This window comes from Mycobacterium fragae, assembly GCF_002102185.1.
Lineage (GTDB): Bacteria > Actinomycetota > Actinomycetes > Mycobacteriales > Mycobacteriaceae > Mycobacterium > Mycobacterium fragae.
In genome coordinates this window covers 57,672-115,342 of record NZ_LQOW01000031.1, presented here as the reverse complement: position 1 = coordinate 115,342, position 57,671 = coordinate 57,672, and the positions used below count along the sequence as shown (strand labels likewise).

Genomic DNA, 57,671 nt, shown 5'->3' with positions numbered 1-57,671 from the left:
TTGCGCGACGCGCGGACATGGTCCTCACTGATTGTCAGGTCGCCGCCCGGACTGGCGCCGCGGGCCAGCGCGAACCGCAGCGCGTCGGCGCCGAACATCTCCAACCAGTCCAACGGGTCGATGACGTTGCCCTTGGACTTGCTCATCTTGCGGCCGAACTCGTCGCGGATCAGCCCGTGCAGAAACACATTGGTGAACGGCACCTGTGGCCCGCGGCGGCCGCCAAGCGTGATGGCCTCGTCGTCGCCGACAAAGGTACCGAACATCATCATCCGGGCCACCCAGAAGAACAGGATGTCGTATCCGGTGACTAAAACGGTTGTCGGATAAAACTTTTCCAGTTCCACGGTCTGCGACGGCCAGCCCATGGTGGAAAACGGCCACAGCGCAGACGAGAACCAGGTGTCGAGGACATCGCGATCCTGCTCCCAGCCCGCAGGCGGCGTCTCGTCCGGGCCGACACACACCTGCTCGCCGTTTGGGCCGTACCAGATCGGGATCCGGTGCCCCCACCACAGCTGTCGTGAAATGCACCAGTCGTGCATGTCATCGACCCAGGCGAACCAGCGCGGCTCCAGGCTGGGCGGGTGAATCACGGTGTCCCCGTTGCGCACCGCGTCGCCGGCCGCTTTGGCGAGCGACTCCACCCGCACCCACCACTGCAGCGAGAGCCGCGGTTCGATCGGCTCACCGGTGCGCTCGGAGTGTCCGACGCTGTGCATGTAGGGCCGTTTCTCCTCGACGATCCGGCCCTGCGCCGCCAGAGCCTCGCGCACCGCGACACGGGCGTCGAAGCGATCCATCCCGTCGAATTGCGTTCCGGTATCGGCAATGCGGCCTTTGGTATCCATGATCGAGGGCATCGGCAGCTGGTGCCGCAGCCCGATCTCGAAGTCGTTCGGGTCGTGGGCCGGGGTGACTTTCACTGCGCCCGTGCCGAATTCAGGGTCCACATGGTCGTCGGCAACGACGACGAGCTGTCGGTCCACAAACGGGTGCGGCAGCGTGGCGCCGATGAGATCCCGGTAGCGCTCGTCGTCAGGGTGCACCGCGATCGCGGTATCTCCCAGCATCGTCTCGACCCGGGTGGTGGCGACGACAATATGCGGCCCGGAGTCGTCGAGCGAGCCGTAACGAAACGACACCAGTTCGCCTTCGACCTCTTCGTAGTTGACTTCGAGGTCCGAAATCGCCGTCTCCAGCACCGGTGACCAATTCACCAGTCGCTCGGCCTGATAGATCAGGCCCGCGTCATAGAGGCGCTTGAAGATCGTCCGTACCGCGCGCGACAGGCCCTCGTCCATGGTGAACCGGTCGCGGCTCCAGTCCACACCGTCCCCCAGCCTCCGCATCTGACCACCGATGGCACCGCCGGAATCCCGTTTCCATTCCCACACCTTGTCGATGAACAGCTCCCGACCGAAGTCCTCTTTGGTCTTGCCGTCGACAGCGAGCTGCTGTTCCACCACGCTCTGGGTGGCGATACCCGCGTGGTCCATGCCAGGGAGCCACAGCACTTCGTAGCCCTGCATTCGCTTGCGGCGGGTCAGGGCGTCCATCAGTGTGTGCTCGAGCGCGTGGCCCATGTGCAGGCTCCCGGTCACGTTCGGCGGTGGCAGCACAATCGAGTAACCGGGTTTGGTGCTGGTCGGATCCGCGGTGAAGTAGCCGGCGTCGAGCCAACGCTGGTAGATGGAGCTTTCGACCGCGCCCGGATCCCAGGCCTTGGGCAGGGCTTCAGCCCGCGCGCGGGCAGCGGGCTCGGGGCTGGCGGTCACCGATCAATTCTAGAAAGGACCGAAGTCCGCGACGAACACCGGCCGCATGCAGCGGAGTTCGGGTTACTTCTTGCCGCCCAATAATCCGCCGAGGATGTCGCCGGCCTTGTTGCCAAGCGCACTGCCCAAGACGCTGCCCAGCGATTTGTTTCCGCTCGCCATCCCGCCGAGGATGTTGCCCAGCACGTCGTTGAGGGCACCTCCGGACGCCGCCTCCTCCTTGGCGGGAGTGGGTGCGCTCTTCTGGGTCATCTGCTTTCCGATGTAGGCCAGCACGATCGGCGCCAGGATCGGCAACAGCTTCTGTAGTAGATCGCTGTTGCCGGCCCCACCGCCTGCCAGCGCGTTGGCGACTTGGGCGGTGTCGTTGCCGCCGAAGATCTTCGCGATCGCTTGCTGACCCTCGTTCTCGTCGACCTGGTCGACGTGGACACCGGTATCCAGCAGGCCTCGGGCGTTGGTGGCCGCGGACTCGATTTTGCTTGCATGGTCGGGGTCTTGCGCGTTCTGGTGCAGCCCGCCGACCAACACCGGTACCAGCAGCTGAACCGCCTTGTCCACTTCGGCTTCGTTGACGCCGATCTTGCTTGCGATATCGCTCGTGGGAATCTGGGCAAAAAGATCATCAAGGCCAGCCATGGAACCGTCCACCTAACGTTGCCGGGATGTGGTGACTCAGGAATGACACTAGCCCGAGCTGATCTTGTCCGACAGCGGTTCCCAGGAGCAGATTCAATTCAGGCGTGCGGTTTCCAGTGTGACGCCTGCGGCCGGCAACCGTGCCAGCAGCGCGTCACCCATCGCGGCCGCAGGCGTCAGCACACCGCGCAGGTCGGAGAGCTTGTCGCGGTCCATGGCCAGCGCCAGACCGGACTCTCCCAGTAGCACCGAGGTCGCCTGATATCCCGGATCGCCCTGCTGCGCCATGGTTGCCACATAGCGGGCGCCGGTGGTCGTGGTGGTGTAGGTCTCGGCGCGGTAGTAACCGCGCTCGCGAGTGGCCTGGCTGGGCCCGGTGCCGGGTTTGGGAGCAAGGCGCTCCACCAGCCGCCGCGGCAGCAGTCGGAAATAGCGGTTGCCCAAACCGAAAACCGCGGTTTGGGCGCCGGTTATCAAAGCTGACGCTGCCGGGGCGATAAAAGTGGATCCCACCCTCAAATGCTCCGCATAGCGGAACTGCCTTCCGTACGCCCAGTCGAGTAATGCGTTGCTGCGCCGCACAATTCGAGTGTTGTACGGCGCCATGAGAAATCCAGCCGTCCAGGTGCCGGCGAGTTCTGGCGCAATGTCGCGGCCGCGACGCCACGACATATCGGGCTGCGGACCGAGGTCTGGTTCAGCACTGCGACCGGTGCTCAGCGTGTAGGGGTCATTGACCTGGCGTCGGGCATCGGGATCGCTGGAGGCGGTATGCATCATTTCCATCCCCGATGCGATGGTCCCTCCGGACATGCCGCCGGACAAGCGCACGACGAAGTCGGTTTTCCCGAGCTCGCCGGTGCCGTCGTTGGTCGCCGCACGGTGAAGCGCGTAGACGCTCAGATCCGAAGGGATGGAATCGAATCCGCAGGAATGCACGATGCGGGCGCCGGTGTCGACGGCCTGTTTGTGGTGCAGATCGATGCTGTTACGCACGAACATCGCCTCACCGGTGAGGTCGGCGTAGTCGGTGCCGGCGGCGGCGCACGCGGCGACAAGCGGCAGCCCGTAGCGCGTGTACGGCCCGACCGTGGTGATGACCACCTGTGTCTGCGCCGCCATCGCATCCAGCGTCGAGGGCGACGATGCGTCCGCCTGAAGGATCGGCCACGACCGTGCCGATCCCCCAAGAGCTTCGCGGGTCGCGAGCAAGCGTTCGGTTGACCGGCCCGCCAGTGCGATGCGCGCATCGCCGCCGGCCCGGGCCAGGTATTCCGCTGTGAGCTTCCCCACGAAGCCGGTCGCCCCGTACAGGACGATGTCGTATTCACGCGTTGCGTTCACGGCCGCGACGCTAGAACCCTCGCCGTCCCCTCGCTACGCTGGGGCGCCCCCGCGCGGCTGGGGGTGCCCCCACCGAGCGCCCCTGCGCATCGTCGTCGCGGCTAGGTTCAGGCCATGACGCAACGCATCGTCGTGGTCGGAGCGGGCATCGCGGGACTGGCCAGCGCGGTGGCATTGCGGCGCTGTGGACGCGACGTCACGGTCATCGAAGAGCGCACCGACACATCGACGGGCGCCGGAATCAGCATCTGGCCCAACGCGCTGGCCGCGCTGGACCATATCGGCCTGGGCGACGCGGTCCGCGAGGCCGGCGGCCGGATCACCGCAGGAGCACTGCGCTGGTGCGACGGCTCATGGCTGCGCCATCCCGAAACCGAACGATTGGTCACCGCGCTCGGTGAGCCCTTAGTAGTAGTGCAACGCTCGGTGCTGCGCGACATCCTCGCCGCGGCGCTGCCCCCCGGCACGGTGCAATACGGGGTGGGCGCCGTCGGCCTGGCTGCCGAGGCCGGTGGGGTCCGCATCGAGATGTCCGACGGCAGCGCCCGCTCGGCGAGTGCGGTGGTCGGCGCTGACGGAACCCGGTCCATGGTGGCGCGCTACCTGAACGGCCCCCTGGTCGACCGCTACGCGGGCTACACGGCGTGGCGAGGAGTCGCCGATTGCGCGATGGACCCGGAGTTGGCCGGTGAAACGCTCGGACCCGGCGTCGAAGCCGGCCATGTACCGATGGGAGCGGATCGCACGTACTGGTTCGCCACAGAGCGGGCGCCCGAAGGTCGGCTGTCGCCGGATGGGGAGTTGTCGTACTTGCAGGCAAAGTTCGCCGACTGGCCCGAGCCGATCCCGAGCATGCTCGCCGCGACCGCGCCCGCCGACGTGCTGCGCAACGACCTCTACGACCGCACCCCCGCAAGACACTGGTCCCGCGGCGCGGCGGTGCTGGTTGGTGACGCGGCCCATCCGATGCGCCCACACCTCGGCCAGGGCGGATGCCAGGGGCTGGAGGACGCCGCGATTCTGGGCGCGTTCATTGCCGGGGCGGCCGACCTGCCGACCGCGTTCGCCCGCTTCGAGGCGTTCCGACGGCCGCGGGTCAACCCGCTGGTCCGGGAATCAGCGTTGATCGGCCGGATGGTCAACCTGCGTCCGGCGTTTCTCAGTGCGGCCGCGTGCCGGGCCACCGTGCTGGTCCCCGAGGCCGTGGTGACGCGTCATTTGGCCTCGGTGGCGGCGCGGTCGGCGTTCGTCTTGCCAGACGCGGAATAGACGACGGTGCCGGGCCCGCAGGCCCGGCACCGTCTTGGGTTGCCGTTGGGTCAGCCGCGCCGACCGCAGACCGGCCAGGCGCCGATGCCCTGCGTACGCAGAACATTCTCGGCCACCCGGATCTGCTCCTCGCGGCTCGCGCTGGCTGGGGAGCCCGAGCCACCGTTGGCATGCCAGGTGCTCGGGGTGAACTGCAGACCACCGACGAAGCCGTTACCGGTGTTGATCGACCAGTTGCCACCGGACTCGCACTGTGCGATCGCGTCCCAGTTCACGCTGTAGGCCTGCTTAGGCGCGGGGGGCGCTTCCGGAGCAGGACCGTCACCGGCAGGCTCGGCCAGCGGCGGCGCCGCCTCGGGGGCCGGCGGTGCATCCGGAGCCGGCGGCAGGCCGGCCGGAGGCGGCGGTGCATCCGGAGCCGGCGGCAGGTCGGCCGGGGGCGGTGGTGCGTCCGGAGCGGGCGCATCGGGAGCCGGAGGCGCATCCGGAGCGGGCGGCGCATCCGGTGCGGGCGGCAAGTCCGCCGGCGCCTCGGGAGCGCGCCCCAGGGCCGCATTGAAGTCCCAGGCGTCGCCCTCCGCATACGCGGTGGCGACGAACGGCGCAGTCGGCGCTGCGGCAAGCGCCCCTGCAATCCCGGCCATGATGAGCGTCTTGCGGACGTTCCTCAATATCGTTCCTTTCGCGGTGCGCGCGCGCCAAAGCAAACCCAGCGATGTGGGGGTGCCTGTCTCCAGGCGGGTTGATGCTTCGAGGCGTGCCGTCTCGTTCTGGCACGACAGCGGGGGCCTGATCCGCCGACCGGGCTGGTGCCCGACGGCCGCACGGCGGCTGTCGCCGTCCGCAGCCCCCGCTCACACGCGGGTCCGTGGATTCGATTTTGTTGTGCCTTTTGCGGCCGAGACGGACCGTACGAGAACCGCGTGCATTAGTCATCTCGGGACACGCCGGATATCTCGCTTCCGTAACGGTCAGATCACGGCGACCCGGGTAATTGTCCTTCCAGGTCAGGAAGGTCTTTTTCGCGGGTGTCAATCTCGTGACGCGACGTACCATTCGTGAGCCAAATCACGCAGATATTGTGAGCTGCACCACGGCTTTACACGGTGTCACGCCAAGTGTTTTGGAGTGTTTTGCGCTCATCCCTCGCGTGAAGGCGAGCCGGGCGTTAGCTAGCGGAGTGTAACGCCGCGGCGTATCGCGTCATCGCAAGCCTCCACACGGCCATCGAATAGGTCTAATATACTGTGCCACAACGCTTTTCAATTCCATGAGATATGTGGCGTCGCGGAGAGCGCCGCCCCGCCACGGGGCTCAACGCGCTTTCACCATATGCCTTGTGTCCCAAGGCATATCACTATCTTGGAAGCGAAAAGCGAACGCTTTACAACCAAACTTCCACCTGTTTGCCGGAATCGTCCTGCGATCCGCTTTTGCAACGCCTAATACCGGTAGGACCCGTTCACAGTTGATTGGCCATTGGGCTCAAATCGCTGCCGCCTCAACGCAATACGGGCGGCCCCGGCGCAGGCTGGATGCGACCTCGTCAGTCGCGAATGTGGTTACTATTGAATCAGTGCCCCGATGTGAATAGCGCCAATTATTACAATCAGTCGGCTCAATATCCGAAATCGAGCAAGCCGAATTCGAAATTGAATTCGTCAGTAAATGGCGCCCAATTAGCGTCAGGCTTGCAAAAGTGAGCGCAGGTCGGCGGCAGAATTAACGTTGGCCAACGACCGGGAAGCGGGAAGCACGATCCGCTGCGCGTCGATGCTGTCGACCAACGCGCGCATCTTGCGTTCGCCGGCGGCCACCAGCGCAGCGATCCGCTCGGCTAGGTCGGTGCGGTACACCGCGGCCAGATAGTGGTCACGGCCGTCCCAGGGCAGCACGACGTCGGCGTCCACTTCGGCTGCCCGTTCCACCAGGGTGTCGATCAAATCGACGGTGAGAAACGGCATATCGACGGCGCATACGAACGCCCGCTTCGCGCCGGCCTCGGCAGCCGCACGCAATCCCCGTCCGGTCGCGAGCAGCGGACCCAGTCCACGCACCTCGTCGCGTACCACCTCGGCGTGCAGCGGCGGCAGGGGTTGTCCCGGCGCGGCCACCACGAAAACCGGTTGGCACCGCTGGTCGAGCACGCTGACCATGTATTCGACCATCGTTGTGGGGCCTTCGGTGCCTGCCCGGCGAAGACCGTCGGAAACCGGTCCCGGAAAAGGCATCGTGGCCTTGTCCCGGCCCATCCGCCGCGATGCGCCCCCAGCGAGCACCACCCCGGCCAACGAAACGGGCCCGGCCGTAGGCGGTGTCACGTCAGTCGACGGTCCAGGTGTCGCGCCCGCGCAACAGCGATTGCAGGGCAGCGCGGCCAGCCGGCTTGGATTCCTTCGCGGCACCAACCTGTGCCCGGGCCGCGTCGTCGTAGGTAGGCCGATTGACCTGACGGAAGATGCCCATCACGGTGTGCTCGAGGTTCTGCTCGGATAGCCGCGAAAGGGCGAACGCGTAGGCGGAGTCGGTGAGGTGCGCGTCATGCACGACGATCTCATCGACACTGACGTCGGCGGTCTTGGCCACCTCCAGGCCATAGCCGGACCGCACCACGCAGTATTCGCCGTTGGCGCCGAACACGATCGGCTCGCCGTGACGGACGTTGATCAGTCGCTCCTCGGCGCCCTCTTTGCGCAGCGCGTCGAACGAGCCGTCGTTGAAAATCGGGCAGTCCTGCAGGATCTCGACCAGGGCGGACCCGCGGTGCTGGGCCGCCGCTCGCAGCACCTCCGACAGCCCCTTGCGGTCGGAGTCCAGCGCGCGGCCGACGAAGCTCGCCTCCGCGCCGAGCGCCACCGAGACGGGGTTGAACGGCTGGTCCAGTGATCCCATCGGGGTCGACTTGGTCACCTTGCCGACTTCGGAGGTCGGCGAGTACTGCCCCTTGGTCAGCCCGTAGATCCGGTTGTTGAACAGCAGGATCGTCAAGTTGACGTTGCGCCGCAACGCGTGGATCAGATGATTACCGCCGATCGACAACGCGTCGCCGTCACCGGTGACCACCCATACCGACAGGTCCTCGCGGGCCAGCGCCAGACCCGTCGCGATGGCCGGCGCACGCCCATGGATGGAATGCAGGCCATAGGTCTCCAGGTAGTACGGGAACCTGCTGGAGCAGCCGATGCCGCTGACGAAGACGATGTTCTCGCGGCGTAATCCCAACTCGGGCAGGAAGTTCCGCATCGTATTGAGGATGACGTAGTCGCCGCAACCGGGGCACCAGCGGACTTCCTGGTCACTGGTGAAGTCCTTGGCCTTCTGCGGTTGGTCGGTGGTGGGCACTGCGCTGTGCTTGGACAGCGCATCCGTCAAAGGAAGCTCTGCCCCCGCCAGATTGCCGATCACGTCAGTCATACTTCAGCTCCTACGCCACTGCCCACAGTAGCCGCCGCCAACCTGGCGACCATCGTCTTGTCTTGCTCGATCTCGGCCAGCGTCCCGCCCAGCGCGGCGCGGATGACGCGGCCCACCTCGTCGGCCAAGAACGAAACGCCCTGAACCTTGGTGACCGATTGCACGTCGACCAAATACTTGCCGCGCAGCAGCAGCGCCAGCTGGCCCATGTTCATCTCGGGGGCCACCACCTGCGGGTAGCGCCGCAGCACTTCGCCGAGGTTGGCAGGGAATGGGCGAAGATGGCGCAGATGGGCGTGTGCGACCTTGATGCCGTTGCGCCGCGCGCGCCGACACGCTTCCCCGATCGGACCGTAGGTGCTGCCCCAGCCGATCAGCAGCAGCTCGGCGTCGCCGGTCGGATCGTCGACTTCCAGATCCGGCACGCGGATGCCGTCGATTTTGGCCTCGCGCAACCGCACCATGAGCTCGTGGTTGGCCGGATCGTAGGAGATGTTGCCCGAGCCGTTTGCACACTCCAGGCCGCCGATGCGGTGTTCCAGCCCGGGAGTGCCCGGAATCGCGAACTGACGGGCGAGGGTTTCCGGGTCACGGGCGTACGGCTGGAAGGGCTCATCCGGTTTGGCGAAGGTGTGCTCGATCGGTTCCAGCGCATCGACGTCCGGGATGCGCCATGGCTCCGAGCCGTTGGCGATTGCGCCGTCGGACAAGACGATCACCGGGGTGTGGTACGACACCGCGATTCGCACCGCCTCGATGGCGGTTTCAAAACAGTCGGACGGCGAACATGGCGCCAGCACCGCCACCGGCGACTCGCCGTTGCGCCCGTACATCGCCTGCATCAGGTCGGCCTGTTCGGTCTTGGTCGGCATTCCGGTTGACGGGCCTGCGCGCTGTACGTCGATGATGAGCATTGGCAGCTCGGTCATCACACCAAGGCCGATCGCTTCGGCTTTCAGCGACAGACCGGGCCCCGAGGTGCTGGTCACCCCCAGAGCACCGCCGTAGGCGGCGCCCAACGCAGCGCACACGCCGCCGATCTCGTCTTCGGCCTGAAAGGTGATCACGTTGAAGTTCTTGTGCTTGGACAGCTCGTGCAGGATGTCCGAGGCCGGGGTGATCGGATAACTGCCGAGCACAACCGGGATGTCGGCGAGCTGTCCGGCCGCGACGATGCCGTACGCCATTGCGGTGTTACCGGAGATCTGCCGGTACTCGCCCGCGGGCAGTACCGCCCTTGAAACCTCGTAGGTGGTGGCGAAGGCCTCGGTGGTTTCGCCGTAGTTCCATCCCGCCTTCAGCGCCAGCACGTTGGTCTCCGCGATGTCGGGCTTGCCGGCGAACTTCTCTCGGATGAAGTTCTCGCTGGTCTGAATCGGCCGCCCATACATCCACGACAAAAGGCCAAGCGCGAACATGTTTTTGGCGCGCTGGCCGTCTTTCTTCGACGCACCGATCGGCTCGACGGCGCCGAGTGTCAGCGTCGTCATCGGCACAGCTTGCACGACGTAGTCCGACAGCTCGCCAGATTCGAGCGGGTCGGCTTCGTAGCCGACTTTGGCCAAGTTGCGCTTGGTGAACTCGTCGGAGTTGACGATCACCAGCCCGCCGCGGGGCAGGTCGCCGAGGTTTGCCTTCAACGCCGCGGGGTTCATCGCGACCAGCACGTCGGGCCGGTCACCGGCGGTGAGGATGTCGTAGTCGGCGATTTGGATCTGGAACGACGAGACCCCGGGCAGGGTGCCTGCGGGCGCGCGGATCTCGGCGGGATAGTTCGGTTGGGTGGCCAGATCGTTGCCGAAGACGGCGGCTTCGGATGTGAACCGGTCACCGGTGAGCTGCATGCCATCACCGGAGTCCCCGGCGAAACGAATGACGACTTGTTCCAACTTTCGGCGCTCGGGCGCCGCTGTGGTATGAGATTCCGACCTGGCTCCGTTATCGCTCGGACCCACGTCCCCGCCTTCCATCGCTGTTCACCGCCGTTGGAGTGGACCCCCGGCCAAGTTTTATGTCACTGGCAGTACCGATTATTGCACTGCTCTTAGGGTTTCATTCATGCTCGCGCGCACCACCACGCTACCTCTACTCGGCCAAAGGACGAGGTCAGACACACGCTAATGGGGTCCATCCAATCAAAGTGTGGTGTTCGTCACTTTTGCTGGCAGACGAAGTCTAAGAACAAAACCTACGCGCGAGTAACGTTAGCTAGCACCCCGCGGGCCGTGGGTCAGGCGCTCTTGTCGCGCCGCTCGGTGCGCGACGGCTTGCGCGGCACGATCGTCGGCAGCACGTTGTCCTGCACGGTCTCCTTGGTCACGACGACCTTGGCGACGTCGTCGCGGCTGGGGATGTCGTACATCACCGGCAGCAGCACTTCCTCCATGATCGCGCGCAGACCGCGGGCCCCGGTGCCGCGGTGGATGGCTTGCTCCGCAATGGCTTCCAGCGCGTCGGCGGAGAATTCCAGCTCCACGTTGTCCATCTCGAAGAGCCGGGTGTACTGCTTGACCAAGGCATTCTTCGGCTCGGACAGGATTCTGACCAATGAATCCATGTCCAGGTTGGTCACCGAGGCGACCACGGGCAGCCGGCCGATGAATTCGGGAATCAACCCGTATTTGATCAGGTCTTCGGGCATCACTTCGGCGAAGTGATCGGTGGTGTCGATCTCGGCCTTGGAGCGGACCTCCGCGCCGAAGCCCAGCCCGCGTTTGCCGACGCGGTCGGAGACAATCTTCTCCAGCCCGGCGAACGCACCGGCCACGATGAACAACACGTTGGTGGTGTCGATCTGGATGAACTCCTGGTGCGGGTGTTTGCGGCCGCCCTGCGGCGGCACCGACGCCTGGGTGCCCTCGAGGATTTTCAGCAGTGCCTGCTGCACGCCCTCGCCGGAGACGTCGCGGGTGATCGACGGGTTCTCGCTCTTGCGGGCGATCTTGTCGACCTCGTCGATGTAGATGATGCCGGTCTCGGCGCGCTTGACGTCGTAGTCCGCGGCCTGGATCAGTTTGAGCAATATGTTCTCGACGTCTTCGCCGACATAGCCCGCCTCGGTCAGCGCGGTGGCGTCGGCGATGGCGAACGGCACATTGAGCATCTTGGCCAGCGTTTGGGCCAGGTACGTCTTACCGCAGCCCGTTGGGCCGAGCATCAAGATGTTGGACTTGGTCAGCTCGACAGGTTCGCCCGAACGGGAGTCGCGCGTCTTCTCGCCGGCTTGGATCCGCTTGTAGTGGTTGTAGACGGCGACGGCCAGGGTCCGCTTGGCGGTGTCCTGACCGATGACGTAACCCTCCAGGAAATCCCGGATCTCAGCGGGCTTGGGCAGCTCATCGAGTTTGACGTCGTCGGCGTCGGCGAGTTCCTCTTCGATGATCTCGTTGCACAGATCGATGCACTCATCGCAGATGTAGACACCAGGACCCGCAATGAGCTTTTTGACCTGTTTCTGGCTCTTGCCGCAGAAGGAGCACTTCAGCAAGTCACCGCCGTCTCCGATGCGCGCCATGGTGCTGAGGGCCTACTTCCTGTTCACCGTTTCGTGCTATGCCGCGTGTATTTCCCGACGCTACCCGCTTGCTCTACGGCGATGCGACCGTTAGAGGCGAATCGCGTCGGTGATATTCGTGCCTGTCCGTTGTGAACATATCGCCTGAGGACGGCGAGCGCGCGCCGGAACGCGCCGCCGTGTCTTTGGCGTGTCGCGGCCGTTATGCGACCGAGAGGCGGACCGGCGGGGCCACCCTACATTAGATGTGTGGGATTCGCCGTGCCCGACGATACCGCGCTGATCGCCGATGGCGGCCTGGCGACCGAGCTCGAGGCGCGCGGCAATGATCTCTCAGATGCGTTGTGGTCGGCGCGGCTGCTGGTGGATGCGCCGCAGGAGATCACCGCCGTGCATTCGGCGTTCTTCCGCGCCGGGGCGATGATCGCGACCACTGCCAGTTACCAGGCGTCGTTCGAGGGCTTCGCCGCCCGCGGGATCGACCGTGATGACACTGTGCGGTTGCTGCGGCGCAGCGTGGAGCTTGCCAACGCTGCGCGGGACGAGGTGGGCATGGGATGGGTGGCCGCTTCGATTGGGCCATACGGCGCCGCACTGGCCGACGGGTCGGAATACCGCGGACGCTACGGGCTGTCCGTTGCGCAGCTGCAAGCCTGGCACCGGCCCCGGCTGGACGTCCTCGCCGATGCCGGCGCCGACGTGCTGGCGCTGGAAACCATCCCCGACGTCGACGAGGCCGAGGCGTTGGTGAACGTGGTGCGCCGGATCGACATGCCGGCCTGGCTCAGCTACACCGTCGACGGCACCTCCACCCGGGCCGGTCAGCCGCTGGCCGACGCGTTCGCCGTCGCGGCCGGGGTGCCGGAGATCGTCGCGGTCGGGGTCAATTGCTGCTCGCCCGACGACGTGCTGCCCGCGATCGGCCTGGCCCGACAAACCGGCAAACCCGTGATCGTGTATCCCAATAGCGGCGAGCGCTGGGATAGCGGTCGGCGCGGTTGGGTTGGGCCACCGCGGTTTTCGGCTCGGTTGGCCCCACAGTGGTTGGCAGCGGGAGCGCGCGTTGTCGGCGGGTGTTGCCGAGTGCGGCCGGACGATATTGCGGAGGTTGCGGCAGCGGTGGCCTAGGCCGGCTGCGCCGAGAGTTTGCGGTATTCGAGCACGGTGTCGATGATCCCGTAGTCCTTGGCCTCTTCGGCGGTCAGGATCTTGTCGCGATCGGTGTCCTTGCGGATCACCGCGGCGTCCTTGTTGGTGTGGCGAGCCAGGGTGGTTTCCATCAGCGTGCGCATCCGCTCGATTTCCGCGGCCTGGATTTCCAGGTCCGAGAACTGGCCCTGAATCACCCCCGACAACGACGGCTGGTGGATCAACACTCGCGCATTGGGCAGCGCCATCCGCTTACCCGGTGTTCCGGCGGCCAGCAGCACGGCCGCGGCCGAGGCGGCTTGTCCCAGACACACTGTCTGAATGTCGGCGCGAACGTATTGCATCGTGTCGTAGATCGCCATCAACGAGGTGAACCCGCCGCCGGGTGAGTTGATGTACATGGTGATGTCGCGGTCGGGGTCCAACGACTCCAACACCAGCAGCTGCGCCATGATGTCGTTCGCCGACGCGTCATCGACCTGGACACCGAGGAAGATGATCCGCTCCTCGAACAGCTTGTTATACGGGTTCGACTCCTTGACGCCCCAGCTGGAGTGCTCGATGAAGGACGGCAGGATGTAGCGTGCTTGCGGCTGGATTTCGGGGTTCATGATGGTGCGACTCCGTTGGTCTCGGCGCGGGTGATGATGTGGTCGACGAACCCGTACTCCAGCGCTTCCTGGGCGGTGAACCACCGGTCGCGATCCGAATCCGCCATGATGCGCTCCACCGGCTGGCCCGTGAATTCGGCGTTCAGCCGGAACATCTCCTGCTTGATGACGGCGAACTGCTCGGCCTGGATGGCGATGTCGGCGGCACTACCGGTCACGCCGCCCAGCGGCTGGTGCATCAGGATGCGGGCGTGCGGCAACGCGTAGCGCTTGCCCTTGGTGCCGGCGGCCAGCAGGAACTGGCCCATCGACGCGGCCATGCCCATCCCGTACGTGGCGATGTCGCACGGCGCCAGCACCATGGTGTCGTAGATGGCCATGCCGGCGCTGATCGACCCGCCCGGGGAGTTGATGTAGAGCGAGATGTCTTTGGTCGGGTCTTCGGCCGCGAGCAGCAGAATCTGCGCACAGAGCCGGTTGGCGATGTCGTCGTCTACCTGCGACCCGAGGAAGATGATTCGCTCGGAGAGCAAACGCTCATAGACCGAATCGATGAGGTTCAGACCCTGCGTGTTCGAACGCATGTCACCGCTCACTGTGGAGTACCTGCTTTCTCGAGTTCCATATGCACCGACATTAACCAACCGGAGCGGTCGCGCACTCCCTGAAGTCCCGGCGTTCGCTCACAGCGTCATGCCGAGTCGCCGCTGACCTCCGCGGCCTCTTCGGCCTCATCCGTCTCCTCCGCAGTCCGGCGACCGAAGAACTCGCTGGTGTCGATCACGTTTCCGTCGGTGTCGGTGACCGTGGCCGCTTCGACCACAGCGGCGATGGTCAGCCCGCGACGCACATCGGCGAACATGGCCGGCAACTGGTTGTTCTGCTGCAGATAAGACAAGAGCTGTTGCGGCTCGATGCCGTACTGCTGCGATGTCATCACCAGCCGTTCGCTGAGGTCCTCCTGGCTCACCTGGATCTCCAGGTCGTCGGCCAGCGCGTCGATCAGCAGTTGGGTCTTGACGCTCTTCTCCGCCGCCGAGCGGGTATCGGCGTCGAACTCCTCGCGTGAGGAGCCGCGCTCGGCGAGCGCCTCGGCGAATTTGGCTTCGTCGTGGTCGAGGCCATGGATGGCGTTGTGCACGGTGTTGTCGACCTGCGCCTGCACGATCGCCTCCGGCAGCGGCATGTCCACCTGCTCCAGCAGGGCATCCAGCGTGGCGGCCTGGATCGCCTCCGCCTGCTGGACGCGCTTGACCCGGCGCACCTGGTCGGCAAGGTTAGCCCGCAGTTCGTCGATGGTGTCGAATTCACTTGCCAATTGGGCGAATTCGTCATCAGGTTCGGGCAGTTCACGCTCCTTGACCGACTCGACGGTGACGGTGACCTCGGCGTCCTCCCCCGCGTGTGGACCGGCCGCCAGTTTGGTGGTGAAAACCCGGGATTCCCCGGCCGACAGGCCGACGATCGCCTCGTCGAGACCGTCGATGAGCTGGCCGGACCCGACCTCATGGGACAGGCCCTTGGTCGCCGCCTCCGGTACTTCTTGCCCGTCGATGGTTGCGGACAAGTCGATCGAGACGAAGTCACCGTTGGCGGCGGGCCGGTCTACTCCGGTCAGCGTTCCGAACCTTGCCCGCAGGGACTGCAGTTCGGCCTCGACGTCGTCGTCGCTGACCTCGATCGGGTCCACCGTGATCTTCAGCGCGCTCAGGTCGGGCAGGGCGATCTCCGGTCGCACGTCGACCTCGGCGGTGAAGACCAGTTCCTCGCCGTACTCCTTTTTCGTCACCTCGATGTCGGGCTGCCCGAGCGGTCGCACGTCGGATTCGGTGACGGCTTGGCCATAGCGGCTGGGCAGTGCGTCGTTGACCACCTGATCGAGCATCGCTTCGCGGCCGATGCGCGCTTCCAAAAGCTTGGCCGGTGCCTTTCCGGGACGAAACCCGGGCAGGCGGACCTGCTTGGCCAGCTCCTTGTAGGCGCGGTCGAAGTCAGGTTGCAGCTCCGTGAACGGCACCTCGACGTTGATGCGAACCCGGGTGGGGCTCAGCTGCTCGACGGTGCTCTTCACGGGTGTGCTCCTCGGCGTGTCGGTCCTGGCGGTCGGTGGGTGCTGCGGCTCGGGTCGGGGTGACAGGATTTGAACCTGCGACCTTCCGCTCCCAAAGCGGATGCGCTACCAAGCTGCGCTACACCCCGCGCTGACCTCGCGATCCTACGGCCCGACCCCGCCGTCCCGGCAGCGACCTCACGGCGAAGTCACGGGGCGGCATCATTTGGATTTGATGTCTGCCGCGACGTACAGTCTCGCTCGACTAATACATTGCGGGCGTAGCTCAATGGTAGAGCCCTAGTCTTCCAAACTAGCGACGCGGGTTCGATTCCCGTCGCCCGCTCAAAGCCGGGCTCGCCGACAGTGAGGCCCATTAGGCTCAGGAGGCCGACACATCCAGCACACAGGCGCCATGGCCGCTATCGAGATTCACGGTTCGTGCGCGTCGCGGTTCGCAAAGGTACGCGACGCATTCGAGCAGAACTTTGCGCTGCGCAACGAGGTTGGCGCGGCCGTCGCAGCCTGGGTGGACGGCGAACTCGTCGTCAATTTGTGGGCCGGTTCGGCCGACGCGGCCGGCACCCGGCCATGGCGGGAAGACACCCTGGCCACGGTGCTCTCCGGCACCAAGGGGCTGACCAGCACGTGCATACATCAGCTCGTCGAGCGCGGTGAGCTCGACCTCGATGCGCCGGTGGCGCGGTATTGGACCGAGTTCGCGCAGGCGGGCAAGGAGGCCATCACCATCGGCATGGTGATGAGTCACCGGTCGGGCGCGATCGGCCCGCGTACCCGGATGCCGTGGCAGAAGGTCACCGACTGGGATTTCGTGTGTGAGCAGTTGGCCGCCGCCGAACCGTGGTGGGAGCCCGGCACCGCACAGGGCTACCACATGACCACCTACGGCTTCATCCTCGGCGAGGTGTTCCGCCGGGTCACCGGTCGGACGGTCGGCCATTACCTGCGCACCGAGATCGCCGAGCCGCTCGGCGCCGATGTGCACATCGGCATGTCCCGCGCCGAGCAGCGACGCTGCGCCGATCTGGTGAGCAAGCCAACCATCCGCCAGATGCTGGCCGACGTGAACGCTCCCGGATACCCAACGTCATTGGCCGAACATCCGAAGGCGGGGCTCGCGGTCTCGATGGGCTTTGCCCCGGACGACGAACTCGAATCCAACGACCTGGAGTTGTGGCGGGAGCTGGAGTTTCCGGGCACCAACGCGCAGGTGTCGGCTCTTGGCCTTGCGACGTTCTACAACGCGCTGGCCCAGGAGAAACTGCTCAGCCGCAAACAGATGGACATGGTCCGGGTGTCGCAGGGCGGCTTCGAGACCGATCTGGTGCTTGGCCCACGGGTCGCCGATCACGGGTGGGGTCTGGGCTACATGCTCAACCAGCGTTGTGTCAACGGGCCCAACCCGCGGATTTTCGGCCACGGCGGCCTCGGCGGATCGTTCGGGTTCGTCGACCTCGAGCACCGCATCGGTTACGCGTATGTGATGAATCGGTACGACGCAACCAAGGCCAACGCCGATCCGCGCAGCGTCGCTCTCAGTAACGAGATATACGCCGCACTCGGGGTCAAGCAGGGCTGACGACGTTGCGGTGGCTAGTGTCCGCCACCACCGCCGCCGCCATTACCGCCCCCGCCGGGACCGTTCGGCCCTGGCGCTCCAGGACCGGGTCCATTCGGACCAGGACCGGGACCATTCGGACCAGGCCCCGGACCGTAATTTCCGCCGCCGGGGCCAGGCCCTGGGCCGGGTCCGGGGCCGTTGCAATACGGACCGTTCCCCGGGTTCCAGGCATCGCCCGGGTTGCACGGGAAGTTCTGGAAGGACGTCACTTGTGCTTGTCCGTCACCCGCGGCGCCCAGCCCGACGAGGCCCAGGCCCGCCGAAACCATGGCCGTCGTCGCGGCGACCCGTATAGATCTCTTCATTCCGGACGCATACCCGCACTGTTTCCGCAGGAAACAGACAAGGCCTGAAGTGACGGCCGCGGATTGTCCGCGGCCGTCACTTGGACTGTTGTTCTGTTAGTGGCCGGGTCCGTGGGGCCCTGGCCCGCCAGGTCCGCCGGGCCCGCCAGGTCCACCGGGTCCGGGGTGCCATCCGGGGCCACCGGGCCCGCGCGGAGGCGGGCCCCCGGGTCCCCATCCCGGTCCCCAGTGCGGGTCGGGATGGGGGTTGGGTCCGGGTCCCCGCCAGTTTTCGTGGCAGCCGTTCCAGTCCCAGTTGGGACCCCAGATCGGGTCCCAGAAGTCGCCAGGGCACCACTGCGGGAAGGGGCCGGGCTGGGCTGCGGCGTCGGTCGCGGTGGCCAAACCGGCCAACCCGAAACCGGCAGCGAGGACGGCTGTTGCTGCGGCTATGCGTGCGATGTTTTTCACTCGGCCTTGGTATCAACTGAACCTATGTGTGAGATATGAAGGACGGTTGAAATACCTTGGCCACCAACGTTGATCACTACAAACGGTGACAGGTGAATTAGGTCACAGCGCAGGAGGCGACATGCCGTGGGTGTCTATCTCTGGCACGTCGGGCACCAGAAGACATTTCGGCCTTCCAGCTCGGCAGTGCGGATCTCGGTTGCGCATACCCGGCAGGCCTCGCCAGCGCGCCGATACACGTAGGTACGCGGTCGTCCGGGTGCGTATGACGGCGGGCCGCAATCATGCTCAGGACGCACGGCGATGATCTTGCCGCGGCGCAGACCGACTTTCATCAGCGCGACCAGGTCGGTCCATGCCGCGTCGAATTCGGCCTCGCTGATGTGCTGGCCGATCCGGTACGGGTCGATTCGGTGACGGAACAGCAACTCGCTGCGGTAGACGTTGCCGACGCCGGCGATCACCGTCTGGTCCATGAGTAGCGCGCCGATTGGCCTGCGCGACTTGGTAATCCGCGCCCACGGCCACGCCGGATCGGCGTCGCGGCGCAGCGGGTCGGGCCCGAGCCGGGATACCACGTCGGCGACCTGCGCATCGTCGAGAACCTCGCATACCGTCGGACCGCGCAAATCCGTGCCGTATTGCGCCCCGATCATCCGCATCCGCACCTGCCCGACCGGAGGGGGCATCGCAACATCGGGCGGTCGTACCCATTCGGTGAATGTGCCGTACAGGCCGAGGTGCACGTGCACGGTCGGACCGCCGGCGTAGTGGTGAAACAGGTGCTTTCCCCAGGCGCTGGCACGCTTTAGCACCCGGCCGTCGACAGCGGCGGCCGCCGCAGCGAATCGGCCCTGCGGGCTGGACACCGACACCGGCGCACCGGCATAGCGTCGCTGGTGCAGCCGAGCCAGTCGATGCAGGGTGTGGCCCTCAGGCACGATCAGTCGTCGGCGCCGGGCACCGGCGGAGCCTGGTGGGTGCGCTCGTATTCGTCGAGTATGTCGATACGCCGTTGGTGGCGTTCGGCTTTCGACCACTGCGTGGTCAGAAACGCATCGACGATGGCAAGGGCTTCGGGAACCGTGTGCATCCGGCCGCCGATGCCGATCAGTTGCGCGTTATTGTGCTCCCGAGCCAGCGACGCGGTCTCTACGCTCCATCCCAGCGCACAGCGGGCGCCGGGGACCTTGTTCGCGGCGATCTGTTCACCATTGCCCGATCCGCCCAACACGATGCCGAGGCTGCCCGGGTCAGCCACCGTCCGCGTTGCGGCGGCGATGCAGAACGCCGGGTAGTCGTCGTCGGGGTCGTAGTTGAAGGCGCCACAGTCGATCGGCTCGTGCCCGGATTTGCTTATGTGTTCGATGATCTGCTGCTTGAGCTCGAAGCCGGCGTGGTCGGAGCCGAGGTATACGCGCATGGCCGACATTCTGCCCGACGCCTACCGCTACGCGGCCGTTAGTCGAATTCGGGCCGTTCGGTTCGGGTGCGCTTGAGCTCCCAGAAGTGCGGATAGGCGGCGAAGGTCACCGAGGCATCCCACAACTTGCCGGCCTGTTCGCCGCGCGGGATCTTCGACAGCACCGGCCCGAAGAACGCGATGTTGTTGACGTGGATGGTCGGGGTGCCGACGTCCTCGCCGACGGCGTCCATCCCGGCGTGATGGCTCTTGCGCAGCGCTTCGTCGTATGCGTCGCTCTCGGCGGCGTCAGCCAATTCGGCGGGCAGCCCCACCTCATCCAGCGACTGCTTGATGACCTCGTCGAGGTCTTTGTTGTCTTCGTTATGGATGCGGGTGCCCATCGCGGTGTACAGCGGCGCGAGCACCTCGGGGCCGTGGGCCTGCTCGGCGGCGATGGCCACCCGAACCGGTCCCCATGCCTTCTTCATCCCTTCCCGATACTTCTCGGGGAGATCTTCGCGGCCCTCATTGAGGATTGCCAGGCTCATCACGTGGAAGTTCACGTCGATGTCGCGGACCTTCTCCACCTCCAAGATCCAGCGCGACGTGATCCACGCCCAGGGGCAGAGCGGATCGAACCAGAAATCGGCGACTGACTTGTCGGGCATCGCGGGGTCCTCTCGTCGACGGTCGGGATAGCCGTCCAGCACAACCGTAGCGGTGCGAGGACTGTTCCCGACGGCTCGGGCCGATCGCCGTTAGGTTAGACGTGTGGCACTTCCCAACCTCACCCGCGACCAGGCCGTCGAGCGCGCCGCGCTGATCACGGTCGGCGCCTACCGGCTCACCCTCGATCTGACCGACGGCGACGGCGGCCCGGGCGAACACACCTTCCGGTCGGTCACGACCGTGGAATTCGACGCCCTCGCCGGCGCCGAGACCGTCATCGACATCGCCGCCGACACGGTTCGGGGCGCCACCCTGAACGGACGCGAACTCGACGTCTCGGCGTATGACGAGTCCACCGGCATTGCGCTGACCGGCCTGGCCGAGCACAACGTCGTCGTCGTCGACGCCGACTGCCGCTACTCCAACACCGGCGAAGGGCTACATCGTTTCGTCGACCCGGTCGACGGCGAGGTGTATTTGTACTCGCAGTTCGAAACCGCCGACGCCAAGCGGATGTTCGCCTGCTTCGACCAGCCCGATCTCAAGGCGACGTTCGATCTGTCGGTGACCGCACCGCAGCACTGGCAAGTGGTTTCCAACGGCGCCACGGTAAGCGTCGAGGGCGGTGTACACACGTTTGCCGCCACACCGCGGATGAGCACCTACCTGGTGGCGTTGATAGCCGGACCATACGCGCGCTGGGACGATGTCTACAGCGACGAGCACGGCGAGATCCCGTTGGGCATCTTCTGCCGGGCGACGTTGGCGGACTTCATGGACGCCGAGCGGCTGTTCACCCAAACCAAGCAGGGGTTCGGCTTCTACCACAAGCACTTTGGGGTGCCGTACGCGTTCGGCAAGTACGACCAGTTGTTCGTCCCTGAATTCAATGCCGGCGCGATGGAGAACGCGGGCGCGGTCACGTTCCTGGAGGACTACGTCTTTCGAAGCAAGGTCACCCGCGCGTCGTATGAGCGACGTGCCGAAACGGTGCTGCATGAGATGGCGCACATGTGGTTCGGCGACCTGGTCACCATGCGCTGGTGGGACGATCTGTGGCTCAACGAGTCGTTCGCCACCTTCGCCTCGGTGCTCTGCCAAAGCGAAGCAACGGAATTCAACCAGGCGTGGACGACGTTCGCCAACGCCGAGAAGTCGTGGGCCTACCGGCAGGATCAGCTGCCGTCGACGCATCCCGTGGCCGCTGACATTCCGGACCTGGCTGCGGTCGAGGTCAACTTCGACGGCATCACCTACGCCAAGGGCGCCAGTGTGCTCAAACAACTGGTCGCCTACGTCGGGCTCGAGCATTTCCTGGCGGGCCTGCGCGACTACTTCAAAACCCACGCCTACGACAATGCGACGTTCGACGATCTGCTGGCCGCGCTGGAGAAGGCCTCCGGTCGCGATCTGTCCGACTGGGGGCGCCAGTGGCTCAAGACCACCGGCCTGAACACCCTGCGGGCCGATTTCGACGTCGACGCCGAGGGCCGCTTCACCCGCTTCGCGGTGACCCAGAGCGGCGCCGAGCCGGGCGCCGGCGAGACGCGCGTGCATCGGCTCGGGGTCGGGATTTACGACGACGACGGCGCCGGCCGGTTGGTCCGGGTACATCGCGAGGAGCTCGACGTCACCGGCTCGAGCACGGAAGTCCCCGCGCTGCAGGGTGTTTCACGAGGCCGACTGGTCCTGGTGAACGACGACGACCTGACCTACTGCTCGCTGCGGCTGGACCCTGAGTCACTACAGACCGCGCTGGACCGCATCGCCGACATCGCCGAACCACTGCCGCGCACCCTGGTGTGGTCGGCGTCCTGGGAGATGACGCGCGAGGCCGAATTCAAGGCCCGCGACTTCGTGTCGCTGGTATCCCGCGGCGTACAGGCCGAGACCGAGGTCGGGGTGGCTCAGCGGCTGCTGATGCAGGCCCAGACCGCGCTGGGTTCCTACGCCGAGCCGCACTGGGCGGAATCGCAGGGCTGGCCGGCGTTCGCCGACCGGTTGCTGGAATTGGCCCGCGGGGCCGAGGGCGGCTCGGATCACCAGCTGGCGTTCGTCAATGCGCTGTGCGCGTCGGTGCTCTCGGAACGTCATACCGGGGTGCTGTCGGCGCTTCTCGACGGTGACCCGGCAGCGCAAGGTCTGGCCGGATTGGTGATCGACACGGACCTGCGCTGGCGCATTGTCACGGCGCTGGCCACCGCGGGGATGATCGACACCGACGCGATCGACGCCGAGGTGCAGCGCGATCCGACGGCGGCCGGCAAACGACACGGCGCCCAGGCCTCGGCGGCACGCCCACAATCGGCGGTCAAGGAGGAAGCCTGGCAGCAGGTGATCGAGGACGATGCACTGCCCAACGTCGTGGGGCGTTCGATCATCGCCGGCATCGTCGCGCCGGGCCAGGCGGAATTGCTGAAGCCGTTCACCGCTCGCTACTTCGCGGCGATACCCGGGGTGTGGCAGCGCCGGTCCAGTGAGGTCGCACAGACGGTGGTCATCGGCCTGTACCCGTCCTGGGACATCAGCGAAGACGGCGTCGCCGCCGCCGAAGAGTTCCTCTCCGACCCCGAAGTGCCTCCGGCGTTGCGGCGGCTGGTGTTGGAGGGGCAGGCCGGGGTCAAGCGGTCGCTGAGAGCGCGCCGCTTCGATAGCGGCGACTAACCCGCGAGATTGCCGTCACGGTCGTGATTTTCGGAAAATCACAGCCCTGGACGCAATTTCGCGGGGCCCATCAGGTCAACCCGGCGAGATGTCGGAGCTGAGCACTCGGACCGCGGAAACCAGCCCGTCGATCAGGTTGCCGTCGGCGAACGCCGACGCGGCGGCGGCGACCCCGAGCGGTGCGGCCGACTCCGCGCCGCGACCACGCACTTGCGAGCCGTAGACCACCTCGATCGCGTGCTGGTCAGGCGAAACGGCCACCAGCACAGCATTGTTCGGTGTCGGCACTCTGGCCAGGATCTCGCGCGCCCGCGCGGCGGTGTCGCTGCCCAGGTCGCCGATGTAGACCGCAAAGCGTGCGCCGGACGCCCGCGACCCGTAGGTCAGTGCGTCGTCGAGAACGACCAGGTCTTTGATCGGGAACGGGTAGTGCACCGACACTTCGCCGGGCTCGGTGACCCCGGAAATCCGTCCACTGGTGGTGACGACCGAACCGCTCGGCAGCTCGGCGGGCTCGGCGCGGGCGACCGTCGCGATCTCACCACTTGCCACTGGCGCCACCTCCCACGCTGAACTCAGGCGCGCCGTGCCCGGCATGACCGTTACCGACGTCCTCGTCGACCGCGGCCCACAGGATCGGCGGGTGCGTCCAGGGGTCCGACATCTTGTAGGTCGGCGGGTGAACGCCCTTGTGCCGCCAGATCAGCGCCACCAGCACGAGCACCAGCAACAGCGGGATTCCCACGAAGTAGAGGTGGATCTCCATCATGCTCACGACGCAAACCGTATCCCATCGCGAACGCTAGGCGGCCCCCTCACCCAGATACCGCGCCCAGGACGGGTCGAGTTCTTTGACCGTGGACAGCAGCCGCCAGTGCTGGCCCTTCGGCGACGTCGGCACCAACCGCAGCGACCAGCCCAGCTCGTGCAACAGCTTGTCGCCCTTGCGGTGGTTACACGTCGAACAGGAGGCCACGCAGTTTTCCCAGGAGTGATCGCCGCCGCGGCTGCGGGGCACCACGTGGTCAACGGTGTCGGCCTTGGCCCCGCAGTAGGCACAGCAAAACCGGTCGCGATGCATCAGGGCAGCGCGGGTCAAAGGGACGCGGGCCCGATACGGCACCCGGACGAACGACCGCAGCCTGATCACCGAGGGTACGGCGATCGACCTGGTCGCCGAATGGATGATGGGCCCGGACGGATCGTCATGGACGACGTCGGCCTTGCCGCAGATCAACATCACGATCGCCCGGCGCACCGGCAACGCGGTCAGCGGCTCGTAGGTGGAATTCAGCAGCAGCACCCGTCGGCGATTCCAGATCGATCCGGTGTCATGTGCGGTGGTGGGACGGCTATCGACGCTGTGCAGGCATGCACCCGTCGTGGTTGCCGCGGCACCCGAACTGCGGTGGCCGCGGCGTCTCTTATGCTGCGCCATTCGTCCTCCGCCGAACAGTCCACCATGATTCGGCGTCAACTGCACGCCAAATCGGCTGGTGCTCGCTGGTCGATCCGGTGAACAGCGGGTGCGCGGGCCGCTGTTGGCGGCGGCCCACCCAGGACCATGCCTCACAATGGAGGAGATGGAACCGGTAGAGCAACAGTCCTTCTATGACGCCGTCGGTGGCGCGGAAACCTTTCATACGATCGTGTCGCGCTTCTACGCGCTGGTCGCTGAGGACGAGATCCTGCGCCAGGTGTACCCCGAGGACGACCTGGCGGGCGCCGAGGAACGGCTCCGGATGTTCCTCGAGCAGTACTGGGGCGGCCCGCGAACCTACTCTGAGCGGCGCGGCCATCCGCGGCTGCGGATGCGGCACGTCCCGTTCCGGATCTCACCGATCGAGCGTGACGCCTGGCTGCGGTGCATGCACATCGCGGTCGGCTCCATCGACTCGGCGACCCTTGACGATGCGCACCGCAAGGAATTGCTCGATTACCTCGAGATGGCCGCGCACTCCCTGGTCAACGCACCGTTCTGATGGGCACACCGCAAACCGAGCCGTGGTGGTCGCGCGCGGTGTTCTATCAGATCTATCCGCGCTCGTTCGCCGACAGCAACGGCGACGGCGTCGGCGACCTGGACGGCGTGCTGTCCCGATTGGACTATCTGGACCTGCTCGGCATCGATGCGATCTGGCTCAACCCGGTCACCGTGTCACCGATGGCCGACCATGGCTATGACGTGGCCGATCCACGCGACGTCGACCCATTGTTCGGTGGGCAGGCGGCGCTCGAGAGGCTGATCGCCGCGGCACACCTGCGGGGCATCAAGGTCACGATGGATCTGGTGCCCAATCACACGAGCTCGGCGCATCCGTGGTTCCAGGCGGCGCTGGCCGCCGGGCCCGGCACCGCACCACGCGAACGCTACATCTTCCGCGACGGCCGCGGCAGCGACGGTTCAGAGCCGCCCAACAACTGGGTGTCGGTGTTCGGCGGGCCGGCCTGGACGCGGGTGACCGAACCCGACGGCAAGCCGGGCCAGTGGTACCTGCACCTGTTCGACGGCGAGCAGCCGGATCTGAATTGGGACAACCCGGAAGTCTTCGACGACTTCGAGAAAACGCTGCGGTTCTGGCTGGAACGCGGGGTGGACGGCTTCCGCATCGACGTCGCGCATGGGATGGCCAAGCCGCCCGGCTTGCCCGACATGGAGCACCTCGACAACCGGCTGCTGCGCGCCAAAGACGAGGATCCGCGATTCGACAACCCGAACGTGCACGCGATTCACCGCGACATCCGCACGGTCATCGACGAATATCCCGGCGCAGTGACGATCGGGGAGGTCTGGGTCTATGACAACGCGCGGTGGGCCGAGTACCTGCGCGCCGACGAACTGCACCTCGGTTTCAATTTCCGGCTGGTGCAGGCCCACTTCGACGCCGCCGACATCCGTGACGCGATCGAGAACTCGCTGGCCGCCGCCGCGATCGAAAACGCCACGCCGACATGGACTCTCGCTAACCACGACGTCGACCGGGAAGTCACCCGCTACGGCGGCGGTGACATCGGGTTGGACCGCGCGCGGGCGATGGCGATGGTGATGCTTGCACTGCCCGGCCCGGCGTTCGTCTACAACGGACAGGAGCTCGGGCTGCCCAATGTGGAACTGCCCGATGAGGTTCTGCAAGACCCGACCTGGGAGCGCTCGGGGCACACCGAACGCGGTCGCGACGGCTGCCGCGTTCCGATCCCGTGGAACGGTGAAACTCCCCCGTTCGGGTTCTCGGCATCCGAGGACACCTGGCTGCCGATGCCGCGGGACTGGGCGGAGCTGACCGTCGAGAAACAGCTCACCGACAACGGGTCGACACTGATGTTCTTCCGACGTGCGCTCGAATTACGCAGGGAGCATATGGCATTCGCGGGTACCGAGATCGAATGGCTTGCGGCGCCCCGTCATGCGCTGCTATTTCAGCGAGGCGACCTGGTCTGCGCGCTCAATGCCGGCAGGCGGCCGATCGCGCTGCCCGACGCCGAGCTGCTCTTGGTCAGCAAGCCTTTGGTGGACGGCAAACTGCCGCCGAACGCCGCAGCCTGGCTGGTGTGACGACGAGCGTTCAGCTGTAGTCCGCCGAACAAAAAGTGAATTGACCGGCGGTTGCGCGCTAGTACCCTTACCGACAGTTCGGAAAGGATGGCGATGTTCCTCGGCACCGCGTTGCTGCATTCGGCAGCCAAGCGCAATGCGGCGGAACTACGGGCTCTGCGATGCAACTCCGTCACATAAGCAAGGGCCTGCTGGTCATGTTCGCCCACGGCGATCCATGGAAGATCAATTCCAGCCTGCAAAGCGGTCGGCCGGCACAGATTTCGGGTCTAGCGCAAGCATTTCACGACGCGGGCAAGTCCACCGAGAGTCCGAGTCGGCCTTTGGTGACGCACTGCGCCGCTTTGAGGCGTCCTGGAACCGGGACAACGGTGACCATCCGATCAACGACTCCGCCGAGGTGCAGCGTGCGATGCAGTCACTGGGTCTGCAGGCCGCGCAACTACCCAACATTGCAGTCGATCTGGAAAACATCGCGGCCACTTTGGCCGAGGCGCAACGCACCTGCGGCACGCTGATCTCGGCTCTGGAAACCCAGTTACAACAGATCGACGATGAAATCGGCAGAGCCCTCGAAAGCGAGAAGGATCCGCATCTATCCGCTCACGACAGACAAGCCATCGATGAACACATCACTCAGCTTGAACAGCGAGCGATCGATGACACCAAGTCCATCCTGTACCAGCTGCAATCGATCCGCAGCGGCTACTCGGACTATCTGCGCAAGTCCCAGACCAACTTGCAAACCCATGGATACGACCCGGCAAGGATCCAAGCGTTCGACGCCCCGGAAGCGCCAGCAAAACCCGGGGCCGACACCGACAGACGGCGGAACCAGATTGACGCGTTCAAGCGAGTCTTCGGCAGAGAACCCACCTCACCAGCGGACTGGGACACGGCCGCAGCCCTCGACCCGCACAGCTATGACCCGAAAAACGGTGGGGTGCCGGCCAACGTTATTGTCGGCCGGATTAAGCCCGTACCGGGACAAGGGGTGTTACGCACAAACCTGTTCATCCCGGGCCGGGCAGTTTGGGACCCACAGATCGACATGCCGCCCTTGCACAACAACCTCGGAGACAACCGGGGGTTTTCTCTCACGGCCGGCCCGGAGGCATCGAGGGTATCCATTTATGTCGACTACGAGAACGGCATCATTGTGGCCCGCCAGAACCCGTCGATCGACCAGAACACCGGTCAGATTCGCGCTGGAACTCCTTCGGTCTCAGCCGTCCAGCAAAGCAACGGTTCTGTTTTGATCAAATACAGCGCGGCCGACCCGTTCTCGCCGGGGGGCGAGGGCCTCGCCAAGGCTGTCTCGTTTGATGTGAACGGCACGATCGCCGTCGAACCCACTGCAGCGGGGCTACGTGTCGGTGGAACGGCAACGAATTTCCCTGCGATCGAGATATACAACGACCGACCCGGAGCGACGGGTCCGTCAACTCTGGTCCAGTCGTGGCCTTTGTTCGTGGACAACGAGATGGGCCCGCGCGCAGGGCTTTGGTGGCACAAACCTATAGGTGATCAATCGGTGGAACTGGGCTTCAACGACCAATACCCGGCTCCGACGATTCCCGCCCTACCCCATCCGCAGGACGTTCCACCCGTGGCGCCGATCGCCCCACCACTCGTTGCCACACCGCCGGGGACCTCGCCGCTGGGACCGGCGGATCACCCACCTCAAATACGCCTACATGATCCCGTCGTTATGCTTCCGCCACTGCCGCCGCATTAGAAATCTGTGTCTGAGAGGATCAGTGAAGGGTAAAGTTGACTGGATACGAGCGACCTTTTCCGGGGCAATACTTGGTGGCTTTTTTTGGGCGATAATGGCAAAGGTGATGTCAGTTATAACTCATGGAAAAATACCCGCCGGATTCCTGTATACATTTTCCTCGTTAGTATCCGTCGGAGTCTTAGCCATTGGTGTAGTTCTGTATTTGACATCGACGGGCTCCTACTGGCGCAGCACAGCGATCGGAATAATTCTCCCACCGTTGACAGGTTGGTCACTGCTCCTGTTCGTCACGTTGACGTTCGTTTTGCCATCTTGGATCCACTGACATGACATCTTCCGGCGAAGAGGGTCCGTTCGCCTACGCGCGGCAACGACCCGTTCAACTCCTCGCCGGCTTGTTCACTGGCGTGCTGTCAACCGTACTGACATTCGGTTACTTGTGGTTTTTCGCGCCGATTTTGCCCCTTATGCTTTGTGGGGCGACAATGGCATTCAGACGCACGACCGCATTCTCAATGGGCGCGTTCGCTGCCTTTTTTGGCGTCTTTTCGTTCGTCGCGCTGTTCGCCATCCTCTATTGGATATAGTCAAGGGACCGATTTGATCACCGTCGAGCGCCACTAACGCAACACCACGGCCGGGTCCCCGCGACGGCGGTACACCGAACCGAACCGCGCGTCGATGCGCAACCATGTCGGCAGCACCCGGACCCGAACGATCTCGTCAGCGTCGACGGCCTCCGGTGACTGCGGCAGGAAACCCATTGCAGTCAAAGCGAATACACACCGCATGGGGATCCCCACACTCACATCGGCGGTGCTGACGCGGACCACCTCCTGGTCGAGCAGTGACACCGGCGGACCATGGGCACTGCCGTGCTCCTTGGCCAGTTGAGCGCCGCGCTGCGCCAAATCCAGCATCAGGCGCGCCGGTACGTCGTCGAGATGGGTGAAACCCGAGTCCGGGGGCAATGCCCCGCGCCACGCGGAATCCATCGGGAAGCCGGGATTGACGTAGCCGGAACTGTCCACTGCGGCCAGTCCGCGCGCCAATTCGTCTGCGGCGACAGAAAAGTCGTCAGGCCGAATGGTACCGGCCACCACCCGGCTGGCCAATACGTCGAAACCCGTTGCCACCCAGGCTGTCAGCAGCCCGCCCGGGCGGGCACGCAGCCGGATGACCGCCGCCTCGTCGAGGCGTGCCGCGCGCTCGACGAACGTGGACAGGTCGCGGCGTTGGGCGGTCATGGACTCCGCCCCCAGCCACAGTCCCCGCTCGGCTATCGCAGCCACCGCTGCAGGTATTCCCGGTGGTGTGGCGAGAGGCGCACCAGCCGCTGCTCGTCGATGTGCACTGCGGCCAACTGCGACTCGGCGATCACGGCGGGCTTCGATTCCGGGGGCGCGCTGACCGAGCGCACTTCGTAGCCGAGCGTGAAATCCACTGCCCGCAACCGCTTGACCCAGATGGTCACCTGCAGCGGCGAATCAACCAGCCGCAGCTGATCTTTGTAGGTGACGCGTACATCGGCGATCAGCAAACCGATGGTGGTGATGTCGCCGCCGAAGGGTTCGCGCAGGAACGGGACGCGGGCCTCTTCGAGAATCGTGACCATGGTCGCGTGGTTGATGTGCTGGTACATGTCGATATCCGACCAGCGCACCGGAACCGGTGCGACAAATCCAGCGCTCATCCGGAGAGGCCTCGTCCGCTGGTGCGCGTCATGCTGCGGATCTGCCGCGCCGCTACCGACAGTGTGGCCAGATCCTTCGCACCGCTCTCGTAGATCTCGGTGAGTGTCCGCCGAGCGCGCTCCACCCGCGAGGCGCTGATGTGCTCCCATTCGTCGATCTTCTCTTCACCGCTTTCGCCCGGTTCGCCCACGGCGAGCACATCGAAACACAACGATCGCAGCGACGCGTAGATGTCGTCACGAATCGCTAAGCGCGCCAAGGCATGCCAGCGATCGTTTCGCGGGAGCTCGGACACCGCAGTCAGCAGACCGTCGGTGCCGAGGTGGTCCATCAGCGCGAAGTACGCGTCGGCGACCTCGGCGGCGTCGCGGTCGTCGATGTCTGCGATATCGATGATGTCGAGCAGGCTGTAGCGGTACAGGCCAGTGGCAACCATGTATGCCAAGTCGTCGGAGGCACCCTGGGAGGCGAATTCACCGGCTTCTTTCTCGACGATGGCCTTGTCGTCTCCGCGCAGCCACTCCGACATTCGTGGTGTCAGGGCCTCCACCTTCTTCGCGAACCGATTGATTTCGGCGCCGACCGCCAGCGGTTGCGGACGGTAGTTCAGCAGCCAGCGTCCCGCACGGTCGATCAGCCGACGGGTGTCCAACGTCATCCGGTCGGATACCGAGACCGGGACGTCTGCCGCTCGGATCTGCCGCCACAGCCGCTCTACGCTGAAGATGGCATCCGTCGCGGCGTAGGTACGCACCGCATCCACCGGGCTCACACCGACGTCCTCAGCGATCCGGTAGTCGTAGCTGATGCCGGCGGTGTCCACCAGATCGTTGACGACCATGGTGGTTACGATCTCCCGTCGCAGCTGATGGGAGCGGATCGCTGAACCGAAGCGCTCCCGCAGCACCGACGGGAAGTAGCGCGGTAGCCTGGCCGCGAATACCTCTTGGTCGGGCAGGTCGGTGGCCAGCAGCTGGTCTTTGAGCGCCAGTTTGACGTGCGCCATCAAGGTCGCCAGTTCCGGCGACGTGAGGCCAAGTCCGGCCTCGGATCGCCGGTGTATTTCCTTTTCCGAGGGCAGCGCCTCGAGTTCGCGGTTCAGCCCTCGTTCGGCCACTAGATACTTGATTTGCAGGGCATGCACGGGCAGCAGACTCGCGGCATTGGCGCGGCTGGTGCCGAGCAGGTCGTTCTGGTCGGCGTTGTCGGCGAGCGCCAACTCGGCGACCTCGTCGGTCATCGATTCCAGCAACGGGGTGCGTTCGTCGGCTTTGATCTTGCCGGCGGTGACCAGGGAGTCGATCAGGATCTTGATGTTGACCTCATGGTCGGAACAGTCCACACCGGCCGAGTTGTCCATCGCGTCGGTGTTGATCCGGCCGCCGCACAGGTCGAACTCGACACGCCCAAGCGCGGTGACACCGAGGTTACCGCCCTCGCCGATAACCTTGGCGCGCACCTGATTTGCGTTGACACGAACCGGGTCATTGGCACGGTCGCCGACGTCAACGTCGGATTCTCTTTCCGCTTTGACATATGTTCCGATGCCGCCGTTGAACAACAGATCAACGGGCGCCCGCAGAATCGCCCGCACCAGATTCGGTGGCGTCATCTCGGTGACATCGTCCTGGATTCCCAAAGCCGCGCGGACCTGGTCACTGACCGGGATCGCTTTGTGCTTGCGGCTGTACACCCCACCACCCTCGCTGATCAGCGACGTGTCGTAGTCCTCCCAGCTGGAGCGGGGCAGCTCGAACAGACGCCGTCGCTCCTCCCACGAAGTCGCGGCGTCCGGATCGGGGTCGAGAAAGATATGACGGTGGTCGAAGGCCGCCACCAGCCGGATGTGCTTGGACAACAGCATGCCGTTGCCGAACACATCCCCGCTCATGTCACCGATGCCCACGACGGTGAAGTCCTCGGCTTGGGTATCGACGCCCATCTCGCGGAAATGTCGTTTGACCGACTCCCACGTTCCCCTGGCGGTGATGCCCATCGCCTTGTGGTCGTAGCCCACCGATCCGCCCGAAGCGAACGCGTCGCCCAGCCAGAATCCGTAGGCCTTGGCGACGTCGTTGGCGATGTCGGAGAACGTGGCGGTGCCTTTGTCCGCGGCCACCACCAGATAGGCGTCGTCGCCGTCACGCCGGACCACCTGTGCGGGCGGCTTCACCTCGCCAGTGGTGTGATCAACGTTGTCGGTGACGTCGAGCAACCCGGAGATGAATAGCTGATAGCAGGCGATCCCCTCATTTCGGGTGGCGTCGCGGTCGGCGCCGGGCTCACCGGTGGTCAGCGGCGGCCGTTTGACGACGAAGCCGCCCTTGGCGCCGACCGGCACGATGACGGCGTTCTTCACCGCTTGCGCCTTGACCAGACCGAGGATCTCAGTGCGGAAATCCTCGCGACGGTCCGACCAGCGCAAGCCGCCCCGGGCCACATGTCCGAATCGCAGATGCACCCCTTCCACGCGCGGCGAGTAGACGAAGATCTCATACTTGGGACGCGGCAGGGGAAGCTCATCGACCAGCTGCGCGTCCAACTTCAGCGCCAGCACATTCTGGCTGCGCGCCGAACCCTCGCGTGTCACATAGTAATTGGTGCGCAGGGTCGCCTGAATCAGCGAGGCGAACGCGCGCAGAATGCGGTCGGTGTCCAGACTCACCAATGCATCGATATCCGCTGCAACCGCTGCGGCAGCGGCTTGGGCATCGCGGCTCTTGGGCGACCCGGAAGCCTCCGGATCGAACAGCGCCTCGAACAGCGTTACCAATGACCCTGCGGTGTGCGGGTTCTCATTGAGAACCGACTCGATATGTGACTGACTGTACGGAAAGCCGGCTTGTCGCAGGTATTTCGCGTAGGCGCGCATCAGTACGACCTGCTGCCAGGTCAGGTCGGCGCGCAGCACCAACTCGTTGAACCGGTCGATCTCAACACGGCCCTGCCAAATGGCGGTGACCGCGTCGGCGAACCGCTGTGCGGTCGCATCTCGCTCGGGGCCCGGCGGAGGCAGCGGGACGGTCGGGTGCGGAGAGATCTTGAACTGATAGATCGACACCGGCAGCCGGTCGGGTCGAGTCACGGTAAACGGTCGCTCCTCGAGCACTACCACGCCCATGGACTGCAGCATCGGGAGCACCTGACTCAATGAGGCCGTTCGCCCGCCCAGATACCAAGTCAGCCGGGCAGTCTCGTCGTAGTCGTGGTCGGACAGCACCAGCTTGACCGAGTCGTCGGTCAGCTCCTCGATGATGGCGATGTCGGTGAGGGCATCGGTAGGGCTGACAGCCTGTTTGTAGGTCTCGGAGAACGCCGCGGCGTAGTGCTCGGCAACCATCTGGTCGACGACGGGACCGTCCGCCGCGGCACCGGTCAGCCGGTCGGCCCAGGTGCGCGCGGCTTCGGTCAGCAACCCCTGGATCCGCACTCGGTTTGCTTCGGAGGTGTCGACGGGACGGCGGGCGGCACTTTCGGGCAACCGGACGATGAAATGCAGTAGGGCCCATGGTGATTCGGTGACACGGGCGGTGAATTCCAGACTCGTCCCGCCGAATTCACTGACCAGGGTGTCTTCAAGCTGCAGTCGGACGGCGGTGGTGTAGCGATCGCGCGGCAGGTATACCAGGCAGGATACGAAGTGCTCGAGTTGGTCTGCGCGCAAGAACAACAGCGCCCGGCGCTGTGATCCCAGGTCCACCACGGCTTTTGCCGTCGCCAGCATTTGTGCACCGCTGAGCGCGAAGAGCTCCGAACGCGGGATGGTTTGGATGACGTCTAGCAGCAGCTGGCCCGGGTGGCTTGGGTCTTGGTCGGCCAGCGCAAGGGCTTCCTGGACCCTGCGCGAGATCAGTGGGATCTGAAGGACGTCGGCGTTCATGGCGGCGACCGTGAAGAGCCCGACAAAGCGATGCTCGAAGACATCGTCGGCCGAGTTGTCGCGGACCGCCAGGACATACGGGTACGCGCCATAGCGCAGGTAGCTCGCGACGGTGGTCTGCGCCAACGCCAGCAGTTTGGTGTCGTCGGTCAGCCGGGGACGCGACCGCTTGCGCCGCCGCAATACCCCAAGGCTGTTGGTGGCCTCCTCGCCCGAGACCCGTCCGTCGCGCACCGGGCAGCGTTGGTAGCCAAGCACAATGAAGTGGCCGTCGGCCAGCCACCGCAGTAATGCGGCGACGTCGTGGCGATCAGGGCTGGAATAGCGGCCGTCGCGGTCGATTCGCACATCTTCGGCCACCTCGTTGAGGACGCCGATCATCGCCGTCGCGTCGGCAACTACTCGCCGGACATCGGTGAGCACGCCGGGCAGCAGGCGTTCGGCTTCCCGCAGCGCCCCGCGGTCGACCGCCGGCGAAAGCTGGACGTGAATCCAGGTCTCGTCGATGCCTGCGCCGTCGGATGTCTTCGGTTCGATGCCGAGCAGATCCCCCTCGGTGTCACGGCGCACGTCGAACACCGGGTTCATGATCGCCACGTACGCCACCCCAAGCCGGTGCAACAGCACCGTGACCGCATCCATCAGCGCCGGGCCGCTGTCGGTGACCACCTGAAGTGCCGGCCCGAACCCGCCGGGATCGTCGGGCGGATAGATGGCGACCCGGCTCTTGCCGGATTGGCGGTGTTGCCCAACTCGGTAATGCGCGGCCAGCAGCGCCGGTGTCACCGCCGCGCTGCCAGTGGGCCTCTCGGTCGACTCGAGCTCGTCGTCGTGCTGGCGCTGGTACGTGTCGGCGTAGGCCTTGGAAATCCAGTCGGGAATCTGTTCGGGATTGGCAAACGTCGTCCAGTCCACCGCGTTGTGCACGCCGGTGGCCCGTGGATCGACCGTCATGCGGCCGACACTAGTCGCGCGTCAGCTTGCGGTGAGTCACCCTGTGCGGACGCGCCGCCTCGACACCGAGCCGCTCGACCTTGTTTTCCTCGTAGGCGGCGAAGTTGCCCTCGAACCAGAACCACTTGGCCTCGTTGTCGTCGTCGCCCTCCCAGGCCAGGATGTGCGTGCACGTCCGGTCGAGGAACCAGCGGTCGTGGGAGATCACCACCGCACAGCCGGGGAACTTCTCCAGCGCATTCTCCAAAGAACCGAGCGTCTCGACGTCGAGGTCGTTCGTCGGCTCGTCCAGCAAGATCAGGTTGCCGCCCTCTTTGAGCGTCAGCGCAAGGTTCAGCCGGTTGCGTTCACCGCCGGACAACACGCCGGCCGGTTTCTGCTGGTCGGGACCCTTGAAGCCGAACGCCGACACGTAAGCCCGCGATGGGATCTCGTTCTGCCCGACCTGGATGTGGTCCAGTCCGTCGGAGACGACTTCCCATACGGTCTTCTTCGGGTCGATCCCGGCCCGGGCCTGGTCCACGTAGCTGAGCTTGACCGTCTCTCCGACCCTGACGGTGCCGCTGTCCGGCTGCTCGAGCCCGACGATGGTCTTGAACAGTGTGGTCTTGCCCACCCCGTTGGGTCCGATGACGCCGACGATGCCGTTGCGGGGCAGCGTGAACGACAAGTCCTTGATCAGTGTGCGCCCCTCGAAGCCCTTGTCGAGATGTTCGACCTCGACCACCAGGTTGCCCAGCCGCGGGCCGGTGGGAATCTGGATCTCTTCGAAGTCCAACTTGCGGGTCTTCTCCGCCTCGGCGGCCATCTCCTCGTAACGCTGCAGCCGGGCCCTGCCCTTGGCCTGGCGGGCCTTCGCGCCGGAACGCACCCAGGCCAGCTCCTCTTGCAACCGCTTCTGCAGCTTCGCGTCCTTGCGGCCCTGCACCGCGAGGCGCTCGGCCTTCTTCTCCAGGTAAGTGGAGTAATTGCCCTCGTACGGGTAGGCGCGGCCGCGGTCCAGCTCCAGGATCCATTCGGCCACGTTGTCGAGGAAGTAACGGTCGTGGGTGACGGCGAGGATCGCACCCTGGTAGGCGGCCAGGTGCTGTTCGAGCCACTGCACGCTTTCGGCGTCGAGGTGGTTGGTGGGCTCGTCGAGCAGCAACAGGTCGGGTTTGCTCAGCAGGAGTTTGCACAGCGCTACCCGGCGTCGCTCGCCACCGGAAAGGTGGGTCACCGGCTCATCGGGCGGCGGGCAGCGCAGGGCATCCATCGCCTGTTCGAGCTGCGAGTCGATGTCCCATGCGCCGGCGTGGTCGAGCTCCTCTTGCAACCGGCCCATTTCTTCCATCAGCTCGTCGGAGTAATCGGTGGCCATCAGCTCGGCGACCTCGTTGAATCGGTCGAGTTTGGTTTTGAGGTCGCCCAGCCCCTCCTCTACGTTGCCGCGGACCGTTTTGTCCTCATTCAGCGGCGGCTCCTGCTGGAGGATCCCGACGGTAGCGTCGGCGGCCAGGAAGGCGTCGCCGTTGTTGGGCTTGTCCAGGCCGGCCATGATCCGCAAGACGCTCGACTTACCGGCTCCGTTTGGGCCGACGACGCCGATCTTGGCTCCCGGCAGGAAGCTCAGCGTGACGTCGTCGAGGATGACCTTGTCGCCGTGCGCCTTGCGGACCTTCCTCATCGTGTAGATGAACTCAGCCATGCCGCGGTGTTGCCTTTCTGGTCTTTCGTTGCTCGCCGACCATCCTAGGCACCGCGGCGCTGGCTAAGCCGACAGCGGCAGCCCGGTACCTGCATCCGCCACGCCATCGACGTCCTCATCGGCGTCGGCATCGTCGCCATCGGCGGAATCGGCTTCGGCCTGAGGCTCCGGTGCCGCTGGGGTGGCTTCCGCCCCGCTGGTGACCATCTTCTCGACGCGCGCAAAGCAGCGCGACAGATCGGGGCCGACCGCGGTGGCGCGCATCTCCAGGCTCGAGCGCCGGTTGCCGTCGCGGTCGTCGTACTCGCTGGTGTGCACGTGCCCGACCACGATCACCGCCGAGCCCTTACCCAGCGAGGCGCCCACACCGGTGACCAGCCGGCCCCAGCAGTTGACGGTGACAAACAGCGAGTTGCCGGCCTCCCATTTCCCGTCGGCGCCACGGCGGCGGGAATTACTCGCAACCCGAAACTTCATCACCTCCTTGTCGCCGACGTTGCGACGAATGGGGTCGTTGACGATGTTCCCGACGACGGTCAGCGGCGTTTCGAACATTTGCTCATTCCTTCCACTTCTTTTGCTGCTTGGGCGGTGACTTCGCCGCACCGCCGGTGCACGCCCATTCAGCTCGCGGTCACCGACAGCCCGACTTCGTCGGCCGGCATACCAGTCAGAGCTGTGGAGGAAACGCCGTCTGTGGATGAGTGGCTCAGCGCTGCCCGGAAGTGTCGCGCCTGGCCAGCTCGGCGAGCATGGCGTTGTAGGCGGCCAGCTCCGCGTCGTCATCGCGTTCGGCGGCGCGGTCCAACCGTCGCGCGGTCCGCCGGTCGCTGCGCGTCCACTGCACCAGAAGCGCGATCATGACGATCACCAGCGGTATTTCGCCTGCAGCCCAAGCGATTCCACCGCCGAGCCGCTGGTCGGCAAGTAGGTCGGTGTGCCAGCTCAGCTGCAGTGACCGGTAGAAGCTTTCGCCGAGTATCCCGCGGGTGCCCATCAGCACGACGCCGAAGAAGGCATGCAGCGGCAGCGACGCGAACACCACGCCCAGCTTCGCCAGCGGCGGAATTGGCCTCGGAGTGGGGTCCACGCCGATCACCACCCAATAGAACAAATAGCCGCTCAGCAGGAAATGCACGTTCATCGCGACATGGCCGACGTGGCTGCCGACCGCGGCATCGAAAATGCCGCCGAGATACAGGCCATAGAACCCGGCGACGAACAGCGCTGTGGCGACGAAGGGGTTGGTCAGGAACCGGGACAGCCGGCTGTGCAGAGCGGCCAGCAGCCATTCGCGCAGACCCGGTGGATCGTCACGCCCCGCCGCGGGCAGTGCCCGTAAGGCCAGGCTGATCGGCGCGCCGAGCACCAGCAGGATCGGGACCAGCATGGATAGCAGCATGTGGACGGCCATGTGCACACTGAACATGGCGGGCATGTATCGGCCCAGTCCCGACGATGTGGCGAACAGCAGCACCAGACAGCCCAGCAGCCAGGACAGTGTTCGGCCGCGCGGCCACGCGTCTCCGCGGCGCCGTAACCGCAGCACGGCCGAAAGATACACCGCCGCGAGCAGCACCGCCGCCGTGCCGAAGATTAGGTCGAAACGCCAGTCGAAGAGCACCCGGAACGGGGTGAGCGGTCCGGCGAAGTCGTATCCGATCTCGACTTCCGGAATCGAGGGGTTGACGAGCGGAGGCGGTGGCGGTGGTGTGCGGCCCAGACCGACGGCGATGCCGAAGGTGAGAGCGAACACCGCCGCCTCGATCAGTGCCAGCCGGATCAGGCGTGCTCTAGGATCGCCCGAATCCGCTTGCAGCGCAGCAATTCCGGCGCGTCGCTGCCGCCACCCCACGACGCCCAGCAGGCACAGCGCGACGAACTTGGCGACCACCAGCCGGCCATAGCCCGTGGTCAGCAGGTCGGACGGCAACACCCGGACCAGGGCGTTGACCACACCGCTGAGCGCCATCGCGGCAAAGCACCACAGGGCGATGGCCGAGAACCGCCGCGCGGCCAGGCCGGCATGCTCCCGCCTGCGGATCGCGTGGGCCAGCAGGGCCAGCAGACCGCCGGCCCACAGCCCGGCCGCGAACAAGTGGATCAGCAGGCTGTTGGTGGCCAGATCATGCGACCCACCCGCCGACGAGTGCCCGGTCAGTCCGAGCGGTACCAGCGTCACCAACGATCCGGCCAGCAGCAGCGGCGTCCACGACCAGCGCAGCACGGGAAGGCTCGCCAGCATCACCGCCGCCGCAAGCAGCGCGGTCCACCGCCACGCATTCGCGATGTTGATCAGGCCGGCCAGCGACCACAGTGTCGCCGGGTTGAGATGGGCGGTGAACGGCTGACCCGAGACATCGGAGATGGTCAGCGGGACCAGCAGCGCCGCGGATACCGCCCACACCGCCGACGCCACTGTGCCCAGCCGGAGCGCGCGATATCCATCGACGTCGAGCACGCCGGTGCTTTGCGGCGGCACCAGAAAGGCCGCGAACAGAAACGACCCGACGGCCAGCGCCGCGGCGACCTCACCGGCGGCCCGCACGAACGGCAGCCCCAGCGTGGTCACCGGCCCGGGGTCGGGCAGCCCGGTGGCCGTCAGCGCATCGGCCAGCGACAGCGCCGCGATTCCGGCGGCAGTGCAGCCGGCCAGCACCGCAACTCCGGCCAGCAGTGGCCATACCACCGCAGGTCGCCGGACGGTGGCGGCGGCACCCGCCACGGACACAGTCATGGATACAGCGTATGGGCTACCCGACCGCCCCCTGCCGCGCCTCGACTTCGCGGGCAATGAACTGATTGCGCGCGATCTGCGCCACATGGTCGAAATCCTGGAGAATGCCTCGCAATTCGCGGCGAAACGCGTTTCGCCGCTCGGCCAAGTCCTCCGCCGGCTCCAACAGATGCTGGTCGGCGACGACCTGGCGTGCGGTCGCGAAGAGCAGCGTCGATACCGGCTCGCTGCTGCTCACCCGCCCCTGCGCGACGTACTGGCGCCCGACTCCCAGCGCCAGCTTGGTCAGTTCCTTCTCCCCGATGTCCGCCGGCGCGTCGCGCAGCACGTCGGCGACGATCTCGTAGGCCTCGAAGAACACCCGCAGCATCGCCTCGGCCATCAATGGCCGTTTGGCGTACAGCATCGCGTCGATCTCGTCGCCGCCCGCGGCGACGTGGGCTTCCCAATCTTCATGCCAGCCCATCTCTTCGGCGATGTTCTCGCGGAACGCCGCCGAATCGGCGAAATAGAAGTCGAATTTCAGCAGATCGCGTAGCCGCATGGCTTGATTCCAGAAGGCCTGAAGCCGGTCACCGTCGGCGTGCCCGGCGTGTGCCAGCGCCAGTTCGACGATCGAGGTCTCCAGGAACGCATGGATCACCGAGTTTCGGTAGAACGCCGCGGTGTGTTCGCAATCGGGGGATATGCGCCACACAGGTTCTCGCCCGCTGTCGACGCGGGTGACGGGATGGCCGCCGGAAAGCGCATCCACCGCCGCACGGACGCCTTCCGGTGTGCGCAGCCGCAGCGCACTGGTGGACATCGGGGTCTGTTTGCGTTCGAGGTAGTCCAGTGAGTCTTGCAGGGTGTGGTGCAGTTGCCTGAGCGTCAATGCCAGCCCATGGGTGGTCAACAGCAGCGCCGACACCAGGCCGGTGGCATTGACCGGCGTCGCTCGCAGAATTCGCCAGGCGACTTCGAACGACATCTTCTGTAGGGCAAGGCGCTTGGCGGCTTGGTCCTGAGCTGTCTGGCTGTGCGGCGGACCGAGGTGCTCTCGCATCGAGACGGCCGGGGGGAAACGCACGTAGATCTTGCCGTAGTTGCGTTCACCCTGAGCCTTGATGAAGTTGTACAGCCAGCTGAAACCCTCGGGCCGCTTTTCGCCACCGCGGGCGTAGGCGGCATATTCAGCCGTTTCGTGCAGCTGGTCGAAACTGATCGAAACCCCTTGCAGCAGAATGTCATCGCTGCGACCGTCCAGATAAGCGTCGGCCACATACGTCACCAAGCCGAGCTTGGGCGGCAGCATCTTGCCGGTCCGCGAGCGCGTGCCCTCGATGGACCAGCTCAGGTTGAAACGCTTCTCCACGACATAGCCGATGAATTCCTTGAGCACGTATTTGTACAGCGCGTCGTCGCCGATGTTGCGCCGGATGAAGATGACTCCGGCGCGACGCAACAGGGGACCCATCACACCGAACGCCAGGTTGATGCCGGCAAAGACATGCACCGGCGGTAATCGGTTTTCCTGCATCGCTATCGGCATCACCGCACCGTCAATGTAGGACCTGTGCGAGAACAACAGCACAGCCGGATGAACCTCCAGCGCGCTGCGCATTGCTGCGACTTGATACTCGTCGTAGTCGATTTCGCGGTCGAATCCTCGGCTGAGCAGCCTGCCCAGAACCGAGACAAGGTCGACGGACACTCGGCTCCACCCGGTTGCGAGCTCGTCGAGCATTTTGCCGGCTTCCTCGACCGTGGCGCCCGGGATCTTTTCCAAGCCGGCACGAAATCGCGCGGACGCCAGCATCTCCGGCCTCACAAGTCGCGGCGACTTGTATTGCGGTCCGAGGATCCGGTATTCGGCGCGTTCGATCGCCAGCAGCGCGCGGCGGGTGACGAAGTGCGCGAAGTCACGGGGGTTCTCGCCGACCGTCGTGTCCCGCCACTGCTGACGCAGCTCGGAGATCTTGGCGGACTCACCGGCCACCACCCGGGTGCGCGACGGCTCGTTGCGCACGATCCGCCGTTGCTGGCGTTCACTGGGCTCGTACGGGTTTTGGCCCGGAATCAGTGCGGCCAAACGACTTAACGCTGATGCGTCGGCACGCGGCATCCAGAAGACCCGCACCGGCACCACCGACCGGTCCTCGTCCGACTCGAGCTGTTCGACGAGCTGCGCGAGCGCAGCGGGCGGCGGATTGCGGGGCGGCAATCGCAGCAGTTCGATCTTGGTCTCCGGGTGCCGGGCGCGTTGCTGGTCCAACCAGGCCGCAATGAGATCCGATTCCACCGATGATGTCACCGACGCCAACACCAGGGTGTCGTCTGTGGTGCTGAATGTGCCGGTGCCGGCGGCGGATGTGGTCACGATCGTCCTTTCGACCGGGGTTTTGCCGTCGCCGCCGTCTTCTTTGCCGCCGTCTTCTTTGCGGCGGTCTTCTTTGCGGCCGTCTTCTTTGCGGCCGTCCTCGGTGGCGCCCTTTCGCGGTGCCGACTTCTTTTCTCGGCGGTACAGGCCGGCCTTGGGCAGCTCGTCGACGGGCCAGTCGGCCAGCGTGTCCACATACAGCTGGCGCACCTCGGCGATCCGATCCGGCAGCGTGTCAAGCGTCCAGTCGTCGACCGGAATCGGCGGGAACACAGCGACATCCACCGTGCCCGGATTCATTGTGGAGGAATTGCGGGCGGCGACGACCTCCGCGTTGCGGATCACGATCGGCACGATCGGGACCCCCACCGCCATCGCCATCCTGAACGCTCCCTTCTTGAACGGCCCGACGCTGGTGGTGTCGAGTCGGGTGCCCTCGGGCGCGATCACGATCGACAGTCCCTTTTTCGCGCGCTCTTCCGCCTGGTGCAGGCTCTCGACCGCCGCAGCCGGATCGTCGCGGTCGATGAACACGGTGTCGAGCAGCTTGCCGAGCGTGCCCATGACCGGGTCGCTCGCGAGCTCCTTCTTACCCACGCCGACCCAGTTGTCGCGTACCAGCGCGCCGGTGATGATCGGGTCCGCCTGGTTGCGGTGGTTGAAGATGAACACCGCCGGACGCTGGGCGTTCAAATTCTTCGCGCCGATGACGTTGAGACGCACACCGCTTGCGGCCAGCAACATCTGCGACCAGGTGGAGGTGAAGAAGTTCACCCCACGTCGGCGGCTGCGGGTCAATAGACCAATCCCCACCGCGCCGGCTGCAGCCGGAACAATCGACCCGAAGCCGGCAAGCGTCCGCAGCTGCGAGCCGATCCCGCCCCCGCCGCGGCTGGTGAACCGCAGGATCGGCCAGCCGCGGCGCCGGGCCACCGCGGCCATCTTGCCTTCCGGATTGGTCGGCCGCGGATTGCCGACCAGGTACATCAACGCGACATCCTCGTCGCCGTCGGCGTAGAAGTAGCTGTCCTTCAGATCGATGCCATGCTCGGCCGCGAATTGCTGTACCGCCGAGGCCTTACCGGGGCCCCACAGGATGGGCTTCACGACGCCGCCGGTGAGAACCCCGTCGCCGTTGGTCTCGAATTTGTTCGTGAGCGTGTTGGTGATGCCCAGGAATCGGGCGACCGGACCGACCTGGATGGTCAGCGCCGACGAACTGAGCACGACGGTGTGACCGCGGGCGAGGTGAGCACGCACCAGCTCGCGCATTTCGGGGTAGATCCGGCCCTCGATCTTCTGCGCGAAGAGCCGCTCGCCGATCTCCTCCAGATCGCTCAACGCCCGCCCGCGCAGCGCCGATGCCGCCTTGGTGATCAGCTCTTCGAACTCAATCCGCCCGAGTTGATGGTTCAGGCCGGCCTGGATCATGCCAATCAACTCACCGATACCCATGTCCCGCTGGCGGAGCCGCTCGCGGGTGAGGATGACGGCGGTGAAGCCGGCTACCAAAGTTCCGTCCAGGTCAAAGAATGCACCGATCTTCGGTCCCGGCGGACTGGCGAGGATCTCGGCCACCGACCCGGGCAACCGAAGATCACGTGACGAGGTGCGCGGCGCGCGCTCTTCAGAAGCGGTCATGAACTTGCCGCCGATCGAGCCGACGAAGCGGGTGCCTCGATGGAGAAGGAGGCCGGCGCCACATGCGGTGCCGGGTCACCGACCAGCGCCAAGATCTCGTCGAAACCCTCCACCAGACACTGCGCGAACAGCGCCTCGTCCCGGATGGCGGCGCGGTCGTAGCGCGTCGTGATGGTGCAGAAACCACCCCTGGATATCAGCACAACCATCATCGCGACGCCGGGCAACGGACCAATGCCATACTGCCGCAAGACCTTTGCGCCGGCGATGTAGGTGTCGCCCGGGTAGACGGGAACGTTGCTGGCTTGTACGTCGGACGCGATCACCGAGCCGGTCATCGTCTCCAACAACGGCGTCGGCAAGATGCTCAACACCGGCGCGATGGAGCCGATGATGTCCATGGCGGGTTCGTCGCGGCGTTGAGTCATCTGCGCGCGAATCTTGCGCATGCGGTCCACTGGATCGGCGGTCCCCACCGGCGCCGCCAGGTTGACACCGGTGAATCGGTTCCCCCCTGCCGGATCGGCTTCGGCGCGCAGGTTCACCGGCACCGCCATCGGCAGCGTCGCCACCGGCACTCCGAACGCTTCGTGGTAGCGCCGCAGCGCACCGCACAAACCGGCCAGATACGCGTCGTTGATCGAGCCGCCGCCGGCCTTCGCAGCCCGATGGAGGTCGGAGAGCGGGATGTCGAGCGCCTCGCTGCGGGTAGCCAGGCTGCGCCGCCGGAGCAGAGGCGACGGTTCGGCGGCCCGGCTCATTACCCGCATCCCCGAGCGGGCATAGCCGACCGCGCCCGCCACGGCCGCGCCGGGGTTGATCACCGCCCGTCCGACCAGCGACGCCGCCCCGAACAGCGCGCCCCGAACCCCGCCGACGACGGCGGAAGGCAAGTGGTTGAGACCTTCGCGCATCAAGTCGTTGGGCGATAGGTCCTGCGGAATGGGTTGCGCCGGTGGCGGCTCGGCCGGTGGATCGCGCTCGAGATCGTAGATCTGAGCGAACATCTCGACGCTGCCGACACCGTCGGTGACCGCATGGCTGAGGTGCAACAGCGTCGCGGCCTTCCCGTCTGCGAGACCCTCGATCAGGGTCGCCGTCCACAGTGGCCGCGCGATATCCAGCGGCGACTGCAGCATCACCTCGGCCAGATCGAATACCTGCCGCAGCGTGCCGGGTTCGGCGACACGCATCCGTCGCACATGGAAATCCAGGTTGAAGTCGGGATCGACTACCCAGCGCGGCGCGGCCGTCGGCAGGGTCGGTACGACCACCTTCTGCCGTAGCCGCAGCACCCGTCGAGACGCGTTCTCGAAGCGGGTGCGAAAGCGGTCCCAATCCGGAGTGGTGTCCAGGATTTCGAGAGCCATGATCCCGGAGCGGGTCCGCGGGTTCGCCTCGCCGCGATGCAGCAGATAGTCGACCGCTCCCAGCGCCGTGGGCAATCCGGCCCCGTCGACGGGCTCAACCACCGCCGCCACTCCTTCGCGGCGTCCGGCGCGCCAGTGCTGACTTCGCCACTCGAGCCTCCCGTCTCAGCCGCGTCCAGCGGTACCCCAACGCTAGTCCGGTTAACGCGGTGGTGGTAGCCGATTGGGAGATCGGGTCAGCTGATAGACGCCGTTAAGATTGCTGGCGAAAATTGGTGGCAGCCCGCCCAATTGAAAAATTCAGCTGGCCGGGGTAGCCATTTCGGGTAAAGCCCTCGACTTCGAACGCACATATTGCCCGTAGACGACACCGAAAAAGTCGGCGACGGCGTCGGCGGCCAGTCGCGACCGTACGGTGCCCACCGTGTCAAAGGCATGGTGGGCGTTGGCAAGCTCGGCGTAACACACGGTAGGTGCTCCGGCCTCGCGGAGCGCGGCGCAAAAGGCTCGCGCCTGTGCGCTCGGAATCACCGAATCGTTCTCGCCGTGCAACACAAAAAACGGCGGCGCATCAGAGTGCACATGCGAAATCGGAGACGCCGATTCGAATAAAGCGGGGTCGTCGGCGTAGCGGGTTTTCATCACGAAGTGCTCTAAAAACGGCAGCATGAGTTCGTTCATTTTCTCGACATCGGTCAAGTCATAGACGCCGTAATAAGGGGCGGCCGCCTGCACCGTGGTGTCGGCGTCTTCGAAGCCGGGCTGCAGGCTCTCGTTATCAGCGGTGAGCGCAGCCAACGAGGCCAGGTGCGCACCCGCCGAGCCACCGGTGACGGCAATGAAGCCGGGGTCGCCGCCGTAGTCGGCGATGTTCTCCCGCACCCAGGCCAGCGCCCGCTTGACGTCGATGATGTGTGCCGGCCACGTCTTACGGGGGCTCTTGCTGTAATCAATGGACACGCAGATCCAGCCGAGTTCCACCATCCTGCCCATCAGCGGATAGGCCTGCCCCCGTTTCCCGTTGATGGCCCAGCCTCCGCCGGGGATCTGCACCAGCACCGGTGCCCGGCATCCTTTCGGCATGTCCGGATGACGCCAGATGTCCAGCAGGTTGTCGCGGCCGCGCGGTCCGTAGGCGATATCCGACGTCTGCGCGGCGTACCGGCGGCGGTGTCCGGCTGCTTGCAACAGGCCGCCGCGACGTGCGCAGCCGGGCGCTTCACCGATCGGATGGCGCACCAGGTCGCAGTAGTTCGCGCCGAAAGAGTCGCCGAGCGCCGTAGTGAGGATGTGATCCGCACGCTGTGCGGCCCAACTCGTGGCAACACGGCCGACAGAGAGCGGGGTCACCCCGGATAAGGCGTGCCCGGTGACGACTTGCGGTGGGAATTCAGCGGATAGCCAACCGGCGAGCCAGCCCAGCAGGGCCGGGGATCCGCGCAACAGCAGGGCACCGGCCTGGTAAGCGCCGATCGGGCCGGCGGCCAGCTGCATTCCGTGTCGTAACACCTCGGAACGCGCCCGCGAATATCGCGTTCTGACATCAAAGGCAACGGTCATCGCCCGCCACTCCTCGTCGTCGAGCACACGTGTCGCCGCCTGCACGCGGGCTTGCGGCCGTCGGTAGCGTACGTGTGTGGCGCGTCACACACTAGCGAATCACTATTCCTGCCAACGACATTTCGTTCGGCGTTGCGCGTGACAGGTCGGCGTATTTCGCCGTTGGCTACACTGACCTGGGCAGAGAAGTTTCCGGCCCCCGTAGCTCAGCTGGACAGAGCGCATGACTTCTAATCTTGTGGTCGCAGGTTCGAGTCCTGCCGGGGGCGCCGATCCGACGCTGATGTGACAACTGGGGCTTTTGAGGTGCCCAGACCCGACTTCCGGAGGTGCCCGTGGCCGATCTTGTCCTCTACCGCGTCGACAATCACGTCGCGCTGATCACGGTCAACGACCCCGACCGGCGCAACGCCGTAAACGCGGAGATGTCGACGCAACTGCGTGCCGCGGTGGAGCGCGCCGAAGCCGATGCCGACGTGCACGCCGTGATCGTCACCGGCGCAGGCAAGGCGTTCTGCGCCGGCGCCGACCTCAGCGCCTTGGGCAACGCAACCGAGCAAGGGCTGCAGCGCGTCTACGACGGGTTCATGGCCGTCGGCAAGTGCACGCTGCCGACTATCGCCGCCGTCAACGGCGCGGCGGTCGGCGCCGGTCTGAACCTGGCGCTGGCGGCCGACGTGCGCATCGCCGGGCCGAACGCATTGTTCGACGCCCGATTCCAAAAGCTGGGACTGCATCCGGGCGGTGGCGCAACCTGGATGCTGCAACGAGCGGTCGGACCGCAGGTGGCTCGCGCAGCGTTGCTGTTCGGTATGCGCTTCGACGCGGAATCGGCTGTGCGACATGGGCTTGCGCTCCGCGTGGCCGACGACCCGGTCGCCGCCGCCGTGGAACTGGCGTCCGGGCCCGCGGCCGCGTCCCGAAATGTCGTACTGGCGACCAAGGCCACAATGCGTGCCACCGCCAGCCCGGGATCGGTCGATACCGACCACCACGAACTCGCCAAGGACACCGAACTCGGACCGCAAGCCGCCTCGATTCAGTCACCGGAGTTTGCCGCCCGCCTGGCCGCGGCCCAACGCAGGTAGTCCGCCGCCCGAGACTGCGGTGGTGGCGTCGAGACTGCAGACGCGGCGTGTTTCCAGCGCGGTCAGACACCGTGGGCGCAGTTTCGACGCGACGGCTACAAGTCCAGCAGCGCCGTCTCCGGCGATTCGATGAGCCCGCGAAGCTCGTTCAGGAATGCGGCGACGGTGGCGCCGTCCGCGACGCGGTGATCGAACACGCAGGTCAAGGTCATCTGCGGACGGATGACGACCGCGTCGTCGACAACCGCGGCCCGCGGTTTGAGTGAGCCCATGCCCAAAATCGCCGCCTCCGGAGGGTTGATCACCGGCACACCCTCGTCGAGCCCGAGGGCGCCGAAGTTCGACACCGTGAACGTCGAGCCCTGCAGCTCGGCGGGTTTCAGCGTGCCCGCGCGCGCCTGCTCGGTCAGCCGAACGACGCATTCGGCGAGCTGGCGGGTGGTCTTGCCCTGCGCGTCGGTGACCACCGGCACCAACAGACCGCGGGGGGCGGCGACCGCAAAGCCGAGATGCACGGCATGATGCGAATGCACCTGCGCGCCGTCCGGCGTGTCAACCCACGTCGAGTTGAGGATCTTGTGGTGCGTCAACGCGATTACCACGAACCGCAGTGTCAGGACAAACGGGGTCAACTGAAGTTGATCGTGCAGCCTCAGCAGGTTACTGCAATCCACCCGCACACCGGCGTGCGCATCGGGAATCTGGCTGCGCGACAAGGACATCCGTTGCGCCACCTCGGCGTGTACTCCGCGCACCGGCACCACATCGTATGACACACCGGGCCGCTCGGCGCCGACTCCCGCGGCGGCCAAAACGGCCTCCCGGCTGATCAGACCGTCGGCGCCGGGCGGCACGTCATTGAGATCGACGAGCAGGTCGGCGGCCAGCTTCCGCACAGACGGTTTAGCTTTGGGTCGCCTGCTGATGTCGAGTGTGTCATCAGCCCCGTATCCGACGAGTACCGGCCTGCGCGTGGACGATTCACCGTTCGATGCGGTGTTAGATGGGCTCCGGCCCTCCTCGCGCACGCGCTCGTCGACCGAAGCCGTGTCGGGCGCGGTGTCGATACGCACCAACAGCGAGCCGACCGGCAGCACCTCGCCTTCCGCGCCGTGTATTTCGACGACACGGCCGGCGTACGGGCTGGGGATTTCAACTTCCGCCTTGGCGGTTTCGACCGAACACAAGGTTTGGTTGAGTTCCACGACGTCGCCGACCGCGACGTTCCAGCACGACAGCGTCACCTCTTCCAGACCCTCGCCAAGATCGGGGACGACGAACGGTTTGACGTGCTCGTCGGTCACGGGAGCTCCAGCACACGCTCAACGCAATCCAGCAGTCGATCGGGTCCTGGCAACCACAACTTCTCCAGCCGCGCCGGCGGGTACGGGGTGTCAAACCCGCAGGCGCGCAACACCGGTGCCTCTAGTTCGTAAAACATCTCTTCCTGGATGCGGGCGGCGAGCCCCGCGCCGTAGCCGAGGCTGCGCGGCCCCTCGTGCAGCACCACGCACCGCCCGGTGCGGCGAATAGACGCGGCCACCGCGTCGAAATCCAATGGGACCAACGACCGAAGGTCGACCACTTCGATGCTCCAACCCTGTTGCCGGGCCGCCATTTCCGCGGCCGACAGGGCGGTGGCCACCAGGGCGCCGTAGGTCAGCACGGTGACATCGGTACCGGCCCGGCGTACCTCGGCGCGCCCGATCGGCAGCCCGGGCCGGGTGGTGTCGACAACCTCGCGACCCCAGTAGCGGCGCTTGGGTTCCAGGAACATCACCGGATCCGGGCATGTAATGGCATGCCGGAGTAGCCAATAGGCATCCGAAGGAGACGACGGGACCACGACCTTCAGGCCGGCGGTGTGCGCCCAGTAGGACTCGGTGGATTCCGAATGATGTTCGACGGCACCGATACCGCCGAACGAGGGGATCCGCACGGTGACCGGCATATCAATTTGACCGCGGGTGCGGGTGTGATACTTGGCCAGGTGGCTGACCACCTGGTCGAAGGCCGGGTACACGAAGCCGTCGAACTGGATCTCGGGCACGGGCACGAAGCCGCGCAGGGCCAGGCCGATCGCGATACCGATCAGTGCGGACTCGGACAGCGGCGTGTCAAAACATCGGCCCGCGCCGAAGGCCTCCGCCAGTCCCTCGGTAACCCGGAAAACGCCGCCCTGCGCCGCGATGTCCTCTCCGAACACCAGCACCCGGTCGTCGGCGGCCATCGCATCGTGCAGGGCGCGGTTCAGCGCCTGCACCATTGTCAGCGGCGGCGTGCTTGCCGGCAATGTCGCGTCGGTTGGGCGTTCGGCGATCTGGGTCATCACGCCTCCGTACCCAACTCGGCCCGCAGCTGCTGACGCTGGGCTTCCAGCGCGGGTGTGATCTCGGCGTACACCGTGGTGAACACCTCGTCAACGTCGATATCGGGCGCCCCGAACACCGCATCGCGCAGCTCGGCCCGTAGTCGCGTGGCCCGGGCGGCGACCCGGTCGGCCAGCCGGTCCGACCAGAGTCCCTGGCCCTCGAGATAGGCGCGGTAGCGCGGGATTGGGTCCAGCGCCAGCCAATGATCGAGCTCGTCCTGGCTGCGATAGCGGGTCGGGTCGTCGGAGGTGGTGTGCGGGCCTAGCCGGTAGGTGACCGCCTCGATCAGCGTCGGCCCGTCGCCGGCTCTGGCCCGGGCCGCCGCTTCGGCCATCACCTCGTAGCAGGCGAGCACGTCGTTGCCGTCCACTCGGATTCCGGGCATCCCGTAACCGATTGCCTTGTGCGCGATGGACGGCGCGGCAGTCTGCTTGCACACCGGCATCGAGATCGCCCACTGGTTGTTCTGCACGTAGAACACGCATGGCGCACGAAATACCGCCGCCACGTTGAGGGCCTCATGCACGTCGCCCTCGCTGGTGGCGCCGTCGCCGATGAATGCCACCGTCACGGAGTCTTCGCCGAGGCGCTGGGCGGCCATCGCCGCCCCGACCGCATGCAGGGCATGCGTGCCCACCGGAATGGAGATCGGGGCGCAACACTTCGTGACGAAATCCAAGCCGCCATGCCAGGTTCCGCGCCACATGGCGCCGACATGGCCGGGCGGGATGCCGCGCACGATGAAGACACCTAGTTCGCGGTACTGCGGAAACAGCCAATCCGTCTTGCGCAGGCAGGCCGTCGCGCCGATCTGTGCCGCCTCCTGACCGCGGCATGACGGAAACAGCGCCAGTTCGCCCTGGCGCTGCAAGTTGACGAACTCGGCGTCCAGCTCGCGGGTGAGCGCCATCATCTCGTAAAGCCAGCACAGCGTCTCTGCCGGGAGTTCACGGCTGTAGCGGTCTTCGGCGGTCGGCGTTCCGTCCGGGCTGATGAGTTGCACCGGCGCAAGGCCGGGGGTCATCGGCATCTGAGAAAGCTCAGTCATACCGCCTCCTACCCGTACCGGGCGCGGTGCGCGGCGAGTCAGAGCAAACTCGTACGACCGGGACTGCTACGAGCCAGAGTCAGCCGCCAGCCGCACGATCCGCTCGGCTCGCCGCAACACTGGCGCATCTACCATTATGCCTTCAAATGCGAAGACGCCGCGTTCATCGGCGGCAGCAGCCAGTACGTGTCGCGCCCACTGCACCTGGTCGGCTGTGGGTGCGTAGCCGGCCCGGATCACGGGCACCTGGCTGGGGTGGATAGCAACCTTCGCGTCGAAGCCGACTGCGACGGCGTCGTCGACCTCGGCGCGCAGCCCGTCGAGATCCTTGATGTCGAGGTACACCGCGTCCAGCGCGAGTCGCCCATGCGCCTTGGCGGCCAGTAGCGACTGCGAACGGACGTGACGGGCCACCTCGCGGTAGGTCCCGTCTGGGTAGCGGTTTGCCGTGCCGCCGAGCACGGCGAACAAATCCTCCGCCCCCCACATCACCGCGATCGCGTTGTCGGTGCGGACGTTTTCCGTGACGGTCAGCGCGCCGAGCGGCGACTCGACAAGCACGACGACGTTCAGCGGCGCTAGCGTGCTAACGTGTTCAGGCGCTTCGCATTTGGGAAGCATCACGGTGTCGTAGCCGGTTTTTGCCAATGCTTCGAGGTCGCGGGCCTGGTCGTCGGTGCCGAATGGGTTGACGCGAACCACGGTGCGCGCAGGGTCGAGCGGAACGTCGACAAGCGCATCTCGCGCGGCCTGCCTATCGGGTGCGGCGACGCCGTCCTCTAGATCGAGAATCACGATATCGGCTGCGGCGGCGGCCTTTTGGAAGCGTTCGGGCCGATCGGCCGGGCAAAACAGCCACGCCGGCCCCGGATTGTGCAAGGCCATCAGTCGGCAGCCTCGGCAGGCCGCATGCGTACCAGTGTCTTGCGGCTCGCGGTGGCCACCACATCACCGTGTTGATTGCGACCGGTATGGGCGAACGTCACGATGCCCTCACCGGGCCGGCTTTTGGATTCTCTTTTCTCGGTGATCACAGTCTCGGCGTAGAGCGTGTCGCCGTGAAACAGTGGCTTGGGAAATGCGATTTCGGAGAACCCGAGATTGGCGACAATGGTGCCCTGGGTCAGCTGCGCGACCGACAACCCGACCAGGGTCGACAGGGTGAACATCGAATTCACCAACCGTTGATTGAACGGAGGCAGCGCGTCGGAGAACGCCGCGTCCAGGTGCAGCGCTTGGGTATTCATGGTCAACGTCGTGAACAACACGTTGTCGGCTTCGGTGATGGTCCGGCCAGGGCGGTGCAGGTAGCGCACGCCGATTTCGAATTCCTCAAACCACAGACCGCGTTGAACGATCTCCCGCTCACTCGACGTCACAGGCCAACCTCGCGGGCGATCACCATCAACTGGACCTCGCTGGTACCTTCGCCGATCTCCAAAATTTTGCTGTCCCGGTAGTGCCGGGCGACGGTGAACTCGTTCATGAACCCGTAGCCGCCGTGGATCTGGGTGGCATCACGGGCATTGTCCATCGCCGCCTCACTGGCGACGAGCTTGGCGATCGCCGCCTGTTTCTTGAACGGCTTACCGGCCAGCATCAGCGCGGCGGCATCGTAGTACGCGGTGCGGGCGGCATGGGCGCGCGCCTCCATCCGCGCGATCGTGAAAGCGATGGCCTGATGGCGACTGATCGGCTTTCCGAAAGCTTCACGCTCTTGCGAGTACTTGACGCACTCGTCCACACAACCCTGCGCGGCGCCGGTGGACAACGCGGCGATCGCGATGCGGCCCTCGTCGAGAATGCGCAGGAAGTTGGCATATCCGCTGCCGCGTTCGCCGAGCAGGTTCTCCTGGGGCACGCGCACGTCGTCGAAGCTCAGCGGGTGGGTGTCCGAGGCGCACCAGCCGACCTTGTCGTAGGCCGGCTCGACGGTGAGCCCCGGCGCGGGCACGGGAATCATAATTGAGGAGATCTCCTTGTTGCCGTCCCAGTCGCCGGTCACCGCCGTAACGGTGACCAGCTTGGTGATATCGGTCCCGGAGTTGGTGATGAACTGCTTGGACCCGTTGATCACCCAATGCCCGTCGTCGAGTTCAGCGGTGGTTCTGGTCGCGCCCGCATCGCTGCCGCCGCCCGGTTCGGTCAGCCCGAACGCACCCAGCGCACGGCCACTGGCCAACTGCGGCAACCACTCCCGCTTCTGCGCCTGGGTGCCGAACCGGTAGACGGGCATGGCGCCCAGCGAGACACCGGCCTCCAGGGTGATCGCCACACTTTGGTCGACCTTGCCGAGCTCCTCCAGCGCCAGACACAACGCGAAGTAGTCGCCGCCCATGCCGCCGTATTCCTCGGGGAAGGGAAGGCCGAACAGGCCCATGTCGGCCATCCCGGCGACCACCTCGTAGGGGAACGAGTGCTCGGCGTCGTGGCGAGCCGCGACCGGTGCGACCACGCTCTGTGCGAAATCGCGGACCGTTTTGGCCAATTGTTGATATTCGTCGGGAAGTGCCCCGGTCGCTAGGAAGTCAGGCATGAACTCGCCCTTAGCCTTTCGTGTTCGCGGTAATGCGGGCCAGTGACTGGCCCACCGTCACTTGGTCACCTACTGCGACTAGTAGTTCGACCACACCGTCGACGGGTGCCGCCAACGTGTGCTCCATCTTCATCGCCTCGACCGTGACTACGACGGTCCCGGCCTCCACTTCGGCAGCATCGTCGACCCCTACTGCGACGATGGTCCCGGGCATCGGGCTGGTTAATTCGGCGTCGCCGCTGTGCTCGTCGTCTGGACGCACCGGTGCTTCCCGGACCTCCTCGAGCACCGCGGTGCTGCCGCCGCCGGCCAACCAGATCGTGTGACCCGCCGCGGCGACGGTGTATTCGGTACGGACCCCGCCCAGCGTCACCGTCAACTGTTGACCCGCGAGAGCGGCTTGCAGGGAACGGGATTCGCCGTCCTCGACGCGGGCTGCGGCGGCTTCGGGGTCACCGGTGATGTGGACGTGGTCGATACGGTCACCGGCACGCAGCCGGATGCTTACCGGAGCTCGGGCACCGACTCGCCATCCCGAGGGCACCTCCCACAGATCGGCGCCCGGCAGGGGGAATAGCCGCAACCAGCGGTAGGCAGCAGCGGCGATAAGTTGGTCGTCCGACGGCGCCGCCACGACGAAGTCCCCGGATCGTCGATCCAACAGCCCTGTGTCGAGCCGGCCGGCGGCGACGTCGGGATCGGCGAGCAGGAACCGGGCGAACTCGATGTTGGTGACCACGCCAAGCGCCGCGGTGTCCGCCAGCGCCCGGTCGAGGGTCCGCAGTGCGGCTGCCCGATCCGCCCCATGCGCGACGACCTTGGCCAGCATCGGGTCGTAGTCGCTGCCGACCACCATCCCCGCCGACAGGCCCGAATCGATCCGCACCCCAGCGCCGTTCGGTTCCACCACCGCCAGCACATCGCCGCCGGTGGGCAGGAAGCCGCGGGCGGGATCCTCGGCGTAGACGCGCGCTTCGATCGCATGTCCCTGCAGGGAGATATCAGCCTGACTCGCGGTCAACTTCTCCCCCGCGGCGATCCGGACCTGCCATTCCACCAGGTCCCAGCCCGTCACCATTTCGGTGACGGGATGCTCGACCTGCAGCCGGGTGTTCATCTCCATGAAAAAGAACTCGTCGGGCCGGTCCGCGGAGACGATGAACTCCACCGTGCCGGCCCCCGTGTAGTCCACGCTGCGGGCGGTGTCACAGGCGGCGGCGCCGATCCGGGCGCGGGTGGCAGTGTCCAGCAGCGGCGACGGCGCCTCCTCGATGACCTTCTGGTGCCGCCGCTGCAGGCTGCACTCCCGCTCACCGAGATGCACGACATTGCCGTACGCGTCTGCCAGCACTTGGACTTCGATGTGCCTGGGACTCAACACGAACCGCTCGAGGAACAGGGTGTCGTCACCGAACGCCGCGGCTGATTCGCGACGGGCGCCGGCCAGGGCGGCGGCCAGGTCGGCGGGCCGCTCGACCATACGCATCCCCTTACCCCCACCGCCGGCGGAGGGCTTGACCAGCACCGGGTAACCGATTTCGTCAGCGGCAGCGGTCAGTTCGGCGTCGGACAGACCCGGTCGTGCGATACCGGGAACCACCGGCACACCGAACTGCGATACCGTGCTCTTGGCCGCGATCTTGTCGCCCATGGTCTGGATCGCGCCCACCGGCGGGCCGATGAAGGTCACCCCGGCAGATGCCAGTGCCGCCGCGAAATCGGCGTTCTCCGAGAGGAATCCGTAACCGGGGTGTACCGCTTGGGCTCCCGTCCGCAGTGCCGCGTCAACTACCACGGGGATGTTCAAGTAGCTTTCTCGCGCGGGCGCCGGCCCGATCCGGACTGCGACGTCGGCCTCGGCGACGTGGCGTGCGTTGGCGTCGGCGTCGCTGTAGACAGCCACCGATCGGATGCCCATCGCCTTCAACGTCCGGATCACCCGGACCGCGATCTCTCCGCGGTTGGCGACCAAAACCGTGTCGAACGCCATCACATTCACATCCTGAACACGCCATAGGAGACCGGCCCGAGGGGCGCGTTGGCTACCACCGAAAGCGCAAGCCCCACAACGGTCCTGGTATCAGCCGGGTCAATTACCCCGTCGTCCCACAGTCGCGCCGTCGAATAGTACGGATTGCCCTGGTGTTCGTACTGCGCGCGGATGGGCGCCTTGAACGCTTCCTCTTGCTCGGCGGTCATCTCGCCGCGCACCGTCGCCAGCACCGACGCCGCCTGCTCGCCGCCCATCACCGAGATCCGCGCGTTCGGCCACATCCACAGGAAACGCGGCGAATACGCCCGCCCACACATCGAGTAGTTGCCCGCGCCGTATGACCCGCCGATCACCACGGTGAGCTTGGGCACCCGCGCGCATGCCACCGCGGTCACCATCTTCGCGCCGTGTTTGGCGATGCCGCCCGCCTCGTAGTCACGGCCCACCATGAACCCGGAGATGTTCTGCAGGAACAGCAACGGCACCATCCGCTTGTCGCACAACTCGATGAAATGCGCGCCTTTTAATGCTGACTCAGAAAACAGCACACCGTTGTTGGCGACGATGCCCACCGGGTGGCCGTGAATGCGGCCGAACCCGGTGACCAGCGTGCTCCCGTAGTCGGCTTTGAATTCACCGAATTCACCGCCGTCGACAAGGCGGGTCACCACCTCGTGCACATCGTAGGGGCTCCGTGGGTCGACGGGGACCACGTCGTAGAGCTCGGTCTGGTCGGCGGCCGGGTCCACGGCGGGCAGCACATCCCAAACGCGCGGTTCGCGGGGCCCCAGCGTGGAGACGATGCGCCGGATGATGCGCAGTGCGTCACGATCGTCGTGGGCCAGATGATCTGTGACGCCGGAGATCTTGGAGTGCAGGTCTCCCCCGCCAAGATCCTCGGCGGAGACCACTTCTCCGGTGGCGGCCTTCACCAATGGCGGCCCGCCCAGAAAGATGGTGCCCTGGTTGCGGACGATGACGGCCTCGTCGCTCATCGCCGGGACGTATGCGCCTCCCGCCGTGCACGATCCCAGCACCGCGGCGATTTGCGGTATCCCCTCGGCACTGAGTTTGGCCTGGTTGTAAAAGATCCGGCCGAAATGTTCACGGTCGGGAAAGACCTCGTCCTGACGAGGCAGAAACGCTCCGCCGGAGTCGACGAGGTAGATGCAAGGCAGCCGGTTCTGGCCGGCGATCTCCTGAGCGCGTAGGTGTTTTTTGACCGTAATCGGGTAGTAGGTACCGCCTTTGACCGTCGCGTCGTTGGCCACGATCATGCATTCGCGGCCCGAGATTCTGCCGATGCCGGTGATGATCCCGGCGCCGGGACACTCGTCGTCGTACATCCCGTCCGCGGCCAGCGGAGCGACCTCGAGCAGCGGACTGCCCGGATCGAGCAGGCCGTCGACTCGGTCACGCGGCAGTAATTTGCCCCGGCCGACATGGCGTTCGCGGGCGCGTTCCGGGCCGCCCAACGCAGCCGCGGACAGCTTCTCGCGCAGCCGCGTGACCAGTGCGCGGTGCGCATCGCGGTTCGCCGCCGAAGAACCCATTTCACGCCAATCCAGTTAATGACGACTAACTCATGATACGTTAGTGGCGATTAACCGAAATGTCCAGGAGGGCTGTCATGGCAGGATCTGCGCCGGCCGAGACGCCGAATCGCCGCAGCCGGCTCAAGTCGGACCGGCGCTCGCAGCTGTTGTCCGCGGCCGAGCGGCTCTTTGCCGAACGCGGGTTTTTGGCGGTGCGGCTGGAGGATATCGGCGCCGCAGCCGGAGTCAGCGGCCCGGCGATCTATCGACACTTCCCCAATAAGGAGTCGCTGCTGGTCGAGCTGCTGGTCGGCATCAGCACTCGGTTGCTCGCCGGCGCGCGCGAGGTGAGATCCCGTGCATCCGACGCGGCCGCCGCCCTGGACGGGCTGATCGACTTTCACCTCGACTTCGCGCTGGGTGAACCCGATCTCATCCGCATTCAGGACCGCGACCTCGCGTATTTGCCGGACGCGGCCGAACGCCAGGTGCGGCGCTCGCAGCGACAGTACGTGGAGGTCTGGGTGGGTGTATTGCGCGAACTGCAGCCGGAGCTTGCCGAGGTCGACGCCCGGCTGATGGCACACGCCGTGTTCGGCCTGCTCAACTCCACTCCACACAGTTTGAAGCCCGCAGACACCAGACCAGCGCGGGTCACACGTTCACGCGCGGTGATGCGGACGATGACGGTCGCGGCGTTGACCAGTGGCGCATCCTGCCGGTGACGTGCGCGTCGTGTGCCGCAGGTACCCTGCAGCACATGAGGTGGGTATGAACGATCAGCGTCGACCAGAGCACACCCAGCCTTATCCGCCGCATGCCGACCCGGCCTACAGCGGCCAGTCGTACTACCCGCCGGCGTATTACCCCGGGGCGCCATCCGCTCCGACGCCCAACCCGATTCAAACGAACCCGACCGAGAAGCTGCCGCAGTACTGGCTGCAGGAGCAGGGTCTGTCGCACCAGCCGACACAGGACCCCGAGCCTGGCCGACCCAAAGCTCCACGCTGGTTGTGGGTC

44 protein-coding genes, 3 tRNA genes and 2 pseudogenes (2 of these 49 cut by a window edge) are annotated in these 57,671 nt (G+C 65.7%); 12 read left to right on the top strand and 37 right to left on the bottom strand.

Going from position 1 to position 57,671, the window contains the following annotated elements; genetic code table 11:
* The 3 genes from AWC06_RS18965 to AWC06_RS18955 all read right to left on the bottom strand — a co-directional run.
* On the bottom strand, positions 1-1,778 hold the 5' portion of the coding sequence (locus AWC06_RS18965; RefSeq protein ID WP_085199546.1) for a valine--tRNA ligase. 892 nt of this gene lie to the left of the window's left edge; 1,778 of the gene's 2,670 nt are visible here — the first part of the coding sequence; the start codon lies at positions 1,776-1,778; its stop codon lies beyond the left edge, outside the window.
* Between the two features lie 63 nt (positions 1,779-1,841).
* The gene (locus AWC06_RS18960) at positions 1,842-2,417 is read right to left on the bottom strand and encodes a DUF937 domain-containing protein (protein WP_085199545.1); all 576 of its coding nucleotides are present in this window, start codon (positions 2,415-2,417) and stop codon (positions 1,842-1,844) included.
* 93 nt (positions 2,418-2,510) lie between these two features.
* Positions 2,511-3,761: a saccharopine dehydrogenase family protein gene (locus AWC06_RS18955; RefSeq protein ID WP_085199544.1), complete on the bottom strand. Its 1,251-nt coding sequence runs from the start codon at positions 3,759-3,761 to the stop codon at positions 2,511-2,513.
* 114 nt (positions 3,762-3,875) lie between these two features.
* On the opposite strand from AWC06_RS18955, the gene AWC06_RS18950 reads away from it, so the two are divergent.
* Positions 3,876-5,030, top strand: a complete 1,155-nt coding sequence (locus AWC06_RS18950; protein WP_085199543.1) for an FAD-dependent monooxygenase — start codon at positions 3,876-3,878, stop codon at positions 5,028-5,030.
* Between the two features lie 50 nt (positions 5,031-5,080).
* Here AWC06_RS18950 and AWC06_RS23435 read toward each other — a convergent pair whose 3' ends face one another.
* The 5 genes from AWC06_RS23435 to clpX form a co-directional block, all read right to left on the bottom strand.
* Positions 5,081-5,701 carry a transglycosylase family protein gene (locus AWC06_RS23435; RefSeq protein ID WP_085200047.1) on the bottom strand — a complete coding sequence of 207 codons (621 nt, stop codon included), beginning with the start codon at positions 5,699-5,701 and terminating at the stop codon, positions 5,081-5,083.
* A gap of 1,014 nt (positions 5,702-6,715) precedes the next feature.
* On the bottom strand, positions 6,716-7,351 hold the full coding sequence (gene mobA / locus AWC06_RS18940; RefSeq protein WP_085199542.1) for a molybdenum cofactor guanylyltransferase: 636 nt from the start codon (positions 7,349-7,351) through the stop codon (positions 6,716-6,718).
* 1 nt (position 7,352) lies between these two features.
* Positions 7,353-8,444, bottom strand: a complete 1,092-nt coding sequence (locus AWC06_RS18935; RefSeq protein ID WP_085199541.1) for a 2-oxoacid:ferredoxin oxidoreductase subunit beta — start codon at positions 8,442-8,444, stop codon at positions 7,353-7,355.
* Complete coding sequence (locus AWC06_RS18930; protein WP_085199540.1) at positions 8,441-10,414, bottom strand: 2-oxoacid:acceptor oxidoreductase subunit alpha; 1,974 nt, start codon at positions 10,412-10,414, stop codon at positions 8,441-8,443. Before AWC06_RS18930 ends, AWC06_RS18935 begins: the two co-directional genes overlap by 4 nt.
* Before the next feature lie 260 nt (positions 10,415-10,674).
* Positions 10,675-11,958 carry an ATP-dependent Clp protease ATP-binding subunit ClpX gene (gene clpX, locus AWC06_RS18925; RefSeq protein ID WP_085199539.1) on the bottom strand — a complete coding sequence of 428 codons (1,284 nt, stop codon included), beginning with the start codon at positions 11,956-11,958 and terminating at the stop codon, positions 10,675-10,677.
* A gap of 204 nt (positions 11,959-12,162) precedes the next feature.
* Between clpX and mmuM the strand changes: the two genes are divergently transcribed.
* Positions 12,163-13,086: a homocysteine S-methyltransferase gene (gene mmuM / locus AWC06_RS18920; protein WP_085199538.1), complete on the top strand. Its 924-nt coding sequence runs from the start codon at positions 12,163-12,165 to the stop codon at positions 13,084-13,086.
* Here mmuM and clpP2 read toward each other — a convergent pair.
* The 4 genes from clpP2 to AWC06_RS18900 form a co-directional block, all read right to left on the bottom strand.
* Entirely contained in the window at positions 13,083-13,718 is a 636-nt protein-coding gene (gene clpP2 / locus AWC06_RS18915) for an ATP-dependent CLP protease proteolytic subunit ClpP2 (RefSeq protein WP_085199537.1), read from the bottom strand. The two genes, mmuM and clpP2, sit on opposite strands and share 4 nt — an antisense overlap.
* Positions 13,715-14,302, bottom strand: coding sequence for an ATP-dependent Clp protease proteolytic subunit (locus AWC06_RS18910; protein ID WP_085200046.1), 588 nt, complete (start codon positions 14,300-14,302; stop codon positions 13,715-13,717). The genes clpP2 and AWC06_RS18910 overlap by 4 nt, the downstream gene beginning before the upstream one ends.
* Positions 14,303-14,409: 107 nt before the next feature.
* Positions 14,410-15,789 carry a trigger factor gene (gene tig / locus AWC06_RS18905; RefSeq protein ID WP_085199536.1) on the bottom strand — a complete coding sequence of 460 codons (1,380 nt, stop codon included), beginning with the start codon at positions 15,787-15,789 and terminating at the stop codon, positions 14,410-14,412.
* A 54-nt stretch (positions 15,790-15,843) separates the two neighbouring features.
* A tRNA-Pro gene (locus tag AWC06_RS18900) sits at positions 15,844-15,917 on the bottom strand.
* A gap of 126 nt (positions 15,918-16,043) precedes the next feature.
* Between AWC06_RS18900 and AWC06_RS18895 the strand changes: the two genes are divergently transcribed.
* A tRNA-Gly gene (locus tag AWC06_RS18895) sits at positions 16,044-16,114 on the top strand.
* A gap of 69 nt (positions 16,115-16,183) precedes the next feature.
* On the top strand, positions 16,184-17,368 hold the full coding sequence (locus AWC06_RS18890; protein ID WP_085199535.1) for a serine hydrolase domain-containing protein: 1,185 nt from the start codon (positions 16,184-16,186) through the stop codon (positions 17,366-17,368).
* A 443-nt stretch (positions 17,369-17,811) separates the two neighbouring features.
* Here AWC06_RS18890 and AWC06_RS23100 read toward each other — a convergent pair whose 3' ends face one another.
* From AWC06_RS23100 to AWC06_RS18870, 4 genes are all read right to left on the bottom strand, one after another.
* Entirely contained in the window at positions 17,812-18,165 is a 354-nt protein-coding gene (locus AWC06_RS23100) for an Mtp family mycobacterial-type pilin (protein WP_139820126.1), read from the bottom strand.
* Positions 18,166-18,299: 134 nt separating this feature from the next.
* Complete coding sequence (locus tag AWC06_RS18880; protein WP_085199534.1) at positions 18,300-19,106, bottom strand: Fpg/Nei family DNA glycosylase; 807 nt, start codon at positions 19,104-19,106, stop codon at positions 18,300-18,302.
* A 2-nt stretch (positions 19,107-19,108) separates the two neighbouring features.
* Positions 19,109-19,588 carry a ribose-5-phosphate isomerase gene (locus AWC06_RS18875; RefSeq protein ID WP_085200045.1) on the bottom strand — a complete coding sequence of 160 codons (480 nt, stop codon included), beginning with the start codon at positions 19,586-19,588 and terminating at the stop codon, positions 19,109-19,111.
* Positions 19,589-19,626: 38 nt separating this feature from the next.
* On the bottom strand, positions 19,627-20,238 hold the full coding sequence (locus tag AWC06_RS18870) for a mycothiol-dependent nitroreductase Rv2466c family protein (protein WP_085199533.1): 612 nt from the start codon (positions 20,236-20,238) through the stop codon (positions 19,627-19,629).
* A gap of 103 nt (positions 20,239-20,341) precedes the next feature.
* Here AWC06_RS18870 and pepN point away from each other — a divergent pair, with 103 nt between their 5' ends.
* Positions 20,342-22,903, top strand: coding sequence for an aminopeptidase N (gene pepN, locus AWC06_RS18865; protein ID WP_085199532.1), 2,562 nt, complete (start codon positions 20,342-20,344; stop codon positions 22,901-22,903).
* A gap of 75 nt (positions 22,904-22,978) precedes the next feature.
* Here the strand turns inward: pepN and AWC06_RS18860 are convergent, their stop codons facing one another.
* The 3 genes from AWC06_RS18860 to AWC06_RS18850 are packed head-to-tail and all read right to left on the bottom strand — an operon-like array spanning position 22,979 to position 24,341.
* On the bottom strand, positions 22,979-23,455 hold the full coding sequence (locus AWC06_RS18860) for a DUF5130 domain-containing protein (RefSeq protein WP_085199531.1): 477 nt from the start codon (positions 23,453-23,455) through the stop codon (positions 22,979-22,981).
* Complete coding sequence (gene ctaJ, locus AWC06_RS18855) at positions 23,442-23,669, bottom strand: aa3-type cytochrome oxidase subunit CtaJ (protein WP_085200044.1); 228 nt, start codon at positions 23,667-23,669, stop codon at positions 23,442-23,444. The genes AWC06_RS18860 and ctaJ overlap by 14 nt, the downstream gene beginning before the upstream one ends.
* Before the next feature lie 36 nt (positions 23,670-23,705).
* On the bottom strand, positions 23,706-24,341 hold the full coding sequence (locus tag AWC06_RS18850) for an HNH endonuclease (protein WP_085199530.1): 636 nt from the start codon (positions 24,339-24,341) through the stop codon (positions 23,706-23,708).
* Between the two features lie 145 nt (positions 24,342-24,486).
* On the opposite strand from AWC06_RS18850, the gene AWC06_RS18845 reads away from it, so the two are divergent.
* From AWC06_RS18845 to AWC06_RS18835, 3 genes and pseudogenes are all read left to right on the top strand, one after another.
* Positions 24,487-24,885 (top strand): globin, encoded by a 399-nt coding sequence (locus AWC06_RS18845; RefSeq protein ID WP_085200043.1) that lies wholly within the window; start codon positions 24,487-24,489, stop codon positions 24,883-24,885.
* On the top strand, positions 24,885-26,456 hold the full coding sequence (locus AWC06_RS18840; protein ID WP_085199529.1) for a glycoside hydrolase family 13 protein: 1,572 nt from the start codon (positions 24,885-24,887) through the stop codon (positions 26,454-26,456). Before AWC06_RS18845 ends, AWC06_RS18840 begins: the two co-directional genes overlap by 1 nt.
* Before the next feature lie 161 nt (positions 26,457-26,617).
* Positions 26,618-28,194 (top strand): annotated as a pseudogene (locus AWC06_RS18835) (putative alpha/beta hydrolase).
* Positions 28,195-28,817: 623 nt separating this feature from the next.
* Here the strand turns inward: AWC06_RS18835 and AWC06_RS18825 are convergent.
* The 10 genes and pseudogenes from AWC06_RS18825 to lipQ all read right to left on the bottom strand — a co-directional run bounded on the left by AWC06_RS18825 (position 28,818) and on the right by lipQ (position 46,079).
* Entirely contained in the window at positions 28,818-29,480 is a 663-nt protein-coding gene (locus AWC06_RS18825; protein ID WP_139820172.1) for a DUF8010 domain-containing protein, read from the bottom strand.
* Positions 29,477-29,890 carry an acyl-CoA thioesterase gene (locus tag AWC06_RS18820; protein ID WP_085199527.1) on the bottom strand — a complete coding sequence of 138 codons (414 nt, stop codon included), beginning with the start codon at positions 29,888-29,890 and terminating at the stop codon, positions 29,477-29,479. The genes AWC06_RS18825 and AWC06_RS18820 overlap by 4 nt, the downstream gene beginning before the upstream one ends.
* Complete coding sequence (locus AWC06_RS18815) at positions 29,887-34,725, bottom strand: NAD-glutamate dehydrogenase (RefSeq protein ID WP_085199526.1); 4,839 nt, start codon at positions 34,723-34,725, stop codon at positions 29,887-29,889. The genes AWC06_RS18820 and AWC06_RS18815 overlap by 4 nt, the downstream gene beginning before the upstream one ends.
* A 10-nt stretch (positions 34,726-34,735) precedes the next feature.
* The gene (gene ettA, locus AWC06_RS18810; RefSeq protein ID WP_085199525.1) at positions 34,736-36,412 is read right to left on the bottom strand and encodes an energy-dependent translational throttle protein EttA; all 1,677 of its coding nucleotides are present in this window, start codon (positions 36,410-36,412) and stop codon (positions 34,736-34,738) included.
* Between the two features lie 63 nt (positions 36,413-36,475).
* Positions 36,476-36,967, bottom strand: coding sequence for a single-stranded DNA-binding protein (gene ssb, locus AWC06_RS18805; RefSeq protein ID WP_085199524.1), 492 nt, complete (start codon positions 36,965-36,967; stop codon positions 36,476-36,478).
* Between the two features lie 154 nt (positions 36,968-37,121).
* Positions 37,122-39,149 carry a bifunctional copper resistance protein CopD/cytochrome c oxidase assembly protein gene (locus tag AWC06_RS18800; RefSeq protein WP_085199523.1) on the bottom strand — a complete coding sequence of 676 codons (2,028 nt, stop codon included), beginning with the start codon at positions 39,147-39,149 and terminating at the stop codon, positions 37,122-37,124.
* Between the two features lie 16 nt (positions 39,150-39,165).
* Entirely contained in the window at positions 39,166-41,508 is a 2,343-nt protein-coding gene (locus tag AWC06_RS18795; protein WP_085199522.1) for a glycerol-3-phosphate 1-O-acyltransferase, read from the bottom strand.
* Positions 41,509-41,639: 131 nt separating this feature from the next.
* Positions 41,640-43,149, bottom strand: a pseudogene (locus AWC06_RS18790) (HAD-IB family hydrolase); the annotation flags it as partial.
* On the bottom strand, positions 43,146-44,621 hold the full coding sequence (locus tag AWC06_RS18785) for a wax ester/triacylglycerol synthase family O-acyltransferase (RefSeq protein WP_085200041.1): 1,476 nt from the start codon (positions 44,619-44,621) through the stop codon (positions 43,146-43,148). The gene AWC06_RS18785 and the pseudogene AWC06_RS18790, both read right to left, overlap by 4 nt.
* Before the next feature lie 198 nt (positions 44,622-44,819).
* Positions 44,820-46,079 (bottom strand): esterase LipQ, encoded by a 1,260-nt coding sequence (gene lipQ / locus AWC06_RS18780; protein WP_085200040.1) that lies wholly within the window; start codon positions 46,077-46,079, stop codon positions 44,820-44,822.
* A gap of 195 nt (positions 46,080-46,274) precedes the next feature.
* Between lipQ and AWC06_RS18775 the strand changes: the two genes are divergently transcribed.
* Positions 46,275-46,348, top strand: a tRNA-Arg gene (locus AWC06_RS18775).
* A 60-nt stretch (positions 46,349-46,408) separates the two neighbouring features.
* Positions 46,409-47,167 (top strand): enoyl-CoA hydratase, encoded by a 759-nt coding sequence (locus AWC06_RS18770; protein ID WP_139820123.1) that lies wholly within the window; start codon positions 46,409-46,411, stop codon positions 47,165-47,167.
* A 95-nt stretch (positions 47,168-47,262) separates the two neighbouring features.
* Here AWC06_RS18770 and AWC06_RS18765 read toward each other — a convergent pair whose 3' ends face one another.
* The 8 genes from AWC06_RS18765 to AWC06_RS18730 all read right to left on the bottom strand — a co-directional run bounded on the left by AWC06_RS18765 (position 47,263) and on the right by AWC06_RS18730 (position 56,669).
* The gene (locus AWC06_RS18765; protein ID WP_085199521.1) at positions 47,263-48,471 is read right to left on the bottom strand and encodes a dihydrolipoamide acetyltransferase family protein; all 1,209 of its coding nucleotides are present in this window, start codon (positions 48,469-48,471) and stop codon (positions 47,263-47,265) included.
* Positions 48,468-49,496, bottom strand: coding sequence for a 3-methyl-2-oxobutanoate dehydrogenase subunit beta (gene bkdB, locus AWC06_RS18760; RefSeq protein ID WP_085199520.1), 1,029 nt, complete (start codon positions 49,494-49,496; stop codon positions 48,468-48,470). Before bkdB ends, AWC06_RS18765 begins: the two co-directional genes overlap by 4 nt.
* A complete protein-coding gene (gene pdhA, locus AWC06_RS18755; RefSeq protein ID WP_085199519.1) occupies positions 49,496-50,587 on the bottom strand; it encodes a pyruvate dehydrogenase (acetyl-transferring) E1 component subunit alpha in 1,092 nt (363 codons plus the stop codon). The genes bkdB and pdhA overlap by 1 nt, the downstream gene beginning before the upstream one ends.
* 66 nt (positions 50,588-50,653) lie before the next feature.
* Positions 50,654-51,472 carry an HpcH/HpaI aldolase/citrate lyase family protein gene (locus tag AWC06_RS18750; protein ID WP_085199518.1) on the bottom strand — a complete coding sequence of 273 codons (819 nt, stop codon included), beginning with the start codon at positions 51,470-51,472 and terminating at the stop codon, positions 50,654-50,656.
* Positions 51,472-51,966, bottom strand: coding sequence for a MaoC family dehydratase (locus AWC06_RS18745; protein ID WP_085199517.1), 495 nt, complete (start codon positions 51,964-51,966; stop codon positions 51,472-51,474). Before AWC06_RS18745 ends, AWC06_RS18750 begins: the two co-directional genes overlap by 1 nt.
* Positions 51,963-53,123: an acyl-CoA dehydrogenase family protein gene (locus AWC06_RS18740; RefSeq protein ID WP_085199516.1), complete on the bottom strand. Its 1,161-nt coding sequence runs from the start codon at positions 53,121-53,123 to the stop codon at positions 51,963-51,965. The genes AWC06_RS18745 and AWC06_RS18740 overlap by 4 nt, the downstream gene beginning before the upstream one ends.
* 10 nt (positions 53,124-53,133) lie before the next feature.
* Complete coding sequence (locus AWC06_RS18735; RefSeq protein ID WP_085200038.1) at positions 53,134-55,113, bottom strand: ATP-binding protein; 1,980 nt, start codon at positions 55,111-55,113, stop codon at positions 53,134-53,136.
* Between the two features lie 5 nt (positions 55,114-55,118).
* Positions 55,119-56,669, bottom strand: coding sequence for a carboxyl transferase domain-containing protein (locus AWC06_RS18730; protein ID WP_085199515.1), 1,551 nt, complete (start codon positions 56,667-56,669; stop codon positions 55,119-55,121).
* A 77-nt stretch (positions 56,670-56,746) separates the two neighbouring features.
* Here AWC06_RS18730 and AWC06_RS18725 point away from each other — a divergent pair, with 77 nt between their 5' ends.
* A complete protein-coding gene (locus AWC06_RS18725) occupies positions 56,747-57,376 on the top strand; it encodes an SACE_7040 family transcriptional regulator (RefSeq protein ID WP_085199514.1) in 630 nt (209 codons plus the stop codon).
* Between the two features lie 46 nt (positions 57,377-57,422).
* Positions 57,423-57,671, top strand: partial view of an MmpS family transport accessory protein gene (locus AWC06_RS18720; protein ID WP_085200037.1) — the beginning only. 489 nt of this gene lie beyond the right edge of the window; 249 of the gene's 738 nt are visible here — the first part of the coding sequence; it begins with the start codon at positions 57,423-57,425; its stop codon lies beyond the right edge, outside the window.

Bases quoted from the DNA above. Each gene is read 5' to 3' on its own strand.
- AWC06_RS18960 (WP_085199545.1), bottom strand. From the start codon at position 2,417: ATGGCTGGCCTTGATGATCTTTTTGCCCAGATTCCCACGAGCGATATC.
- AWC06_RS18950 (WP_085199543.1), top strand. From the start codon at position 3,876: ATGACGCAACGCATCGTCGTGGTCGGAGCGGGCATCGCGGGACTGGCC.
- AWC06_RS18935 (WP_085199541.1), bottom strand. From the start codon at position 8,444: ATGACTGACGTGATCGGCAATCTGGCGGGGGCAGAGCTTCCTTTGACG.
- AWC06_RS18930 (WP_085199540.1), bottom strand. From the start codon at position 10,414: ATGGAAGGCGGGGACGTGGGTCCGAGCGATAACGGAGCCAGGTCGGAA.
- clpX (WP_085199539.1), bottom strand. From the start codon at position 11,958: ATGGCGCGCATCGGAGACGGCGGTGACTTGCTGAAGTGCTCCTTCTGC.
- mmuM (WP_085199538.1), top strand. From the start codon at position 12,163: ATGCGACCGAGAGGCGGACCGGCGGGGCCACCCTACATTAGATGTGTG.
- clpP2 (WP_085199537.1), bottom strand. From the start codon at position 13,718: ATGAACCCCGAAATCCAGCCGCAAGCACGCTACATCCTGCCGTCCTTC.
- AWC06_RS18910 (WP_085200046.1), bottom strand. From the start codon at position 14,302: ATGCGTTCGAACACGCAGGGTCTGAACCTCATCGATTCGGTCTATGAG.
- AWC06_RS18890 (WP_085199535.1), top strand. From the start codon at position 16,184: ATGGCCGCTATCGAGATTCACGGTTCGTGCGCGTCGCGGTTCGCAAAG.
- AWC06_RS18875 (WP_085200045.1), bottom strand. From the start codon at position 19,588: ATGCGCGTATACCTCGGCTCCGACCACGCCGGCTTCGAGCTCAAGCAG.
- AWC06_RS18870 (WP_085199533.1), bottom strand. From the start codon at position 20,238: ATGCCCGACAAGTCAGTCGCCGATTTCTGGTTCGATCCGCTCTGCCCC.
- ctaJ (WP_085200044.1), bottom strand. From the start codon at position 23,669: ATGGAGATCCACCTCTACTTCGTGGGAATCCCGCTGTTGCTGGTGCTC.
- AWC06_RS18850 (WP_085199530.1), bottom strand. From the start codon at position 24,341: ATGGCGCAGCATAAGAGACGCCGCGGCCACCGCAGTTCGGGTGCCGCG.
- AWC06_RS18845 (WP_085200043.1), top strand. From the start codon at position 24,487: ATGGAACCGGTAGAGCAACAGTCCTTCTATGACGCCGTCGGTGGCGCG.
- AWC06_RS18840 (WP_085199529.1), top strand. From the start codon at position 24,885: ATGGGCACACCGCAAACCGAGCCGTGGTGGTCGCGCGCGGTGTTCTAT.
- AWC06_RS18820 (WP_085199527.1), bottom strand. From the start codon at position 29,890: ATGAGCGCTGGATTTGTCGCACCGGTTCCGGTGCGCTGGTCGGATATC.
- AWC06_RS18815 (WP_085199526.1), bottom strand. From the start codon at position 34,725: ATGACGGTCGATCCACGGGCCACCGGCGTGCACAACGCGGTGGACTGG.
- ettA (WP_085199525.1), bottom strand. From the start codon at position 36,412: ATGGCTGAGTTCATCTACACGATGAGGAAGGTCCGCAAGGCGCACGGC.
- ssb (WP_085199524.1), bottom strand. From the start codon at position 36,967: ATGTTCGAAACGCCGCTGACCGTCGTCGGGAACATCGTCAACGACCCC.
- AWC06_RS18800 (WP_085199523.1), bottom strand. From the start codon at position 39,149: ATGACTGTGTCCGTGGCGGGTGCCGCCGCCACCGTCCGGCGACCTGCG.
- lipQ (WP_085200040.1), bottom strand. From the start codon at position 46,079: ATGACCGTTGCCTTTGATGTCAGAACGCGATATTCGCGGGCGCGTTCC.
- bkdB (WP_085199520.1), bottom strand. From the start codon at position 49,496: ATGACCCAGATCGCCGAACGCCCAACCGACGCGACATTGCCGGCAAGC.
- pdhA (WP_085199519.1), bottom strand. From the start codon at position 50,587: ATGACTGAGCTTTCTCAGATGCCGATGACCCCCGGCCTTGCGCCGGTG.
- AWC06_RS18750 (WP_085199518.1), bottom strand. From the start codon at position 51,472: ATGGCCTTGCACAATCCGGGGCCGGCGTGGCTGTTTTGCCCGGCCGAT.
- AWC06_RS18740 (WP_085199516.1), bottom strand. From the start codon at position 53,123: ATGCCTGACTTCCTAGCGACCGGGGCACTTCCCGACGAATATCAACAA.
- AWC06_RS18735 (WP_085200038.1), bottom strand. From the start codon at position 55,113: ATGGCGTTCGACACGGTTTTGGTCGCCAACCGCGGAGAGATCGCGGTC.
- AWC06_RS18730 (WP_085199515.1), bottom strand. From the start codon at position 56,669: ATGGGTTCTTCGGCGGCGAACCGCGATGCGCACCGCGCACTGGTCACG.
- AWC06_RS18725 (WP_085199514.1), top strand. From the start codon at position 56,747: ATGGCAGGATCTGCGCCGGCCGAGACGCCGAATCGCCGCAGCCGGCTC.